59 protein-coding genes and 1 riboswitch (2 of these 60 only partly in view) are annotated in these 57,671 nt (G+C 35.9%); of the genes, 40 read left to right on the top strand and 19 right to left on the bottom strand.

The window, feature by feature from the left end:
- From H9635_RS06050 to H9635_RS06015, 8 genes are all read left to right on the top strand, one after another.
- Positions 1–572, top strand: partial view of a TlpA family protein disulfide reductase gene (locus tag H9635_RS06050; RefSeq protein ID WP_191699250.1) — the 3' portion only. The gene continues 475 nt to the left of window position 1, outside the view; the window shows 572 of its 1,047 coding nt (coding positions 476–1,047); its start codon lies off the left edge, out of view; the stop codon is at positions 570–572.
- Between the two features lie 294 nt (positions 573–866).
- Positions 867–1,505 carry a nitrous oxide reductase accessory protein NosL gene (locus H9635_RS06045; RefSeq protein ID WP_318245181.1) on the top strand — a complete coding sequence of 213 codons (639 nt, stop codon included), beginning with the start codon at positions 867–869 and terminating at the stop codon, positions 1,503–1,505.
- 69 nt (positions 1,506–1,574) lie between these two features.
- On the top strand, positions 1,575–2,849 hold the full coding sequence (locus H9635_RS06040) for a right-handed parallel beta-helix repeat-containing protein (RefSeq protein ID WP_191699248.1): 1,275 nt from the start codon (positions 1,575–1,577) through the stop codon (positions 2,847–2,849).
- The gene (locus H9635_RS06035; protein WP_191699247.1) at positions 2,846–3,307 is read left to right on the top strand and encodes a nitrous oxide reductase accessory protein NosL; all 462 of its coding nucleotides are present in this window, start codon (positions 2,846–2,848) and stop codon (positions 3,305–3,307) included. Before H9635_RS06040 ends, H9635_RS06035 begins: the two co-directional genes overlap by 4 nt.
- On the top strand, positions 3,304–4,101 hold the full coding sequence (locus H9635_RS06030) for an ABC transporter permease (RefSeq protein ID WP_191699246.1): 798 nt from the start codon (positions 3,304–3,306) through the stop codon (positions 4,099–4,101). Before H9635_RS06035 ends, H9635_RS06030 begins: the two co-directional genes overlap by 4 nt.
- A 7-nt stretch (positions 4,102–4,108) precedes the next feature.
- On the top strand, positions 4,109–4,798 hold the full coding sequence (locus H9635_RS06025; RefSeq protein ID WP_191699245.1) for an ABC transporter ATP-binding protein: 690 nt from the start codon (positions 4,109–4,111) through the stop codon (positions 4,796–4,798).
- On the top strand, positions 4,795–5,322 hold the full coding sequence (locus tag H9635_RS06020) for a TlpA family protein disulfide reductase (protein WP_191699244.1): 528 nt from the start codon (positions 4,795–4,797) through the stop codon (positions 5,320–5,322). The genes H9635_RS06025 and H9635_RS06020 overlap by 4 nt, the downstream gene beginning before the upstream one ends.
- Positions 5,323–5,929: 607 nt before the next feature.
- Positions 5,930–6,604, top strand: a complete 675-nt coding sequence (locus H9635_RS06015; protein WP_191699243.1) for a metal-dependent hydrolase — start codon at positions 5,930–5,932, stop codon at positions 6,602–6,604.
- A 59-nt stretch (positions 6,605–6,663) separates the two neighbouring features.
- Here H9635_RS06015 and H9635_RS06010 read toward each other — a convergent pair whose 3' ends face one another.
- On the bottom strand, positions 6,664–7,521 hold the full coding sequence (locus tag H9635_RS06010; RefSeq protein ID WP_191699242.1) for an XRE family transcriptional regulator: 858 nt from the start codon (positions 7,519–7,521) through the stop codon (positions 6,664–6,666).
- A 489-nt stretch (positions 7,522–8,010) separates the two neighbouring features.
- Between H9635_RS06010 and H9635_RS06005 the strand changes: the two genes are divergently transcribed.
- The 4 genes from H9635_RS06005 (at position 8,011) to H9635_RS05990 (ending at position 10,726) form a co-directional block, all read left to right on the top strand.
- The gene (locus H9635_RS06005) at positions 8,011–8,562 is read left to right on the top strand and encodes a sigma factor-like helix-turn-helix DNA-binding protein (protein ID WP_191699241.1); all 552 of its coding nucleotides are present in this window, start codon (positions 8,011–8,013) and stop codon (positions 8,560–8,562) included.
- Positions 8,555–8,722, top strand: a complete 168-nt coding sequence (locus H9635_RS06000; RefSeq protein WP_191699240.1) for a YvrJ family protein — start codon at positions 8,555–8,557, stop codon at positions 8,720–8,722. The genes H9635_RS06005 and H9635_RS06000 overlap by 8 nt, the downstream gene beginning before the upstream one ends.
- Positions 8,723–8,736: 14 nt before the next feature.
- Positions 8,737–8,922: a hypothetical protein gene (locus H9635_RS05995; RefSeq protein WP_191699239.1), complete on the top strand. Its 186-nt coding sequence runs from the start codon at positions 8,737–8,739 to the stop codon at positions 8,920–8,922.
- Between the two features lie 613 nt (positions 8,923–9,535).
- Positions 9,536–10,726, top strand: coding sequence for a hypothetical protein (locus H9635_RS05990; RefSeq protein ID WP_191699238.1), 1,191 nt, complete (start codon positions 9,536–9,538; stop codon positions 10,724–10,726).
- Positions 10,727–10,896: 170 nt separating this feature from the next.
- Here H9635_RS05990 and H9635_RS05985 read toward each other — a convergent pair whose 3' ends face one another.
- Positions 10,897–11,763, bottom strand: coding sequence for a cation diffusion facilitator family transporter (locus H9635_RS05985; protein ID WP_191699237.1), 867 nt, complete (start codon positions 11,761–11,763; stop codon positions 10,897–10,899).
- A gap of 309 nt (positions 11,764–12,072) precedes the next feature.
- Between H9635_RS05985 and H9635_RS05980 the strand changes: the two genes are divergently transcribed.
- From H9635_RS05980 to H9635_RS05965, 4 genes are all read left to right on the top strand, one after another.
- Positions 12,073–13,050, top strand: a complete 978-nt coding sequence (locus H9635_RS05980) for an NADPH:quinone reductase (RefSeq protein ID WP_191699236.1) — start codon at positions 12,073–12,075, stop codon at positions 13,048–13,050.
- A gap of 371 nt (positions 13,051–13,421) precedes the next feature.
- On the top strand, positions 13,422–15,251 hold the full coding sequence (locus tag H9635_RS05975) for a hypothetical protein (RefSeq protein ID WP_191699235.1): 1,830 nt from the start codon (positions 13,422–13,424) through the stop codon (positions 15,249–15,251).
- A 531-nt stretch (positions 15,252–15,782) separates the two neighbouring features.
- Positions 15,783–16,439: a hypothetical protein gene (locus tag H9635_RS05970; protein WP_191699234.1), complete on the top strand. Its 657-nt coding sequence runs from the start codon at positions 15,783–15,785 to the stop codon at positions 16,437–16,439.
- Positions 16,440–16,465: 26 nt separating this feature from the next.
- Positions 16,466–17,011 (top strand): hypothetical protein, encoded by a 546-nt coding sequence (locus H9635_RS05965; RefSeq protein WP_191699233.1) that lies wholly within the window; start codon positions 16,466–16,468, stop codon positions 17,009–17,011.
- A 41-nt stretch (positions 17,012–17,052) separates the two neighbouring features.
- Here the strand turns inward: H9635_RS05965 and H9635_RS05960 are convergent, their stop codons facing one another.
- The 5 genes from H9635_RS05960 to H9635_RS05940 all read right to left on the bottom strand — a co-directional run bounded on the left by H9635_RS05960 (position 17,053) and on the right by H9635_RS05940 (position 20,640).
- Complete coding sequence (locus H9635_RS05960) at positions 17,053–17,919, bottom strand: ABC transporter permease (protein WP_191699232.1); 867 nt, start codon at positions 17,917–17,919, stop codon at positions 17,053–17,055.
- Entirely contained in the window at positions 17,909–18,838 is a 930-nt protein-coding gene (locus tag H9635_RS05955; RefSeq protein WP_191699231.1) for an ABC transporter ATP-binding protein, read from the bottom strand. Before H9635_RS05955 ends, H9635_RS05960 begins: the two co-directional genes overlap by 11 nt.
- A 2-nt stretch (positions 18,839–18,840) precedes the next feature.
- Complete coding sequence (locus H9635_RS05950; RefSeq protein ID WP_191699230.1) at positions 18,841–19,251, bottom strand: DUF3021 domain-containing protein; 411 nt, start codon at positions 19,249–19,251, stop codon at positions 18,841–18,843.
- Positions 19,248–19,700 carry a LytTR family DNA-binding domain-containing protein gene (locus tag H9635_RS05945; protein WP_191699229.1) on the bottom strand — a complete coding sequence of 151 codons (453 nt, stop codon included), beginning with the start codon at positions 19,698–19,700 and terminating at the stop codon, positions 19,248–19,250. The genes H9635_RS05950 and H9635_RS05945 overlap by 4 nt, the downstream gene beginning before the upstream one ends.
- 160 nt (positions 19,701–19,860) lie before the next feature.
- Complete coding sequence (locus H9635_RS05940; RefSeq protein WP_191699228.1) at positions 19,861–20,640, bottom strand: helix-turn-helix domain-containing protein; 780 nt, start codon at positions 20,638–20,640, stop codon at positions 19,861–19,863.
- A 733-nt stretch (positions 20,641–21,373) separates the two neighbouring features.
- On the opposite strand from H9635_RS05940, the gene H9635_RS05935 reads away from it, so the two are divergent.
- Positions 21,374–22,606, top strand: a complete 1,233-nt coding sequence (locus H9635_RS05935; RefSeq protein WP_191699227.1) for a dicarboxylate/amino acid:cation symporter — start codon at positions 21,374–21,376, stop codon at positions 22,604–22,606.
- Positions 22,607–22,784: 178 nt separating this feature from the next.
- A complete protein-coding gene (locus tag H9635_RS05930; protein WP_191699226.1) occupies positions 22,785–25,010 on the top strand; it encodes an S-layer homology domain-containing protein in 2,226 nt (741 codons plus the stop codon).
- Between the two features lie 345 nt (positions 25,011–25,355).
- Here the strand turns inward: H9635_RS05930 and H9635_RS05925 are convergent, their stop codons facing one another.
- From H9635_RS05925 to H9635_RS05915, 3 genes are all read right to left on the bottom strand, one after another.
- The gene (locus H9635_RS05925; RefSeq protein ID WP_191699225.1) at positions 25,356–25,889 is read right to left on the bottom strand and encodes a hypothetical protein; all 534 of its coding nucleotides are present in this window, start codon (positions 25,887–25,889) and stop codon (positions 25,356–25,358) included.
- Positions 25,886–26,674, bottom strand: coding sequence for a hypothetical protein (locus H9635_RS05920; protein ID WP_191699224.1), 789 nt, complete (start codon positions 26,672–26,674; stop codon positions 25,886–25,888). The genes H9635_RS05925 and H9635_RS05920 overlap by 4 nt, the downstream gene beginning before the upstream one ends.
- A gap of 628 nt (positions 26,675–27,302) precedes the next feature.
- Positions 27,303–28,247, bottom strand: a complete 945-nt coding sequence (locus H9635_RS05915; protein WP_191699223.1) for a bile acid:sodium symporter family protein — start codon at positions 28,245–28,247, stop codon at positions 27,303–27,305.
- Positions 28,248–28,735: 488 nt separating this feature from the next.
- Between H9635_RS05915 and H9635_RS05910 the strand changes: the two genes are divergently transcribed.
- The 3 genes from H9635_RS05910 to H9635_RS05900 are packed head-to-tail and all read left to right on the top strand — an operon-like array spanning position 28,736 to position 31,739.
- Complete coding sequence (locus H9635_RS05910) at positions 28,736–29,986, top strand: ABC transporter substrate-binding protein (RefSeq protein WP_191699222.1); 1,251 nt, start codon at positions 28,736–28,738, stop codon at positions 29,984–29,986.
- A gap of 50 nt (positions 29,987–30,036) precedes the next feature.
- A complete protein-coding gene (locus tag H9635_RS05905; protein WP_191699221.1) occupies positions 30,037–30,918 on the top strand; it encodes a carbohydrate ABC transporter permease in 882 nt (293 codons plus the stop codon).
- 11 nt (positions 30,919–30,929) lie between these two features.
- Entirely contained in the window at positions 30,930–31,739 is an 810-nt protein-coding gene (locus H9635_RS05900) for a carbohydrate ABC transporter permease (protein ID WP_191699220.1), read from the top strand.
- 128 nt (positions 31,740–31,867) lie between these two features.
- Here the strand turns inward: H9635_RS05900 and H9635_RS05895 are convergent, their stop codons facing one another.
- Complete coding sequence (locus H9635_RS05895) at positions 31,868–32,296, bottom strand: hypothetical protein (protein ID WP_191699219.1); 429 nt, start codon at positions 32,294–32,296, stop codon at positions 31,868–31,870.
- A 401-nt stretch (positions 32,297–32,697) separates the two neighbouring features.
- Here H9635_RS05895 and H9635_RS05890 point away from each other — a divergent pair, with 401 nt between their 5' ends.
- The 3 genes from H9635_RS05890 (at position 32,698) to H9635_RS05880 (ending at position 37,028) form a co-directional block, all read left to right on the top strand.
- A complete protein-coding gene (locus H9635_RS05890; protein ID WP_191699434.1) occupies positions 32,698–33,297 on the top strand; it encodes a DedA family protein in 600 nt (199 codons plus the stop codon).
- Positions 33,298–33,678: 381 nt separating this feature from the next.
- A complete protein-coding gene (locus H9635_RS05885; RefSeq protein WP_191699218.1) occupies positions 33,679–36,162 on the top strand; it encodes a hypothetical protein in 2,484 nt (827 codons plus the stop codon).
- Positions 36,162–37,028 carry an ABC transporter ATP-binding protein gene (locus tag H9635_RS05880; protein WP_191699217.1) on the top strand — a complete coding sequence of 289 codons (867 nt, stop codon included), beginning with the start codon at positions 36,162–36,164 and terminating at the stop codon, positions 37,026–37,028. The genes H9635_RS05885 and H9635_RS05880 overlap by 1 nt, the downstream gene beginning before the upstream one ends.
- Positions 37,029–37,110: 82 nt before the next feature.
- Here H9635_RS05880 and H9635_RS05875 read toward each other — a convergent pair whose 3' ends face one another.
- Entirely contained in the window at positions 37,111–37,674 is a 564-nt protein-coding gene (locus tag H9635_RS05875) for a DUF4256 domain-containing protein (RefSeq protein ID WP_191699216.1), read from the bottom strand.
- 654 nt (positions 37,675–38,328) lie between these two features.
- On the opposite strand from H9635_RS05875, the gene H9635_RS05870 reads away from it, so the two are divergent.
- The 4 genes from H9635_RS05870 (at position 38,329) to H9635_RS05855 (ending at position 41,594) form a co-directional block, all read left to right on the top strand.
- A complete protein-coding gene (locus H9635_RS05870) occupies positions 38,329–39,369 on the top strand; it encodes a DUF1835 domain-containing protein (protein ID WP_191699215.1) in 1,041 nt (346 codons plus the stop codon).
- Positions 39,370–39,408: 39 nt separating this feature from the next.
- The gene (locus tag H9635_RS05865) at positions 39,409–39,849 is read left to right on the top strand and encodes a GNAT family N-acetyltransferase (protein WP_191699214.1); all 441 of its coding nucleotides are present in this window, start codon (positions 39,409–39,411) and stop codon (positions 39,847–39,849) included.
- A 157-nt stretch (positions 39,850–40,006) separates the two neighbouring features.
- Positions 40,007–40,765, top strand: coding sequence for an SDR family oxidoreductase (locus tag H9635_RS05860; RefSeq protein WP_191699213.1), 759 nt, complete (start codon positions 40,007–40,009; stop codon positions 40,763–40,765).
- Positions 40,766–40,943: 178 nt separating this feature from the next.
- On the top strand, positions 40,944–41,594 hold the full coding sequence (locus H9635_RS05855) for a hypothetical protein (RefSeq protein WP_191699212.1): 651 nt from the start codon (positions 40,944–40,946) through the stop codon (positions 41,592–41,594).
- A gap of 121 nt (positions 41,595–41,715) precedes the next feature.
- Here H9635_RS05855 and H9635_RS05850 read toward each other — a convergent pair whose 3' ends face one another.
- Positions 41,716–42,663 carry a hypothetical protein gene (locus H9635_RS05850; RefSeq protein ID WP_191699211.1) on the bottom strand — a complete coding sequence of 316 codons (948 nt, stop codon included), beginning with the start codon at positions 42,661–42,663 and terminating at the stop codon, positions 41,716–41,718.
- A gap of 15 nt (positions 42,664–42,678) precedes the next feature.
- Positions 42,679–43,155: an RNA polymerase sigma factor gene (locus tag H9635_RS05845; RefSeq protein ID WP_191699210.1), complete on the bottom strand. Its 477-nt coding sequence runs from the start codon at positions 43,153–43,155 to the stop codon at positions 42,679–42,681.
- 201 nt (positions 43,156–43,356) lie between these two features.
- Here H9635_RS05845 and H9635_RS05840 point away from each other — a divergent pair, with 201 nt between their 5' ends.
- The 7 genes from H9635_RS05840 (at position 43,357) to H9635_RS05810 (ending at position 48,120) form a co-directional block, all read left to right on the top strand.
- On the top strand, positions 43,357–44,112 hold the full coding sequence (locus tag H9635_RS05840) for a class I SAM-dependent methyltransferase (protein WP_191699209.1): 756 nt from the start codon (positions 43,357–43,359) through the stop codon (positions 44,110–44,112).
- Positions 44,113–44,132: 20 nt separating this feature from the next.
- Positions 44,133–44,936: a GNAT family N-acetyltransferase gene (locus tag H9635_RS05835; RefSeq protein ID WP_191699208.1), complete on the top strand. Its 804-nt coding sequence runs from the start codon at positions 44,133–44,135 to the stop codon at positions 44,934–44,936.
- Between the two features lie 14 nt (positions 44,937–44,950).
- Positions 44,951–45,358: an acyl-CoA thioesterase gene (locus tag H9635_RS05830; protein WP_191699207.1), complete on the top strand. Its 408-nt coding sequence runs from the start codon at positions 44,951–44,953 to the stop codon at positions 45,356–45,358.
- A gap of 18 nt (positions 45,359–45,376) precedes the next feature.
- Positions 45,377–45,907, top strand: a complete 531-nt coding sequence (locus H9635_RS05825; protein WP_225231137.1) for a GNAT family N-acetyltransferase — start codon at positions 45,377–45,379, stop codon at positions 45,905–45,907.
- Between the two features lie 19 nt (positions 45,908–45,926).
- Positions 45,927–46,715, top strand: coding sequence for a DUF2785 domain-containing protein (locus H9635_RS05820; RefSeq protein WP_191699206.1), 789 nt, complete (start codon positions 45,927–45,929; stop codon positions 46,713–46,715).
- 228 nt (positions 46,716–46,943) lie between these two features.
- Positions 46,944–47,603 carry a S16 family serine protease gene (locus tag H9635_RS05815; RefSeq protein WP_225231136.1) on the top strand — a complete coding sequence of 220 codons (660 nt, stop codon included), beginning with the start codon at positions 46,944–46,946 and terminating at the stop codon, positions 47,601–47,603.
- Positions 47,604–47,847: 244 nt separating this feature from the next.
- Positions 47,848–48,120: a translation initiation factor 2 gene (locus H9635_RS05810; RefSeq protein WP_191699204.1), complete on the top strand. Its 273-nt coding sequence runs from the start codon at positions 47,848–47,850 to the stop codon at positions 48,118–48,120.
- A gap of 113 nt (positions 48,121–48,233) precedes the next feature.
- On the opposite strand, the gene H9635_RS05805 is transcribed toward H9635_RS05810, so the two are convergent.
- Positions 48,234–48,746, bottom strand: a complete 513-nt coding sequence (locus tag H9635_RS05805; RefSeq protein ID WP_191699203.1) for a YusW family protein — start codon at positions 48,744–48,746, stop codon at positions 48,234–48,236.
- A gap of 114 nt (positions 48,747–48,860) precedes the next feature.
- Positions 48,861–48,983 (bottom strand): hypothetical protein, encoded by a 123-nt coding sequence (locus H9635_RS19355; protein ID WP_263616868.1) that lies wholly within the window; start codon positions 48,981–48,983, stop codon positions 48,861–48,863.
- Between the two features lie 235 nt (positions 48,984–49,218).
- Positions 49,219–49,405: riboswitch (cobalamin riboswitch) on the top strand.
- Positions 49,406–49,564: 159 nt separating this feature from the next.
- Here H9635_RS19355 and H9635_RS05800 point away from each other — a divergent pair.
- Genes H9635_RS05800 through H9635_RS05780 form a run of 5 tightly spaced genes read left to right on the top strand, consistent with a single transcriptional unit; the run spans position 49,565 to position 54,541 of the window.
- Complete coding sequence (locus H9635_RS05800) at positions 49,565–51,058, top strand: cobyric acid synthase (protein ID WP_191699202.1); 1,494 nt, start codon at positions 49,565–49,567, stop codon at positions 51,056–51,058.
- Positions 51,059–51,098: 40 nt separating this feature from the next.
- Positions 51,099–52,055: an adenosylcobinamide-phosphate synthase CbiB gene (gene cbiB / locus H9635_RS05795; RefSeq protein ID WP_191699201.1), complete on the top strand. Its 957-nt coding sequence runs from the start codon at positions 51,099–51,101 to the stop codon at positions 52,053–52,055.
- Positions 52,030–53,097, top strand: coding sequence for a pyridoxal phosphate-dependent aminotransferase (locus H9635_RS05790; RefSeq protein ID WP_191699200.1), 1,068 nt, complete (start codon positions 52,030–52,032; stop codon positions 53,095–53,097). The genes cbiB and H9635_RS05790 overlap by 26 nt, the downstream gene beginning before the upstream one ends.
- Entirely contained in the window at positions 53,081–53,617 is a 537-nt protein-coding gene (locus tag H9635_RS05785) for a histidine phosphatase family protein (protein ID WP_191699199.1), read from the top strand. Before H9635_RS05790 ends, H9635_RS05785 begins: the two co-directional genes overlap by 17 nt.
- Positions 53,618–53,659: 42 nt before the next feature.
- Positions 53,660–54,541: an NAD(P)/FAD-dependent oxidoreductase gene (locus tag H9635_RS05780; protein WP_191699198.1), complete on the top strand. Its 882-nt coding sequence runs from the start codon at positions 53,660–53,662 to the stop codon at positions 54,539–54,541.
- A 54-nt stretch (positions 54,542–54,595) separates the two neighbouring features.
- On the opposite strand, the gene nrdF is transcribed toward H9635_RS05780, so the two are convergent.
- The 3 genes in view from nrdF to nrdI are tightly spaced (at most 2 nt apart) and all read right to left on the bottom strand, a layout consistent with a single transcriptional unit that may run on beyond the window.
- Positions 54,596–55,558: a class 1b ribonucleoside-diphosphate reductase subunit beta gene (gene nrdF / locus H9635_RS05775; RefSeq protein ID WP_191699197.1), complete on the bottom strand. Its 963-nt coding sequence runs from the start codon at positions 55,556–55,558 to the stop codon at positions 54,596–54,598.
- Positions 55,546–57,639 carry a class 1b ribonucleoside-diphosphate reductase subunit alpha gene (gene nrdE, locus H9635_RS05770; protein WP_191699196.1) on the bottom strand — a complete coding sequence of 698 codons (2,094 nt, stop codon included), beginning with the start codon at positions 57,637–57,639 and terminating at the stop codon, positions 55,546–55,548. Before nrdE ends, nrdF begins: the two co-directional genes overlap by 13 nt.
- A 2-nt stretch (positions 57,640–57,641) precedes the next feature.
- Positions 57,642–57,671: the 3' portion of a class Ib ribonucleoside-diphosphate reductase assembly flavoprotein NrdI gene (gene nrdI, locus H9635_RS05765; protein ID WP_191699195.1), read on the bottom strand. Its footprint extends 333 nt past the window's final position; 30 of the gene's 363 nt are visible here — the last part of the coding sequence; its start codon lies beyond the right edge, outside the window; the stop codon is at positions 57,642–57,644.

The following is a 57,671-nucleotide window of genomic DNA, read 5'->3' as shown; positions in this document are numbered from 1 at the left end:
GCTTTATTTCTAGCTTTACGCTTTTTCATGTCGCCGTATTACTAACAGTTTATTTTAGAACGAAGCATGCTCAATATATAGCAGGTGCAGGACTTTTAAGCTTAGTTGCAATGATGCTAATGGATGTTGAAGAAAACATAACGACAACGACCCGTGCAGCGATTGATTTACCAGCTACGACAGGTGAACAATATCGCCTGTCTGACCAGGAACAATCTTTAACGGTTGTTAATTTTTTTGCAACGTGGTGCCCGCCATGTAAAGCGGAGATGCCCCATTTGCAAAGTTTTGCTGATAGCTTACCTATGGGGGTTGCTTTAATCGGTATTAATTTAACGGCACGTGACAACGGGGAAGAAGCACTTACAGATTTTATGGAAACATACAGCGTGACGTATCCAATCTTAAGGGATGAGGATGATGCAGTAGGAAAAGCTTTCCAAGTAAAATCCATTCCTACGACGGTATTGCTTAATGCACAGGGGGAAGAGCTTGAACGGATTGTAGGTCCGGTAAGTGAAGAAGGATTGCGCCAATTAATCAAAAAATATGAATCATTATTGAGTGAATAATTGATGTTTATGCTCCACCTCAATCTACCGTTTGAAAAAAATTTTCAAATGGGTATCATATAGTGTCAAAGATCTCGAGAATTAAAGGTAGATAAATATATTGATATAACAAACAAAAAATAGTCATTTAAAGCCGCGAAATTTAGCGGCTTTTATTTATGGGATTTTTTATACCTACATGGGTATTATAAAAATTTCACAATTAGCACAAAATATTGTGATTACTTTGTCAAATATAATATTCTAACCAAGTGTTATCATAGTAAGCGAAATATAAGAAATGGAGTGATGTACGTGTTTAAAAAAATATTATTGGCAGGAATAATCACAATGTTATTATCAGCTTGCAACCAAACTGAAGAGAAGAATGAGCCAACAGTTTCAAACGAAGAATCTGCACAGCAGCAGGAAGTTGAACAAATTGCCGAGAAGGATTGGACGCAGGATGCACGTTTGCAAGAGCCTACAGAAGATACAGTATGCGCCATGTGTAATATGAAAGTTTATACAAAAGATCATGAAATGGGTGTATTCTCGGCTCAGGCAATTAAAGAGGACGGGTCCATTGCATTTTATGATGATATCGGTTGTTTACTGAATGCTGAGTTTGCCAACGTAGAAGTAAATGAAAAATTTGTACGTGATTATAAAACATTAAATTGGTTTAACGTAGAGCAAGCTTATATTGTCAAAACAAAGTTAAAATCACCGATGAACTGGGGTTATATTTTCTTTAAATATGAAGATGATGCCAAAACGTATATGGATGAAAATGAAGGATCGGAATTGACATCCTATACAAAAGTACGTCAACAAGCTTTAGAACGCCGTAAAGCAAAAATGAAAGCGGGAGAAAATATTGACAAGCATGATCCTGAAGATGGTCATGTCCATCATGAAGGGGAAGAACTAAAGCACAATGATGGAGAATAATCAGCAGGTGATTCGTCTGAAAGCGACTAATCTCTGTATACACACCGTTAATAGAGGTGCATTTTGCTTATGAAAAAATTAATGAAATGGGCTGTTTTTACGCTGCTATTTACTTTCCTTCCCTACGTTTCACATAGCGTAGCAGCTGAAAGCTTACAGCAGTTAATAGACGAAACTAGTCCCAATAGTACGCTTTATTTAAAAAACAAAACGTACGAAGGGCCAGTCACCATTACAAAACCTATTACAATCATTGGCGACAAAGAAACAAAAATTATGTCCTTATCCACAGGAATTACAATAGCGGATACAAATAATATTACTCTTCAAGCAATTCAATTTGAAACGGAACAAGCACCTGTACTTGTTGAAGACAGTGAAGAGATTGAATTTAAAAATTTGAACCTTATTATTGATGAAAACGGTATGGAGTTTTATCGCGTAAAAAATGTTACTCTTTCCGACTTAAAAATAGAAGGAAGAAAAGAAGGGCATTTTTCAAAAAAGCCTAACGGGATTAGCCTATTTGAAGGGGAACAAATTACAGTAAAAAAACTTTCGGTTCAAAATGTTCAAGATGGTATGTATTTTGAGAAAACAAAAAATGTAGACGTCCAACATACGATAGTTGAAGATGGGCGGTATGGATTGCATTTCATGTATGGTACTAATATACAGCTGCAACACAATACGGTTAAGAATAATGTATCGGGCATGACGATTATGGTCGTTGAAAATGCTTATATTGCCCATAACCAAATCGAGAGACAGCTTCAATTAAACAGTAACGGCATGTATTTATATGATATTGAAGAAGCGCAAATCACGAATAATATATTTAAGGAAAATACGACTGCGACGATTTGGAATCAAGTAAAGAATACAGCATTTAGCAAGAATATGTTTCAGTCAAATGGAACGGTCATTCACAGTAGAAGGTCACCAACCGTAACAGTTACTGAAAATGAGTTTCAAGGTAATATATTAACGGCTCGGTCAGACGAAATTGGCTTTGTGTTAAATCGTAACCATTATGACGATTATAACGGCTATGATTTCAATGCTGATGGATTAGGCGATACAGACTACCATTCATTCACAAGTTTTGGACAATGGATGGTGCGTAAGCCCGTGTATCAGTATTATGTAGAATCCCCTAGTGTCACATTACTTAATAAATTGGATCAGCAACTCTCCGATACACAAAATATGGTCTTAGTTGATAAAAATCCGCTTATGACGACGGAGAAAAAAGAACAAAGCATTCAACTGAACTGGCTACATCTATTGGGAAGTACGGCAAGTTTATTCGTATTATTTAGTATTTGGAGGAAATTAAGATGAAACGGCTATTAGTTATAAGTACTATTATTGCAATGATGTTATTAGCAGGCTGTGGCAATAAAGAATACAAGCCGAAAGAAATTTCTGCAGAAACAGATGTATGTGAAATTTGTAATATGACAATTTCACATATGGATTACGCAGGTCAAATTGTGTTTAAAAATAATGATCATCTCGTTTTTGATGATTTAGGCTGTTTGATGGAATACATTATCGCTAATGGCGAGAGCGAGATTGGGGCGGCATATATTAAAGATGAATCAACAAATAAATGGATTAATGTTAAAGAGGCCGTGTACATCTACGAAGCGAACTACTGGACACCTATGAACTACGGCGTACTTGCATTTGCATCACAAGAAAGTGTGGAGGCTTATATGAATGAAAATGGACAAGGTAAACAGCTTAAATATGATGATTTAATAACTTTTGAATGGGGAATCCATACGCACGAATGATAAAGTTTATTCAACTTGAGATGAAGCAATTAATCCGTAGTAAATGGCTTCAAATCGTTACCATATTATTTGTTGTTACCTTTACATCCGTGTTAATGATTCAACAAATTGCAATGCCTGATGCAGAAGGATTTACGCGTCAATCAGCAGCAATGTTAAACGTATTATTATTTTTACTTCCGTTATTTATATTGACAATTGGTTCAATGAGTCTAGCGGCGGACCGTGAATCAGGATGGTTAAATTTACTGAAAACCTATCCGATGTCCAATGGTAAGTATATTTTTACGAAGTGGATCGGCTTATTTAATGTATTCTTATTCATTACACTATTAGCCATTACACTTTCCTATATGATGGGGAGCTTTTTTGGCGGCATTTCACTAAATGGTCCGTTCATCGTATTTATTCTTATTTTGCTGTTACTTTTCACATCACTTAGTATTTTCGTAGGTGTGATAGCAAAAAACAGGCTACACGCACTAGCACTTGCTTTAGGTGTTTGGTCAATAATTACACTGATTTTATCGTATGTGTTAATGGCGGTAGGAACCATTATTTCGGAAAATTTATTGAAAACTTTCATTTCGTTATCCATCCATATAAATCCACTTGAATGGTTGCGCTTTAGTTATTTTGTATTTACGGATCAGTCAGCTGTTTTAGGACCGGCTTTCTATGAGTTGGTGAAATTTTATGATTCAACAGTCGGACTATTTTATTACAGCTTATTTACAGCACTATGGGGAGTTAGCCCACTTTTATTAGCTACATATTTATTAAAAAGAAGGTGATAAATATATGACCGTGGAATTGTTGAACATTACGAAAACATATAAGAAAAACCGGGGCGTGCACAATATTGAGGTGACAATTGATGCTGGTGAAATTACGGCACTTGTCGGAGCAAATGGCGCAGGGAAAAGTACTATTATAAAATTGTTAACCGGGCAACTCATGCAAGATGAAGGGGAAATCATTGGTTTTTCAAAAGAGGCACTCCGATATATGCCGGATGATTTAAATTTTCCGGATACATTAACGGCTGCTGAAATATTAGCCTTATTAGCCAATTTGAAAAAAGTGCCCTCCGATAAAATCCCAAAACTTCTGGAACAGGTAGGATTAGCTGATAAAGGTCATTTACGGGTTTCGGAGTATTCCAAAGGGATGCGCCAACGTTTAAATTTAGCTCAAAGTTTAATAGGCGATGGGGATTTATATATATTAGATGAACCGACGAATGGCTTAGACCCCTTTTGGATTGCGACATTGAAAAAAATGCTTGTAGATGAAAAGGAAAAAGGGACTCATGTATTGTTTTCTACCCATTTACTTTCCTTTGCTGAAGAAATTGCGGACCAAGTGATTATGCTTCATGAAGGTGAAGTAATTGCGAAAGGGAATATTCAAACGCTTCTAACTACTTACCATTGTCAAACGTTAGAACAACTGTGGTTAACTTTAACATCTCTGGAGAATGTCCAGTGAAGAAATATATTGGACTTGTAATAATCACAATACTAATCGGAATTTTAATATGGGAAAGTAGCAGGGCAAGCAATGAAAAGATACCATCAACTATAACTACTAATGAAGAAGGTGTACGTGTTCTAAAAGCAGCTAATTTCACATTGCAAGCACTGGATGAGCAACAATACTCACTGTCGGATTCTCAAGGGAAATGGACGATTGTGAACTTTTGGGCTTCGTGGTGTGAACCTTGTAAAATGGAGGCACCTCATTTGCAACGTTTGTATGAGGAATATAATGACCAGCTTGAAATATTGGCAGTGAACATGACAACGAAAGACAGGCAGGACGATGTGCAAAAGTTTGTTAATGAGTACGGGCTGACCTTTCCGGTTTTGTTGGATGAGCAGGGAGACGTTAGTATGACGTATGGTGCCTTTACTATTCCAACTACAATTTTTATCGACGAGAAAGGCAATATTATCCATGAATTTGCTGGTCCTATGGAAGAATCATTTATAATTGACCTTTTATCATTGTGACTTTCATTTTATACGAATGAAAAAGACGCGGTGCCTTAAAGAATGGCGCTGAAAAACCTATATTTTTTATGACGTAAGGCACTTTCTATTCGGGATTTAATGGAAGGTGCCTTCTTTGCGATTAAGGTGTGGCATCTTGCATTGCGTATTGAGTAAATAGAGGAATGAATTTCCCTTATTTCGAAAATAACATAAAAAATAGTAAAAATAAGGGTATGAATTTCCGTTATTGACCTGAAAAACATGAAATTTGAGTATTTTATTTAAAATAACGGTAAAACGTTCCCTTATTTAACCTCAAAATGAGCAACATCATTTAAATAACGGTAAAATCTCCCCTTATTTCTTTACCTATTCCTCCCTTCGCTTCAGAATCACACTTCGAATATCTTACGTCTTTTTACAATTAGTAAAACTTGATTAATCAAATTAGTTTCAGTACAATGAAATCTTTGAATACATAACTAGTGATAGGGAAACCCGTGAAACCATATTCTATAGAAGGTAATTGCTTTTTTTAAGAAATGAAGATGGCAACTCAGCTACAAATTCATCGGTTAACGGAAATGCCGTTAAGTAAGAGACATCACAACAAAGAGGTGGCAACATGAAAGGTCGAACACATTTAACAATAGGGTTAGGTATTGGGGCAGTGGCGTCTGTCAGCCAAACACCTGAAATGATTCCTATCGTTTTAGCTGTATCCGCGGTGGCTTCCCTTGCTCCAGATTTAGACGGAAATAATCTGTTAAACAAGCATGTAACAAAGACGGCGAAACAAATAAAAAAGGGCGGACAATTTGTCGGTGTGGCGTTGATTGTTCTGTCATTATTCGCCTACATATTTAATATTAATTTCCTGCCTTTTTTAGAGGACGAATGGCTTACCCAACAAAATAAACTTCTGTTTTTAGGGTTGGGCGCAATTATTATTGCATTGTCCATGAGAAGCCAGGAAACGTTGAAAAATATTTTGATGAGCATTTTAGGCTTATTCCTACTGTACTATGCCATTACGGATGAGCTGTCGTGGCTCGTTATGTTTGCTCTGTACATTGGGGCAGCAGGATGGTTCCCACATAGAGGGCAAACTCATACGATTTGGGCAGTAATTTATTGGGGCTATATGTCTTATCTGTTGGAAATGAGCACGGGGGCGGAACATTTAGCGATCATTTCAACTATGGCATACCTTTCTCATATTCTAGGAGATATGATGACGATAAAAGGAGTTAAATTTCTTTCTCCCATTACAAGCAAAGTGTTTAAAATACGCATATAAATTTGAAGAAAGACTTCCAACAGTTTATTTAAGCTGTTAGAAGTCCTTTTAAAACTGCATTAAATCGAGTATTTTTTAACTTCTGCTTTTAATATAGATAGCAAATCGAACTGGTCTAAAACTTCCAACATATTCATCCCTTTATTAATCCAAAATAATCCGCATGTACCCGAATTACTTAAACAAACGCCTTTCCTTATATAACATATTGATAGGTTAATAAATTGCTTTTCTAATTTACATAATTCGATGGAGCTTTCTAATTGATTTAATGCCATATTATAATCACTATTTTTTAAATATAACAAGGACAGATTAATTAAAAAGTTAATCTTAATACGATTTATATTTTGGAAATTTTTATACTTTTCAATATGGCGGAAAGCGAATTTTTTCATTTCTTCAGCCGTTTCAACCGGAAAAATATAAAGGATAGCATTTAATAAAAAGATATCGGATAAGTATAAATTGTCCCTTCGAGATAATTCTGTCCAAATGGGCTCAGCAAGTAATTTTGCATGATGAATATCGTTCGTATTGGCTAATATTGATAGGCTTTTTATAATGATATTTATTTTATTAATCAGTTTGTCTTCAGGACATTCTTTTAAATATGAAATACAACTTTGCTGTAATTGCAATAAATCATCCGAATTATTATACGATTGATTATAAAAGTTGTTAATAATTTCATCTCTTAAAGGCATTGAATAGCCATTATTTATATATTTAAATTCGTCATAAGAAGTTTCGATACGGACCAGAAATTCACTAAGAGTAGAATGTTTAATATCTTTATTTTCCCCCAGCTCAAATTTGGAGAAATTACCTTGAGTACAGATGTTGGATGATACATATTTTTGCGAAAACCCTTTGCCGACTCTTATTTTTTTTACTGTTTCTCCATAATTATTCATAAGATCCTCCAATTTATTCTTTTACTAATATTATAAGATAAAATAGTGTAATTTATGTAAAATAAGTAAAAAAGGGGGGGGTGAGAAGATGATGGATATGATTATTATCGCTCTAGATTTATGGCTAATAGGAATTGGGGGAGGTTAATAATTTTTTAATGAAGTTACTTTAGGTGCATTAAAAGGTTGGCGCCAGTAGTATTAAAGTCTCTGAAAAATACGACTGGCGCCTATCTTGTATATCTAATACGCTCATAGAGCTACCGCTTTACATAGTCGAAGGTAAAGAATAGTAATAATATACTAATATTTATATAAAACAAATAAAAATATTAAAATATTATTATAATTAATCGTTTTTGGTTGTATTTTTCGATAGAAATTCCCCTATATATAGTAAGAAGGTAAGCAAAAGTTCTATTCGGTCTTTTTAAGTAAAAACGAACGGAAGTTCATGTTTTATGACTAAAAAGATAAGGGGTATGACGAATGAAGACTTTAAATCCTGATGTTGTGAATAGTAATGTATTTAAAAGATTTTTAGAGATAGAAGAGTATAACAAACTGTACACTGCCTATTTAGAAGATCCGAATAGTACGAATGCTGATACCTTAAATGAACATTTTAAGTATTTTGAAAAACAGATCATACGTATCGCCTATATAAAAAAAGCAGTTATATATGAGTCCAGAAAATTTGATTCAATGTTAAGAGAGCACAATAGAAAGTATGAATTAAATTTGGATGCACCAATTAATGAAAGCCTTGCAATGGTAGATACTGTTCAAGATGAAAATTCTTTTCTCCAATTTGAAAACATTTTTGAGAATGACTTAGAAAGCTTGTTGAGTGATGAATTGTTAATTACCTTATTAAAACGTTTAAATACTAAGCAAAAGCAAGTTTTGTATTACCGGTATGTAAACGAGTTAACTGAGAAAGAAATTGCGATGATTTACAACGTATCACAACAGGCTATTTCTAAGATGATTCATAGATCAATAAATATATTAAGAGAAGGGAGGGAAGAGAATGATTGAGGGGCAGCTGTTTCAAATATTGGGGAATTTCGGGTTTCCGATAACCATTGCGATTTATTTATTAATGAGATTCGAGGGCAAAATTGATTCTTTACGAAGTTCTATTGACGTATTATCAAACGACCTCACTAAAGTGAACCATGAAAGGAGTAAAAAATAGGGGGGAGGTTAACTATGGTCGAGCATCTTGATCCAAATGAAATTGTTCAATTATTAAAAAGGATTGAACCTGTCATTTCATATTCATCACGGCAAACTAGGATAGAAAATCGGGATGACCTAAAGCAGCACCTTTATGAAGTTACTATTAAGACTTTAAAAAATACGGTTTTTGTACAACCAAAAGGATTGTTTAAATGAATATAATAGTCGATGAGGCATTTTGATATCTAAGGAGTAGTTGCACCTTTGGATTATTAAAATGTCTCTTTTAATATGTTTCCAATTCAAGAAGTCCTTTGTATTTCAACGATGTAATAATGCATGATACATAATAAATAACGTCTAACACCAGATAAATCAACACTTAGGGGCATTATATAATTTTTTTAACTTTAATTCGGTAATAATAGCGGATAAAATGACTTTTTATGTTTAGACAATTTTTACTGTAACGTTATATATGTAAAATAATTTCCCCCAGAATAGTATTAAGGAAATCTCATGAAAGATCATAGAGAGACAATATGAAAGCGCAATCAATCTTTGGGAAATGGTATGAGTTGGGTTGTTTTTATTATTTCGTATATTGCAAAATCCGAGGAATTCGTAATGGTAGCCTCAATTCTTTTAACCTGAGTAAAACAGTATTGTAATATAATTTTGGTATATTCTAAACAGGCAGTAGATGGTGCTGCCAAAAAATTAGAGTAGTTATTTACTCGATTTGATCAGAGGTGAAACGATAAATACCGGAACAAATGAAAAATCCATCCTATCAGTAGAAAAAATACGAATTAGGAGCGATCAAGTAATGATTAAAAAACAAATGGACTCAAAAACAGCAAATAAAAATTTATCTAAGAAAGTAGCGCCACTAGTGATGTCAACATCATTTATAGCTGCATCATTTTTAGCGGCTGGAGCACCTATTTCTGCATCTGAGCTAGATTCAAAAGATGTAAATCCGGAAATTATTGAACACGCAAAAAATCATGGACAGAAAGTATCGGCATACGCAAAAAGCTTGCCAGGATCTCCTGAAAAAGGGGAGCTCGTTAGTCAGGTAGCTCAAACTAACGCCGAAAAAGCTAATAATGAATTAGATGATAACGATAATATAGATGAAACAAATAATGATGGTATAGACGAAGGTGCAACGGAAGTACCGGAGACACCGGTAACTGAAGACGACCAAAATGAAGATGTAGTTGTTGAACCGGAAACACCGGTATCGGAAGAAGAACCAGTTGAAGATGAAGTAGTAGAAGAACCGAAAACACCGGTATCGGAAGAAGAACCAGTTGAAGAAGATGGAGCTGAAGAGCCAGAAACACCGGTAACAGAAGAAGAACCAGTTGAAGAAGAGGTAGTTGTTGAACCGGAAACACCGGTATCGGAAGAAGAACCAGTTGAAGAAGATGGAGCTGAAGAGCCAGAAACACCGGTAACAGAAGAAGATGACTTTATTAATTGGTTAGATGAATCTTATCAATTTATCGATAATAGTTATCAAAGCTTAATTAGCTACTACCAAATTCATATTGAGCAATATTTAAGTGACTTAGAATCTGATCAAACAAACGAAGAAACTGAAAATGTTCCAGTAGTTGAAGATGTAACTGATGATTCTGCAGATGCTGATGAAACAGATACAACAGATACAACAGATACAACAGATACAACTTTAGAGGAAGATGCATCTCAAGATGATGCTGTTGATAATACAGAACTACCAGCTGAGACTGATGAAAACCTGGAAACTCCGGCTGTTGTAGAAGATGAAGAACAACCTTCTACTGTAGAATCTCCAGAGCAAGAAACTGAAGAAGTGGAGAATATCGTATCTGAACCAGTAGAAGAAACGGTACCAACTGAAACGGAAGCAATTAGTGTAGATACAGACCAAAAGCAAGCTGAGAAAATCGCATTAAAAGACAAAGTGATTGGCTACTATCAAAACTTAGTAACATCATTCTCTAACTTTTTAAACTTCCTAAAATAAGAGTAATATACACTTAAAAAGTAGCACAGACCAACAAAATGGTTTGTGCTACTTTTATTTTATTGGTTCTGTTAAAGGTTGATGTTAAAAAATGTTAATTAGAGAGGGCTTCGAATTTTACGGTCAGATTGAATAAAATAAATTTTGTTCGCAAATTAGGGAGTTTTCCATTACTTTACAATTTGAATTGTCATATGATGCATGTTAAATTCATCATGAAGTAATGTTTGAATTTTACGCAATACGACCTGTTCATCTACATCTTGTCCAACGCTTACATGACATGTTAATGATGGGAAATCAGATGTAATAGACCAAATATGAAGATCCGTTACCTTTATTACTTCTTTTACAGATAAGATTTTTTCTTCAATTATTTCTGTATTTAAATGATTTGGAGCACCTTCCATCAAAATATGAAAAGAGTCGCGCGTTACGCGATATCCACTAAAAATAATTAAAACAGCCACAATGATACTAGCAATTGGATCGGCTATATTCCATTGGAAAAATAAAATAAGTAATGCAGCTGTAATAGCACCAATAGAGCCAAGAATATCACCAATAACATGTAAAAATGCACTCTTTACATTTAAATTGTCATTATCACCACGATTTAAAATAAATGCTGCCACAATATTTACTACTAGACCGAGAACAGCTACTAGTAGCATGCCTGTACTCGCAACATTTGGAGGTGCTGAAAAACGTTTTACAGCTTCATAAAAAATATAGACAGAAATTCCAATTAACGTTAATCCATTTATAAACGCTGCAAATATTTCAAAGCGTCGGTATCCAAATGTTTTTTGCCCTGATACAGCACGTTGACCAACAATAAGTGCTACATAGCTAAGCCCTAAAGCCGCAGAATCACTCAGCATATGCCCTGCATCTGATAAAAGTGCAAGGCTATTTGTCATAAACCCGCCAATAACTTCTACAATCATAAATGATGTAATGAGTAAAAACGTCCACATGATTACTTTACGATTGTTATTTTCGCCTTGTTGCCCATGATTATTATAATGCTCCATAATTTGAATACCCCCTTCCTCATTCAATTATGTCCATTTTAATCATTTATAAATCCTTTATTTCAGGCGCTGTGCATATCATTGATTAGTATACAAGTGTAAAAGCTAAGCTTCATTGACAATGTTTTAGAATAAGTCTATACAAATACCGGTGTTCTCTATCTTGCATAAAATCGTGTATACTCCTTCTTGTTATAAATCCATATTTCTCTTACTAAACAACTGAGCAATATTTTTAAATGGCAATCGCTATACAAAAAGTAAAATTTCTAATATTCTTAAAATACTATATATTTCGAGGTGAGGTTATTGAAAGCGATACGAATCAATCAATTTGGTACATCAGAAAACTTATTGGTAGAGCAAACCGAAATACAGGGACCAGCTGAAAATGAAGTACTTATAAACCTTTATGCAGCTGGAGTCAATCCAAGTGATGTCTATACATCAACAGGTACATATGCGATAAAACCTCAATTACCATATACACCAGGGTTAGATGGTGCAGGTATTGTGGAAGAGGTTGGGAAGCAAGTAACAAATGTAAAAGTGGGAGATCGAGTATTTATTGCAAGTTTACCAAATGGCCAAGCGACTGGAACGATTGCTGAAAAAATTGTTTGTGAAAGCCGCTTCGTTCATCCAATACCAGCACATATTTCATTTGAAGAAGGCGCGGCGCTAGGTATTCCAGCTTTAACAGCATATCGGGCAGTAGTAGGAAGAGCAAATGTTCAGGCAGGGCAAACTGTGTTCATTCACGGGGCAAGTGGTGCAGTTGGTTTACAGGCTGTTCAAATTGCTAAAGCATTAGGAGCAAAAGTAATTGGAACAGCAAGTCGGGAATCCGGAAAACAGCTTGTAAAAGAGGCAGGAGCAGATATTGTTCTTGATCATATTACGGAGCAAACGATTGATACCGTATTAGAGCAAACAGATGGAAAAGGACCAAATGTGATTATTGAATTTTTGGCAAATGAGAATTTACAAACAGATTTGCAAATGATTGCAAAGCATGGTGTCATCGTTATTGTAGGAAACCGTGGGGAAATTAATATTAATCCCCGTCTTATGATGCAAAAAGAGTGTGATGTGCGAGGCATGGTATTATTTAATGTTACGGCCGAAGAACATCAGCAGCTTATTCAAGAAGTAGCAAAATTGCTTGAAAAACAGCAACTTAAACCAGTAGTCGGTTATAGCTATCCTTTAGAAGAGGCGAGCGTTGCATTTGATGCAGTTATTAATGGTGAGCATAACGGAAAAGTCGTTGTACGAACACAATAGTGAAATTTTGGACTAGTAAATATGCTAGTCCTTTTTATATGGCTCATCACGATAACATGGGGTTGCTTTTCTAATGAAATTCCATTTTATTGCCGTTTGCGAGGTCCACCAATCCCAAAATTTTGCCTTCGTTATAAAGTGAAGTAAAAAACATCCAATAAAGCCGCTTGCGCTATCGCGAGGCGGCATTTTGTCATCCCCAACTTATGATGATGAATATTTTTTATATTTAAATTTGGGAAAAATGACATTAAAGTGAAGAAATTCGAATACTTTTGCTATTATTTTGTCTGTTTAGTGCTATTTACTAAAAAAAATAGAAAAAATTGTTATGATATACGGGTAATATATAAGAAATTAGGAGCGTAACAATGGGATTTAAAGAAGAGTTTAAGCGAGAAATGCGCAATATACAAAATGATGTAGCAAAAGAGGTTGAAAAATATTGGGTCCTCGATTTTGAGGGACATAAAATAGAGATTATTAATGAGATGCTGGAGGAAGTATTAAAGGTTGATGGTGAAATTATTGCCCAAAACGTTCGGAAATCCATCTGGTCACATATTTTGCCGTTTTCAACATTGAAAGGGACGTTTCATTCTAGTAGTGGGAAGAAACATAAAGTATTTGTCAAAATAGGCGGATTTGTAAAACTGAACGTAACGGTCAAAGTAGACGGAAAAGAGCTTTTACATGATGCGATGAAACTACAATTTTTACCCTGGTCCAATAAGGAATTTATCGTGCCATATATTGAACAGCAATTTCATGCAAACCAAAAATTAATAACAAAAGATTTACCGGATGATGCGTTTTTATATGATGAATTTCATCCAAAACATGCACCTGGATTTGCAGATCAGCTTCATACAGAAGAAGTAACGCCATTTTATACTAAAAAGCTGATCAAACTGTTTTTAGAACAGATAAACAATCCAACTGATGAAACTCGGAAAGCTACTTACGAAAAAATAAAAGATGAAAAAGTAATTAGTTATTATTATGAGTTTTTAGAACAGTTTTCTGGAATCGAAAAAGAGGAAAGTCGGGTAAAGGAAGAAGCAATTTGGTTACTTGAGCACGCTGCACATCGAGAAGTGGTGAAATTTGCGCTTGTTATTTTAGGGACAGGAAATTGTGAAGAACTGAAAGAGCGCCTTAAAATAATCGCACTTCACGAAGAATTTACAGGGGTAGCTCTTTTCGCCTTAACAAACGGAACGACAAGCAGCAATGAGGCGGTTTGGTATATTGCAAAAAATGTAACAGGATGGGGTAAGTTAGAGGCGTTGAACTTTTTAGATGCAACTAATGAGGACATCCGTCAGTGGATACTGCTTGAAGGATTAAAGGATACAGTTCCAGGCAATGCGTCTGCTTTAATATGTGCAAATAAAGGAAAGCTTGATATAGAATTGCATGAGTCTGCCATTTCTGAAAAAGTATTTCAAGGTGCCGGTACCATTATTTTAGCATTGCTATATGAAGGTTCTTATCAAACAATGGATGATTATGAATATGCAGGTCAAGTGCTGATGCGCTACACATATCATGCAAAAACACATTGCCGCACACTTAAGCAGTTTTATATACTAACGCAAATTCATGAATATTTACAATATGATGAAGAAACATGGGATGATCGTTTCTCAACAAACTGGAAGCCCCATGAAAAACGAGCAGTAGAAGAAAATATAGAGGATATAGCAAAAAATCCGGAGTATTTGCAACAGGCAATTGATACATTAAATCATGGGGTAGAAGATGAGGATTATGCAATCGCAACAGCACAATACTATCACGCTGATATTACTAATATAATGTTCGAGAAAATAAAGGCTAACCCGGAAAACTATAAGTATTACATGGCATTATTCACTGCTGAAAATGAACAAATTATCGAACAGCTTATTAAATTTACAGATTCATTTGGGGATTTCAATGACCTAACAGAGAATCAAAAAATGGTCGTATTAGTCCTGTTGGAGGAATTGGATCAGTATGACGGAGCTGGTTTAAAATTTTTAATTAAAACTTTAAAAACGGCTGACTACCACCTGCAATATATTGCGATGCAAACATTATGTAGATATAATAAATCTTCTTGGCAAGGTACGGAGATTGAACAGCTTGCTTTGCGTTATGCAAAAGAAGCGAAAGATAAAGATGTTAAAGAAATTGCTAAGCAGCTGCTGGCATAAGCCTAGAAAGTCGAAGCCTAGATATCGGGTTTCGGCTTTTTATACTACCACCTGGGCTAAAATAAGAGGAGAAATTCCGCTTATTCTCCAAAATTACACAGTATGAGGTCGTTTTTTCGAACTTAAGGGGAAAATCTCCCCTTATTTCCTCATGAAACTAGCATGCTCATGCAAATAACGGTAAATGCTCCGCTTATTTAATTACCTCTTACAAGGAAGAAGCTGATTTGATTTTTTTCTGATGCATGATTCCATACACAATATTAAAGAATAATGCGAAATTTATTGGATTAAGTATGATAAAATATATATTTACTTCCAAATAGGTTAGTAAATAGCTCCAAAGTATTAAAGCTATACAATATAAAAAAATCATCGGTTTGCTAAAAAATTTGTCTTCAGTCATAATAACATCTCCTGAAATCTTGGTGGAAATTAATTTCCCAAAAAAATTAGTATATGGTAATACTATCATAGAGCTTTGATGATTTAACAGATTTCTTTTCGAATATGAGCACAAGGAGGGAAAGTATGATTAAAAATAAATTAGCAATTGCTATTTCCTTCATTCTTTTAGTGATTTGTATGTCTATTTATTTTCCGTTTCCAAATAACGAAATGATAAAAGCCCGGTCAACATTTATGACGTTTCCTATACGAAATGAAGAAGGCTATGTATTTCTTGGCATTTTCACTTCAGTGTTATTCATTATTTCGCTTGTTTTATTGCAAATTGGATTGAAAAAGTATCATTTTAGAACATTGGTATTGGTAATATTGGCTTTTGCCTTACTACCATGGGCACTTATTACAATTTTCCAAGAAACATTTGCAGAAGGTATTTATGCGATCAAGTATGATGGTAACGGCAATTGCAATTTTGATTATATGAGTGAGGACTTATTAAATGGGGAATGTAGTCTTGTACTACATAATCGGAGTAATGAAACGGTATCTTTTCAACTGGAGTTTATAGATTCACATTTCTATGACGAGGACGGAATTAGAATGCAGTCTCTGATGAATGTTGCCGGACCATTTCATGTGACAATCGAAGCAAACAGAAAAGAGTCGATTCAATTCAATGAATTATTGGATGTGACAGGTATTCCTAAGCATATTGATGGTGGAAGTTCGTCTAATATCCATATAAAACTTACAGAAGGGCAGCGTTCAAGAAATCTATAAATACTACTATAGGGGTGTTGCTACAGATGAAAAGATTATTACTAGTAATATTATTATGTCTACCACTAGTAGGATGTTCGGATGAAGCTGAACCAGGTGAAGACATCCTATCGAGTGCCGCTGAGTTTAATCTTCAACAAGCATTTGATCTGAAAGAAGAACATAGTGTCACAATGTTTGTAGAAGTTTATGAAAACGGTCAATTTATGGATGACAGAGATATTTATTTTGGCAACAACTTCGAAGGGAACGGCAAAGTTCAGTTGTCTATGTTTAGAGCAGATAATTCAGCGGAGTTGTTTTTAGTAGGAGCAATTCAAGATAAGAATCATGCCGTATCTAAAAAAATGTTCGTGGAAACGTCTGAATGGGGCGTAATTTTTAAAGCGGCAGAAAATGATGTGATAACAAAAAAAGGGCAATACCGAATTGGCATGTATGGTTCATTGTCTGAAGAAGATTCAACAACCTACACAGAGCCTTTAAATTTATCTGTTGAAGAGAAAAAAGAGTTCATCGAAGCATACGAACGTTATCCGGTTGTTAATGTTGTAGTGGTTGAAGTAAATTAAAAAAAGAGTATTGCGGAGAAGGGTGCAACACTCTTTTTTTGCTATTTATACTTCCTTCTAAACAATAAAGTGGACAAAGTACCAAGCACAATAATCGTAGTAAGTACAAATAGTAAACTCGTCATACTTGAAAGAATGGAGCCGTTTATTTCATACATGACACCATAATCAACTTTGTACGTTCTAGCATAAACGTCATTTCCGGCAAATACTTTTTCAACGGATTGTGCAGTAAATACATCGCGTAGTAATACAGTTATATGGCTTACCGGGAAGAAGTGGATGACAGATTGAACAGCGCTCGGTAATACTGCCATCGGAACGTAGATACCGCATAGAAACCCTAATACTGTCCCACTAATTGTGCTCACTGTAGAAAATGCCGTTTCCGTATTAATAAATAACACGATAAATAAATTGATCATACTACTCATGACCACCGCTAAAATTAAAATACCGATTGCTTTTAACATTGCGATGGGAGAAAGCCATTCACCGCCAATGGAAACGATGAAAATTTCACAGCAAATAAATCCGATAAAAGTCATGGAAAACCCAATAATAAAAGAACTGATTACATAGCTTAACTGTATTTTATATCGCGAAGCAGCAGTTACTAAAAAATCTGCTGTCGTTTTTGATTCTAAATCTTTTATATAAATCCCAAATACCCCGAGAGTTGCCGACATGGCGATTATTGATAAAAGTCCAGCGACCATCCATTCACTGACTAGTACTTCAATTTCAGGTGTGACAGCAACATATTCCGCGATGGAGTTAACCTGAAGATTCTGCAAAAAAATAGCGTAAAGACCAATTAAAATAAGGACTGAAAGCAAAGAGAAGAAAACGAGCAATTTATTTCTGAGGAATACTTTGTTATTTCGGCTGACTAAACTAAGTAGCATTTATGTCACCTGCTTCCTCATTAATCTGAATAAATACTTGATCAATCGAGCCTTTAATCACCTCAAATGATGCAAGGGAAGGTTGAATCCGTTCGATAATCGGAATCGCATGTAAAGTAGATGGGATATTCACTTTATAAACATCACCGAATTGCACCATTTCACAGCCAATTTGTTCGGAAATATGTTCAATATCTATTTCTTTTTTAAAGGAAAGCACCAGCTGATCAGATGCAAAGCGTTCTTTTAATTCATTAGGTGTGCCTTGAGCGATAATTTCTCCCTTTTTAATGACAACTATTTGATCCGCATTTGTTGCTTCCTCCATGTAATGGGTTGTTAAAAATATCGTCATACCAATCTCTTTCCTTAGTCGTTCAACCGTTTCCCATACGAATTTTCGAGTGTGAGGGTCGAGCCCAGTAGTCGGTTCGTCTAGAAATAAAATCGAAGGCTTATGGATTATTGCGCGGGCAATATCGGCTCGTCTACGCTGGCCACCAGACAATTGGCTATATTTTTTATTCTCTATTTCACCAAGCTTTAAATATTGCCAAACGAAACGATAATTTTCTATTAACTGTGCTTTCGTTAATTGATAAAAGCGACCACGATGGATAATATTTTCCTTCACAGTCAGTTCTTTATCAAGCAGGCTTTGCTGAAAAACAATCCCAATTGATTGCCTGATCCGATCATTATCCTTCATCGTTCCAAGTCGGTACCCATTAATCGTTACATCCCCGCTTGTTTTTTCAAGTAATGTACATAATATTTCAATCGTCGTCGATTTACCGGCTCCGTTACTACCTAAAAATGCGAATAAAGAGCCTTTTTTTACTTGGAAATCAATCCCTTTTACCGCTTCGATCGAACCAAAATGCTTTTTTAATTTCGAGACTTCAATGGCATAAGTCAATGTTATTCACCTCGATTTTGTTTTAAAACATCATTCATTCGTTTAATATCGCGTTTAATCGAAAGGAAAATAAAGCACCAAACGATAATATAAATGGATGTTGACTGAATAAATAAAAGGAAGAAGGTAGACGGTTCATCAAAAGAAAACCATTTCCCAAAAAGCCCGACTATAAATACGGAGCAAAGGACAATTACGTAATGAAGTGCTAAAACCGCTACATAAGGCCAATGTTTAATTAAAAATAAATTGTTTGCACAACCAATGATGACACCTAATGAAAGGGCGAATAAAAATTGGTGTAACAACTCTGCACCAGACCAGGTTATAGACGTGTCATTGTACGTAATGAGTGCGATGATAAAATAAGACATAAAAACACTGACAAAGCAGCTAATTAAAAAGTTTTTCATTTGCTCACACCTCCTAATCCAAGTGCTTCCTTTAGCAGTTTGAAATAATTTCGGCTGACAGGGACAACTGTTTCATTTGCTAAAATGACTTGTGGGTTGCCAAGCACTTTTGATTGGATGGAAACAATTTTATCGATGTTTACGAGCATGGATTTATTGACTCGTATAAAGCTAGAGTGAAAACGTTCTTCTAATTCATAAAGTTTATTCTTTGCTTCAAATTCTTCTTCATCTGTTTGTAAAAATACTTTTCCATTTTCGGTAAAAATCGAATAAATTTCACGAGATTTTAGTAAATGAATGTCTCCATTGGAATAGCCGGCAATACTTTCAGGTGTTGAGTTATTAATTTTTTTCATCAATTGTTCGACTGTTTCATCAAATTTTGGTGCATGGATATGAACTTCGATTTCTGTGCGGTCGTTTTCTATATGTAAGTGGACTTTCATACACTGCTCCTTTCATGATTTCATTGTAGCATTCGAATTTTTATATACTTGATTTTGCCAGTAACAGGCAGAAAAAACGCGTTGACAGGTAATTTTAGCGTATGAAGAAGGACTCTTAACTTATTGTACTTCGAAAATGGATAGTTGAAGAGGTTTTCTTTCAACGCTCTGTCAGCCAGTCATAAAAAGGGACAGGTCTTGTATTTGGATGCAGTTGCTGCTCTTTTTCCGGCAAAACAGGGCGTGCTACTGCCTTGTCATACGCCCCTTTATATATTGCACGTAAAGTTGTTCGAATCGTTAATTTACCATCATGAATATCTTGAATAATGCGCCACATTGCATCTTTAGCTATCGTAAACTCTCGCATATTTTGAATCGGTGTAGCTAAAATAGCGGACCGTAACCCGTCCTTTAAATCATCGTTTAACGGTAAACTCATTAAAAACTCATACAATGTTTTTTGCCACTCATTCATCTGTGTGAGCGTATTATTATATATTTCTTTTAAAGAGCTTGTTTTAAAAAGATTAAAAGAAATAGTTTCGTTACTCGAAATATCTTCACTAACCTCGATTTCATGCACTTCTTCAGATGAGACCCGATCGGACATTTCCGATGGGACATGTAAAATTTGATAAATGTTCGCACCTTTTATTCCATTTAGTTTCGTGCTCGCTACGACACATAAAATCCCGAGATCTGCTGCTTTTTTAACAGCGCGATAAACCGTTTTCATGCTAATCCCGATACTATCGGCAATTGTCTTTGCCTTTAAATGCGCTGCGCCAGGATACGCAAGTGCAGATTGTGCGATACGTAAAATTACATTGCGCTCGCTTTCTGTTAATTCATGTTCAGCTAGGTGAGCCGCTACTGCCTCGTCCATTTCTTTAATTGAGTTAAATGTTTGATATGTTTTTAAATATTCGAATACCATTATTTGCATCTCCCTTCATCATACATATGTCAAAAATGAAAGAAGAAAGGGACATCTTTTTTGATTATTTTTGAATTTAGGACTTTTCATTTTAAAATAAGGGGAGATTTTACCGTTAATTGAATGATGTAGCTCATTTTTAGGATAAATAAGGGAACGTTTTACCGCTATTTTAGTTAAAAATCTGAAATTTCATGTTTTATAGATCAATAACGGAAATCCCTTCTCTTATTTTTACCATTTCTCATTTTATTTTCGAAATAAGAGAAATTCGTTCCTCTATTTATCCCATAACGCAATTCAATCTCCCTCCACCATTAATAACTAATTTCGGGGCCCGTCCAACTTCGAGTGGGAAAAATCCCAAATCCTTATTGTAAGACCCAAATTTATTAAAATTTGTCATCTCCAAACTCATGTTGATGAACCCCGATAAAAAGTTTTTTTCATAGTAGTTTTATTTTTATGAATAATTTGGGTAAAGAGATAGAAAGTTGAGTTCGGCAAACCAAAAATAGCATAAGAGATTTATACTAAAATGTTGGCTTCCTATTACTCAAGTGAAATTTTATTTTTAATAAAAATTGTAGGTCATGCTTTATTTCTTTTAGAATAATGTCAAAAATCAAACAGAAAAAGCTAGTTTTGTGGTTCGAATTTCAATTCTGTTCTACAATAAGTATCTATTATTCTAAAATACGTAAAAATTATCTAAGTAAGAGGAAGTGAGTTTATGAAACTAGCAACGAAAATTTTATGGGCGTTAGGGTTAGGGGCAATTGTAGGTATAGGATTAAACCTTGCTGCGCCCTCATTCTTTACTGAAGCAGACCGATTTTTCTTCACACCATTAGGGACGATCTTTTTAAATTTAATTAAAATGCTTATCGTACCGTTAGTGTTTTTCTCCATTGTAGTAGGGGTTGCAAATATTGGTGACCCGAAAGCATTAGGTCGAATGGGAAGTAAAGCGATGCTGTTCTTCTTAACAACGACAGCTATTGCTATTACAATTGGTATTACTTTAGCAGTAATTTTCCAGCCAGGTAATAAGGGAGAATTTGATGTACAGGAAGTAAGCTATGAGGCTGCTGAAGCACCACCTGTATCCGAAACACTACTTGGTATTATCCCGGCGAACCCTATTAATGCACTTGCAAGTGGTGACATGTTGCAAATTATATTCTTTGCGATCTTTGTTGGTTTAGGTATAAGTTATTTAGGTACAAAATTAGATTTAGTGAAACGTTTTATGGAACAGGGGAACGAATTAATGATGTTCCTTGTTACTTTAGTGATGAAATTTGCTCCGTACGGAACGTTTGCATTAATTGCTTCAGCAGTTGGTAAACAAGGGTTTGATGCATTACAGGCAATGTTCTGGTATATGATGGTAGTATTATTGGCATTGTTAGTGCATTTCTTATTTGTGTATGGAAGTGCGTTAAAGATTTTAGCAAAACGCAATCCAGTCGATATTATTAAAGCTTATCTTCCTGCAATGACAGTTGCCTTTAGTACATCTAGCAGTAGTGCCACATTACCTGTTTCTATGGAAATTGCACAAAATAAATTAAAAGTACCAAAAGGGATCAGTAGTTTTGTACAACCACTTGGTGCCACAATTAATATGGACGGTACAGCCATCATGCAGGGTGTTGCTACAATTTTCATTGCTCAAGTGTATGGTATCGACTTATCATTGTCTCAAATGATAATTGTTGTAATGACGGCTGTATTAGCATCTATCGGTACAGCAGCAGTTCCAGGTGCAGGTATGATTATGCTTGCAATGGTATTGGAATCAGTAGGTTTACCGGTAGAAGGTATTGCACTAATTATTGGTATTGACCGTTTACTGGATATGACTCGTACTATGATCAATTGTTTCGGTGATTTGACATGTACGTTATTTGTAGCAGAAAGTGAAAAGGGTAAAAAAAAGACAGTAGTAGCTGAACAATAGTATAAATAATAATTTAAGGCATCGAGTTTAATATTACTCGGTGTCTTTTAATTTGTCTTCACCTCTAAAATAGAAACTTTTGGTGGTAAATAATTGAATATTTGAAACTTTATGGTCTTTTGTAAAGTATAATGTTAGTGTAAACAAATGTTTACTCAAAGAGATAGGAGGATGAAGAATGGTAACTTTTAAAAAGGCAGGAGCAATGTTATCTGCAACAGCGCTATCTGTAGGTTTATTAGCACCAATGGCAAGTGCTTCAATGTTAGGAAATGAGCGTATGGACACATTGCCAATTCAAGTCGCACAAATGAATACAACGGTAACAAAAGAGGATTTAATGAAGCGTGTTCGAGAGTTATTTCCAAATGAGTTTCCGAATGTAACCGAAAAAGATTTTCGTATGGGGTCGGGTTTCTCACATCCTAAAGATTCCACGTTGCGTTATGAACTTCGCTTTATGAAGCAAATTGATAATCAACATGTGAGTGGATACTTTACTTTTGTAGGAGAAGCGTTAGAGTTAGAACAATTTTATTATCAACCAGTAAACTCTAAGGATGTATTATTCCCGGCAAAGTATTCTAAAGAGGAAGCGCAAAAAGTAGCGAATAAGTTTCTTGAAAAGTTCAATGAAGGTGAAGGGTATGAACTAGTACCAAATGAATATGATTATTATTCATCCTCTATTTTGACGGAACCCGTTCAATACTCATTTATGTATGCAAAGAAAAAATCAGGTATACCGATTTTAGATCAATCGATCAATATTAGGGTGTTAGGAGATGGCACAGTATCCTCATTTTATAGAACAACAAGTGAAAAAAATAATTTTACGTTTGATGATCCTGCTAAAAAACAAAGTGAATCTGTCATTGCCAACCGTTTACAGGATGCATTAAAGGCGCAATTGTCATACAAAATTGTAACAGATTATTCTACAGGTGATTACAAAGTAAAGCTTGTTTATCAACCGAATAGCCAGGTTGTTTCAGGTGTACATGCTCAAAGCGGAGAATGGCTTACATCAGATGGGTTGTCTTCAACGTTATCAGCTCAAGCGATTAAACCGATTGTGACAGCACCATTAGCAGCAAAACAGGCGAACTTAACAGCAGAAAAGGCGCAGGCGATGGCACAAAAGTTGCTTGCAACAGATCAAAAAGGTGTTAAATTAACGGTTGAGTCCATTGAAGAAACAACAGAGGCTGGTAAGGCAGTATATAGCATTCATTATATGTATCACTATAGAAACAGTGGGACAGGCACTACAATTACAATTGATAAAGCTACAGGAGAGGTAATTAATTATAGTGATATCAAAAATAGCCTTGAATTAGAAGATGAAGATAATGATACGGAAGTAAAATTCACGAAGCAACAGACATTAGATAAGGCGATTGCATATGTGAAAGAATGGGTACCATCTTATGCTCACCAGTATGCATTACCAGTAGATGAGGGACAGCACGAAAGTTATAATGATAGTTATTATTTTACGTTCCCACGTATTGTAAATGGGTTAATGGTTGTAGGTGATAATATCTCAGTTAATGTCGATGCCAAAACAGGCGCTTTAGTAAGCTTGCGTGTAAACGGATTTGATGATGTAGAGTGGCCTGCCGCAACAGAAGTTTTAACAGAGCAGGAAGCAACAAAGCTGTTGAAAAATGAGTTGAAACTGAAGCTGCAATATGTAAATCATTCAAATGTGGAAAATGATCAGCATTATAGCTTAGCATATCAACCGGTCTTCAAAGAAGGTTCGTCTGCTACCATTGATGCAAAAACAGGGGAATGGTTAGATGTTTATGGTATGGCTAGTTCAAACAAGCCGAAAATCAAGCATCCAACAGCTGCAGAGGAATTAAATTATTTAATTCATGCAGGGATTTTAGAGGTAGATGGAACATTTAATCCAGATGCATCCGTTACTAAAGAGGAAGCGTTAAAAGTATTACTGAAATCTGTAACCTATATGTATTACAGCTCTAAATATAATGAATATGAAACGTCAAATCAATCGTTTAACGATATAACGTCTGATCATCCATTATATTCATTTGTAACACATGCCTTAAGTATGGGGATGTTGGATACATCCTTTAAAACGTTTAATCCGACTGGAACTCTTTCAAATCAGGAACTGGCGAAATGGGTAATCGGTATGTTGAAGCTTGATAAACCAGCGCAGCTTAGCGATATATATGAACTAAAATACAGTGATGCAGCGCAAGTTAGCCAGGAACTACGTGGCCATGTAGCATTAGCTTATGGATTAGGGCTACTTGAGGCGGAAAATAATCAGCTGAAGCCAAATAGTGAAGTAACGTATGCGCAATTAGCACAAGCAACTATTCGTTTAGCGCATAAAATGAACGAATATGAGATTAGAAACTATTAATGAGTGACTATTCAAATCAAAAATAAATTAAAAAAAGACAAGTGCAGTATAATAGCATTTGTCTTTTTTTAGATACAGTTGGTCGCTATTTTCAGTGCCCTCACAAAATAAAGGTAAATTTTACCGTTATTTGAATGGTGGAGCCCATTTTTGGGATAAATAAGGGAACGTTTTACCGTTATTTTAAATAAAACCGTAGAATTTCATCTTTTTTAGGTCAATAAAGGAAATTTCTTCCTTTATTTTTATTGTTTTTTAAGTTTTTTTAAAAATAACGGAAATTCATTCCTCTATTTAATTCATTACGCAATTCAATTTACAAAACCGTTCCTAAAAAGCCTGTTATCAATAGTCCATTACCTCATCAAAAAGTGCACTTTCCTTATTTTTACGCTTCCATAAAAATACAATGAAATAAATATAGAAGAAAAATAACAATACAGTACTTGAAAGGCCAAGGATCTCGTAAACTTCCAATGGAAAGTGCATGCCGACAGAACTAAACAGCAGAAAGATTAATTGTAAGCTAATATAAAGCGTCGGGAACATACTCTCTTCACCACGTAAAATTTCCTTTGATACAGAAAAAATACAGGCAAGATAGAGAATTGTAAGAAGTCCATTTAATATAGCAACGATTTGAAGCGCTAAATTTGCAGATGGCACGACCATCTCAGGCAAGACTATTCCCATTATTGACATTACGGCAAGTATCGTAGCGCAGAACATACCTAGGTTGGTATACTGGGCATTTACTTTCGATAATGCATAAACAATAATAATGAAGCCGATAAAATCCGGAAAAATATCAAAGTTGCCAAAATTGATGTCAAAAAACTGAAACAAAACCCCGATTATAATAAGTTTGTGAAAGTTCATAGCTCGCCACGCTCCTTCACTAAACTGTTTACCCAGTCCTCACTTGGTCTCGTATTTAAAAATTGGGTTAATGTCAAAATCTTATCTTTTTCTACATTATCCACAATATGCAGTTCCAGTTTAAACAGTTCCATTTCATATTGTGCCTCGCCGTCTGTTGTTTCTAAATATAGTTTATCTTCGTTGTTTAATTGAAGTGGGGCAGTTAGTGGAAGCTGTACAACCTTCCCATTTATTTTGAAATTTAGCAGGTTAACCCGATTATCTACGACATTTATTTGTTTTAACGTAAAAGGTTCTAATACTTTATAAAAACCGGATGTGCCATCTGTCCCGACAGAACTAGATAAGAACTCTAGCTGCGGGATCTCCTCATACTCATAAGTTGTAAGTGAGATCGGTGTTGTCATCCTATCCTTAAAATGAATTGTCCCTTTTGTAACGCCATCTAAAGGAGTTAAATCTTCATTTTCATATAGCCATATAACCGGTGAAATCATACTGTAATACGTATATTTAACATATGTTTCAAGCGTAGTCTGTGGCTGCGCGTTAAACATCGAAAATGGCTGTTCAGGGTAATAATGGTGCCCGTTAAATTCTATCGATTGAAATTCATGCGGATCTATTGAATTCGTTATATATGAAAATTTAATCGTTTTGTTTGCAAAATCAATCGTACCGGCCACAGGAATCGGCTCATCCAGCATCTTTGCATCATAGTAAAGCGTACTCGTTATTTGTATAACACCAACTATGACAAGTATCAGTAATAATTTTTTCATTTAATTCTCCTAACTAGACCCTCTAAGATAGTAAATCTAATAAAATTCCTCTTGATTGGTGGGCTACGGCAAGACAGCGCTAAAGCCACGTGATACGTGTCTTTATCACTGTCTTTATTGCCGTTTGTGAGGCCCACCAATCCGAAAATTTTGCCCTCGTTATAAAGTGAATTAAAAAACACCCAATCAAGCCGCTTGCGCTATCGCAAGGCGGCAGAGAGCGGAAATGCTATGTTTTATAATCTTTATTTTTGCAGAAATTCACTTTATGCCAAAGCAGAGTGACGTGGAGCGAAGGGTGAGCCGTCCAAAAACTTACTTCAACGCGTTTTCCCCGTAGCGCAGCAGAACGCAATTCATTAGAAAATCTTATTTTTTAATTTTGTCATCCCCAACTTATGGTGATGAATGTAATTATTACAGAAACAGTATACCCTATGCTATTCTAAAATGAATGAGCTTTTGTAAGTGTTTTCCATGGACACATACGATTCGTTAATTTCGGAAGTGTATGATTGTATGCGGATAAGGCTTTGTAGTATTCATGAGACTCTCCCGAAATTACCGAAATAAAAAAGTGGTACGAGTATAAATTCGTACCACTTTTTACGTTGTTTAGCTTGAGTATCTATCTGTTTTTAGCTATTTTATCCGCTTTCGAACCCCAATACGTCGCAAGAATTGGTCCGGAAATATTGTGCCAGAAACTGAAGATGGCACTCGGAACGGCTGATACTGGATCGAAGTGGGCCATTGCTAATTGTGCGCCTAAGCCTGAATTTTGCATACCGACTTCAATTGAGACAGCTTTTTGATCATCGTACTGAAGTTTAAATAGTTTTGCTAATAAGAAACCAAACAAGTATCCTAACCCATTATGTAAAATGACAATTGCAAAAATAATTAACCCAGTTTCCAAAATCTTATCACGGCTTCCACTTACTACAGCTGCAACAATCATAACAATCGCAACAACAGATACGGTAGGAAGAATATCAATACTTTTCTCGACGATTGGCTTAAATAAGAACTGAGCAAGAATTCCTAAAATAATCGGAATTAATACTACTTTGATCACTGACATAAACATCGCCATAAAAGAAACTGGTAACCATTCACTTGCTAATAAGTATATAAGAGCCGGCGTCGCAAACGGAGCCATTAATGTCGTAAATGATGTAATCGTAACGGATAAAGCTGTATTTCCTTTTGCCAAAAATGTCATAACGTTTGATGAAGTGCCCCCTGGACAACAACCTACTAAAATAACACCAACCGCAATTTCCGGTGGTAAGTTAAAAATCTTGGCTAACGCAAATGCTAGCAACGGCATAATAACAAATTGAGAAACAACCCCAATAATAACACCTTTCGGGTACTGTAAAATTAATTTAAAATCATCTAATTTCAATGTCATTCCCATACCGAACATGACAATCCCTAATAAAATAGTAATGTAACTGCCAATCCACGTGAAATATTCAGGCATCCAAATTGCTAATCCAGCCGCAACGAGAACCCAAATCGCAAATGTATTCCCCGCAAACTTACCTATTTTCTGTAAAACTCCCATAATGATGTGACCTCAGCTTTCTATTGAATTCTAGTTATTGTAATATATTAAATTTTTAATTGCAATAAAATTCAGAAAATTTAGTTTATCAATATTGAAAATTATGATTAAAAATTAATACATGCTCCAAAACATATCAATATCGTAATTTTTAATTAATCAAAAAATATTACAAAAATAGGTTTACTTAACTTTTTATAGTGGTATATAAAATTATTGGTTTTGTCTCAGCCAGTAAATTTCCCCATGTGTAACATCTCCAATTTTAAGTGCAATCCTGTTACAACCACCATTAGTAAGCTAAAAAATAATAAATAAAGAGTAGGAGTGAGAGCTAAATAAATAATATTCTTTTTATTATGCAGTCATTTAATAAGTTCTTAAACGGACATTAAAAAGATAGCTATAACTGCATGTTACATAGTGAACCGATTTTGTTGTCATGTAAATTTTAATTGAATAATGGAAGAAGAAGGGGGACTTCAAGTATGAAAAGGATGTTTTTAATTAGTATTTTAATATTGTCAGTTGTTTTATCTGGTTGTGTAGGAAGTACAAGTAGTAATTCTGATAGTGGAACAGGCGATGGTAAAACGAAAATTAGCTTCATTCATTGGCGAGGCGAAGATAAAGCGGCTTTTGATAGTCTAATAGCTGATTTCGAAGAACAAAATCAAGACATTGAAGTCGACATGACAATTTATCCATCAGAACAATATCAATCTACAGCGCAAACGTTATTACGTGACGGCTCAACTGGGGATGTCTTTACAAGCTACCCGGGTTCTCATTTTGAGATCATTAAACAGGCAGGTTTGTTCGAGGATTTATCCAATGAAGATTTTCTTGAAAACTATAATGAACGATTAATTTTGGCTGGTCAGGCAGATGACAAGCAATATGCAGTACCATTGCAACTTGTATTTAATCAGCCTGTATACAACGCTACATTATTTGAAGAATTAGGATTAGATCCAAACCCTAAAAGCTGGGAAGAATTTTTAGCCCTTTGCCAAGCGATAGCCGATGCAGGACATACTCCGATTGCCTTCCCAGGTGCAGATATTGGTCCGGGACAGTTCATGAATTCTATGATGATGAACAATGCTCCTGAAGAAGATATTTTTGACAAGCTAATAGCTGGGGAAGCTAAGCTTACAGATGAATGGTGGGTAAAAACACTTACACAATTTAAAGAGTTAAACGACAAAGGCTATTTAGGAAATGGTGCTCTAGGAACAAATCATCCAGGTGCTATTGCCATGATTGCAAACGGTGATGCAGCTATGCTTGCAACTGGTTCATTTGCAGTAGCCGGCATTAAAGAGATTAATCCAGATATTGAATTAGGTTTACTTGCACCAATTACAGTTTCAGAAAGTGAAGCTGTGTGGGAAGGGATTCATACAACTACATTCATGCTTGCAGTAAATGCGAAATCGAGTAAAAAAGAAGCAGCTAAAAAGTTTGTATCTTTCTTATCTGAAAAAGAAAACGCCGAGGAATACGCAAACAAAACAAGTCAGCACGTAACAGTTAACGATGTTGAGTATACATCTGAAGAATTAAAATCAGCAGAAGAATGGTTTGAAAAAAATACCCGCTTCCAACCACGTTATTTAATTCCGAATGCTGATGTAGAAAAAGCTGTTATTGCTTCAATACAAGCTGTATTAAATGGAACGGATCCGGTAAAAGCAGCTGAAGACTCTCAAAAGATTGTAGATCAAAATATTTGATAGAAGGGGGATTTTTTCCCCCACTCTATTTAATGTAAAGGGATGATTGGATGAACTTAAAAAGGAATAAGGCCTTACTATTATTTTTAATTCCAGGTTTAATTTTATATTCTACTTTCTTTATCATTCCTACTATTAATGCTGTAATATACTCTTTTACAGATTGGGACGGACTTTCGCCAGACTTTAACATAGTTGGATTTGATAACTACATAAATATACTTACAAATGATTCTATATTCTTGAAGGCTATGGGCAATAACTTGAAATTTATGCTATTTGTCTTGATTTTCCAAACGGGATTTTCATTGCTGTTTGCACTGTTTTTAATTAAAAATACAAAAACAAATGTATTTTTACGTGCATTATATTTTTTCCCGACAATTTTAAGTTCAGTTTCTGTAGCGTTTATTTGGTCATTTGTTTATGACCCAAATATCGGCATATTAAACACGATTCTAGGTTATTTAAATCTTGAGTTTTTACAGCAAAGTTGGTTAGGTAATCAAAATATAGCTATTTATTCAGTTGCTGTAACACAAGTTTGGTTCCATACAGGTCAAATGTTAGTCATTTTTGTAGCAGGATTACAAGCGATTCCTGAAGATTTATATGAGGTGGCTAATATAGAAGGCGCAAGTCGTTGGCAGCGTTTTAGGTATGTTACTTGGCCGATGATTGCACCATCAGCGACTATTGTTATGGCATATACGACCATTCAGTCCTTTAAAGCTTTCGACTTGATTTTCGCAATGACGCGTGGTGGCCCTAATTATTCAACGGAAATTTTGGCAACGCTCATTTATACGACTGCATTTAGAAGCTTTGAGTTCGGATATGCTTCAGCTGAATCAGTCTTATTCATGATTATTATTGCTATTATCACAGTACTGCAATTTAGAATGTTGAGAGCTAGTAAGGTACAGGAATAGGGGGAAGTGACATGCGTTTTATAAGGTTCATACTTTTAACATTATTTGCTTTAGTCGTCATTATACCTATGATGATTGTCGTTCTTACAACATTTAAATCTACATCAGAGGTATTTTCAAATATATTAGGATTACCGAGCAGCCTTAGTTTTAAAAACTACGTATCCATTTTTACGGAACAACCAATGTCCCGTTATTTCATGAACAGTGTAATTGTTACGTTTTTTTCTGTAACGCTTACTCTATTGTTTGCAACTTTGATTGCATATAGTGTAACGAGAATGTTTGGATGGATTGGGGTCATTATCTTTTCGTTATTTACGCTGGGAATGATGGTGCCTGCTCAAGTAAATATGATACCGCTTTATCAGCTAGTATATAACTTAGGCTTAACAAATAGTTTGCTAGGTTTAATTTTAGTAAATATTGCTGTCACAATGCCCGTTGCTATATTTATAATAACTGGATTTATGAAATCTATCCCTAAATCATTATTTGAAGCAGCTACAATTGACGGAGCCAGTGAATTTAAAATGTATTATAAGATTGCCTTGCCTTTATCATTGCCTTCAATTGCAGCGACAGCCATTTTCTTATGCGTAATGCACTGGAACGATTTATTGTATCCATTATTATTTATTACGAATAATGATTATAAAACGCTTCCTCTTGCATTGCTGGAATTCCAAGGAGAATATGCGACGAACTATCCACTATTATTTACTGGAGTCTTAATAGCATCAGCTCCTATGATTCTTGCATATTTATTCCTGCAACGCTACTTCATTGCAGGGATTACAGCGGGTTCTGTTAAAGGATAATTAATTGTATTATAGCCGAATATATAAGCGGATTTGGAAAATTAATCGTTTTCCAGATCCGTTTTAATTTTATAGGAGAGTAAATTTTGTATGGATTTATATGTAGAATAGTTATAATTTCTATGATACTAATTTTTAGAAATAAATATTTTTGTTATTATAGCACTTAATAAAGTAATTATTAGCAGTAGTATTCCATCAGAATGAAAGAAATTGAAACCATAAATAAGGATCCCACAAAGTACACAACTAATTGTGTTCAATCCAAAAAGAATACCCCATATAGTCTTTTTAAATTTTTGATACGCTTTACTTCCCATTAAAAACTTATTGTAAAAAAAGCAAATGATTGCTAGTCCTATTACAAATGACAAAGAAAAAATAAATGATGATGTAAAAATAAGTGGTTCTTCCCAAGGCATGTCGACAGTAATAATATTCACTAAATTAATCATATTTAAAGTAGCAATGCAAAGAGCAACAAATAAGAAAAGAAACCATTCAGCTAAATAAATAATAGGCACAAAAAATTTTCTTAACGTAGGTTGATTATTCATTTGAAACCTCCAATATATGTAAGACTAATAATATATACGTTAAAAGGATAACTAAAGTTTCCTGAATTTTACTGTTTTCTCTCTAATACTCTAGCCTGTTAAGAAAAGGAAAATGTCAAAGTGGTTGTGACATATCGCTTTTTGCATATACATACACTACTCTAATAGGGCAATATCATGAATAAGGCAACATTATTGGCGGGACGGCGTTCTATTATAAAGGAGAACATACATAAAAGTGGTAGGTTTTCGGAATTTCTATTGTGAAACGTTCCAAGTTTTTGTATGCTATATGAATGTAGAAGTGGACTAAAGGGGTAAAATCGGTTTCTGTCGATTTTGACTTTGGAGATTGCAAATGATTGGAGTTGTTTTTGTTGTTAGATACAATCATTTTACCAATGATTGAGTTTTTTAAAGGGTTAGGCTATTTGGGTGTATTATTAGCACTCTGCTTTGAATTTATTCCGGCAGAAGTCATCTTACCGATGGCCGGGTTTTGGATATCTCAGGGAGAATATAAATATTGGCTAATGGTGCTTGCAGGTACTGTAGGTGGAACAATTGGGCCATTGACATTATACGCGGTAGGTCGCTATGGTGGTCGTCCGATTGTACTGAAGTATGGGAAGTTCTTCTTGATTAATGAAAAGCAAGTAAATGCAGCGGACAAGTTTTTCGCAAAATATGGTGCTGGTGTCGCCTTTTTCGGACGCTTTATGCCAATCGTCCGTACAGCGATTTCCGTTCCGTGCGGGATGACAAAAATGAATGTATGGAAGTTTTCAATTTACACGTTTTTAGCAATGTTTCCAATTACCGCGCTTTATGTGTATTTAGGTATTAAGCTAGGTGAAAATTGGGAACAGGCAGGAGAGCTGTTTAAGCAATACCTACAACCATTTGTTATTCTCATTATAATTTTAGCAGTAATTTATGCGATTTATAAATACCGCATCAAGTTATTGGAGCGTAAAATGAATTTACCAAATAAGAAATAGTTTGAAAAGGTAGCCTAGGTTAATAGGCTACCTTTTTTATTACCCATTACTAAATGTTTTTACCCCTCTTTCGCCCACCAATCCAAAATTTTGCCCTTGTTATTGAGTGGAGTAAATAACCCCAGTCAAGCCACGCTATCGCGAGGCGGCGGGGAAATACTCTATTATATCTCTTCATTTTTGCAGAAATTCATTTTATGTCTAATCAGGACAGGCTTCAATAGAAAATTTTATTATTTCAATTTTGTCACCCCCAACTTACGGAAGGGTATTTAACCACTTTATACATATTTTGGATTTTAAATGTTAAAATGAAAAAAGAACAATAGCTTAATAAGATTTAAATTTAGTAGTTGCAAAATTATGAGTGGAGGGGGATATATGAAAGAAATAATCCATTTTCTTATGAAGGGATGGCTAAAAAGTAAGTATATTTTCCTGTTTCCGATTGCAATGGGGCTTCTTGTTTGTATACTGCTGGGCATTAATAGTACGCAGTCGGGTGCAACGAAGAACGAGTTGCAGGAAACATTCGACAATCGTGAAGAAACTGTTCGTCTTTTAATTTCCAGTATGCTAACGAAAGACCGCGTTATTGGTCTAACACCTGATGAACGGGAATCGTTGGACATTCTTTTGGTGAAAGAAGAGCATATAAAAGAGATATTGGCAAAGATTAATGAAGGGGATCTCCAGATTGCACAACAACAGCTTGCCTATATAAATGAGTACGAAACATATACCGCCACAACCAAATTTATACCTTACCTAAATCAAGATACATTAAAGTTTGAGCGACTTATGGCCGAACATTTACTTGAATATGATCTCCCATATACAGAGCAGATCACTCCCTATAAAACGGCCCTCTTTACAAAGCAGTTATTCCAGATTTTTTTTAGCCCAATTACTATATTTATGCTCCTGCTTGTATTTTGTTTTAAATATATGGCTGACAAAGAAAAATGGCTATTTGATTTCTTTAAAATAAACTCATTATCCAATACATCCATTTATTACGGATACTTAGTTCCATTACTAAGTATCGTATTTATGTATATTTTAATAGCAAGTATTCTATCATTTTTACCTCCCTTATTAACTGGGAATGTCAATACAATCTTTTACCCGCTGGAAGTAGCCGTCGGTTCAGAAATGATTTTGGTACCTGTATGGAAGTGGCTAGTTTTTATTCCGATTGGCTGGGGGATTTTCGTTTCATTTCTATTGCTTATAACAATTTGCCTGTTCAAGCAGCAAGCCAATTTAGGCGTCCTGTTCTTTGTCATTAGTATGCTGGTTTTCATCAGCTACATGATTTCATTAAAGACTGGATTCCAAATAGGCAACCCGATTCACTTGATTGCTTCATATGAACCGCACTTGTTGACTTCAAATCGTTTTGTTCTGTATTTACTTGGCATGCTATTGCTGCTCATTATTAGTAGTATCATTGCGTATGTTATTATTCGAACAAAAAATATCAAGTTTACAGTACCTCAACTTAATACAACAAAAAAGCAGTATCGATCAACACAGAAGTTTAAGCTTCTGCAATTCGAGCATTTAAAAAAGAATCGCAAAGGACATATTCTTTTTACTATCATTTTATTATTCGGAATGATTGGCGGCGTCGTTATTGCAGTGAATGAGCAGTATCAAACATTCCCTGACAAAGCATTAAAAGCGATTGAAAGTTATCAAAATCAAATTATTCAAGATCAGGCACATTGGAAAATGGTCGCGGAAGAATTTGAACTCGAACAGGCATTACAACAGCAAATGGCGGAGCAAGCCGGAGAAGAAATGGAAATACTGGATCAAAACCCGTTCCAATTGATGATAAAACAATTGGAAAATCGGTATGATGCAGTGGAAAGTTTAAAAGGCGAGATTAATTCCCCTGACTTTTCCGAAACTTTTCGTAAAGTTATGAAGTCGCTGGAGCCAGGTTCATATAAAGACAGTGAAAGCACAAGCACTTTGACAGATATGGCATCTGAAGAGCAGCAAATGATTCTGGAAGACAAGGGGATTACCCCATGGCCACTTGGACATAAATGGGTTTCTAATTTTCATGATCCGAGTCGTGCTGTTGATAATGACCATTTTAAAAGGTTAAAGCTTTTCCAGGAACAAAATACTAAATATGACAACAGCAGTTTGTTCACTGTCTACAAATTTATGGATTGGAATATGATGCTGTTTGTATTGCTTCTATTTGTATTACTGTTATGGACAACGATAGCTGAGGAGCGCAGTCCTAATCCAACGATTAACTTTTTAGCAACGAAGCCGATTCGACTTACATCCGTTTATATAACGAAATGGCTCTATAATTTCGTGATTGCCGGTAGTTTACTCCTTATTAGCAGTGCTATCGTTTTCCTCGTTGCCATACTTATTGGGGGCTTTGGGGAAGCGAATTATCCGATTTTGATTTATGCGAGGGAAAGGATAGAGGAACATTTTTTCCTTTCAACAGCCGATAATGCGTATTTTTACTTTGAAAGCTTGGCTGCACTTCTTGTGAAAAGCGGAATTCTTATCATCGCTCAAATTTACTTTTTGAATAGCCTGTTCAGTTTCATAGGAAAAGTGATGAAAAACCATTACGCAGCTATTATTGTGACGTTCTTGATTGTCATTACAGGCTATATGGTCGGAAACTATTATATTGAATTAGCGAGCAGTTTTTATAATCCATTTGTCTACTTTGATACTTGGAATGTGATAGATGGTTGGAAATCCATTGAAGCAAATAATGGACGAGTGAACTTTATAAGTGGCACAGTCATTTTATTCATTAGCGGAAGCTTCTTGTTCGTAATCGGTCTTTTATTTAGAAGGAGGATGGCATCTTAATGGTATTGCACGTACATCAGCTCGAAAAAAAGTATAAAAATAAATCGGTTCTCGAAAATATTAATTTTTCGATTGGAGGCGGGGAAATTATCGGCCTTGTAGGACCAAATGGGGCAGGGAAATCAACGTTAATGCGCTCAGTATTAGGGCTGGAAGAAATAAATGGCGGCTCAGTTCAAATAAATAACATTTCTCATAATAGCCCTGAATTTTTTAAATATATCTCTTTTTTACCGAGTGATAATTACTTGTATATGCAGCTAACAGGTTATGATCATCTGTCGTTTATTGCCAATGTCTATAAAATTCCCCCTAATGATATCGAGGATATTATAGATCTAGTCGGAATTCGCTCCTATGTGAATCAGCCTGTGAAATCCTATTCTTACGGGATGCGCCAACATTTGTTTATTGCGGTAAGTATTCTAACAAAGCCGCTCATTATTTTAATGGATGAACCGTTTAACGGATTGGACCCAACAAGCACTATAGAATTAAAGCAATTGATCCGCACACTTCATGGACAGGGGATCAGCATCGTCATCTCCACACATAACCTCGATATACTGGAGGATTTGACTGATACAATCTGGTTTATTAAAGAGGGAAAGCTTCATACAAATCAGCTCGAGTCAAAGGTCGATGTACCTTATGAGATTAAGTGTGATCCTAATCATGACCTTGCTCAAATAATGCAAGGTAGTGAACTTCCATTTCAGGTAAATGAAAATCGACTGATTACAGATGCGGTATACTCGATTGAAATCTATCTGCAATGGTTACTTAAGCAGAATATACAAATTCAGTCGGTAAATCCGTTAAAACGTAATTTGGAAGAGTTGTATCGGGAGTTTTATGATGTGTAGGTTGTAGTAGAATTTCAAATAAGCCGATGTCGCTTTGTGTGTGACATCGGCTTTCTTAATGGTTGTAGCTGCTAAATGTAAATTAAACAGAAAGAGACCCTCTGAATCCTCGCGCGCTATAATAAGAGTCTGCACCATTATGATACATGAAAACTGTATCATAGCGACGATCGCAGAAAATCGCTCCTCCAAGTTTACGTATTTCCGGTGGTGTCAAAACCCAGCTGGAAGTTTTCAAATCAAAGTTTCCAAGCAGTTGTAATGACCGATATTCGACTTCTGATAAAATTTCAATGCCCATCGATGCCGCCATATTCATTGCACTATCTTCCGGTTTGTTTTTCTTTCTCGCATCCAATGCCTCCTGGTCATAACAAATACTTCTACGACCTTTAGGGCTTTCAGGTGAGCAGTCCATAAAAGTATACGTGTCCGTTTCATAATGATAGGCAACGATATCAGGCTCACCTTCTGTCCGTTCCATTTCATGAAGAGACCAAAGCTTTTCAGGATTTGCCTCCAGTTTTGCCTGCACATTTTCCCAGTCAATATTCGGATGCCGCTCCATATGCTGTTCGAATCGGGCTTTTAAAGTTGATAGTAATTGTTCACTCTGTGTTGTTGTTAAATTTTTTCGTATTGCCATTGGTAGATACACCTCTTAATAGTTAATTTAACCATAATATAGGGAAGATTTTCTAATAAAATTATACTTGATTGATTGGTGGTGAGTAACGGCAAGACACCCGCTAAAACCCCGTGACTTTATTGCCGTTAGCGAGGCCACCAATCCTAAAGTTTTGCCCTCTTTATAAAGGAACAAAAGCAATAAAGCCAATAAAGCACTGATCCAACTTAGTGTAGCACATCCAAAACCCCTTTTTAGATAGAAAGTACTTCATTAAGTTTTTCAGTCCCGGCCAAATAAGGGAAGATTATACCGTTATTTGAATGAGGTAGCTCATTTTTAGGTTAAATAAGGGAACGTTTTACCGTTATTTTCAATAAAATCATGAATTTTTATGTTTTTTAGGTCAATAACGGAAATCCCTTCCCTTATTTTTACTATTTTTTATGTTATTTTAAAAATAACGGAAATTCATTCCTCTATTTATCTCATTACTTCATCATCCACTCCTTTTAGGAACAAAAGCGCTTAAGTAAACGCTCGACCACTTTTGTGCTAGGGCATTGAAAAACGAGCGATTCTCAAAAAAACATTGTAAATAGCTTTAAGTATTAATGTTTACCGCTAGTGGAACTGAAATAATGGTAAAATTTAATGAAAAGGGGTATTTAATTGTTTCATGAAATAAAAGAGATGCTAAATCACTTGGAGGATGAAGAACTGAGATCTTTATTAGCTCAATTCTTTTTACGTATGCAATTAGTTGAAGAAAGAAAGGGGTATTCAGAACAGCAATTCTTTTTAGATATTAAAAAAACATACAACGAACTATTAGCTTACAAAAAAGAACAAGCAAATAACGAACTGCACACACAATTTCATACTACTCATATTGTATTTGGCGATTCACCAACTGGAAGCTTAAAAATTGCTTTAAAAAAATTAGGACTAGATCAGCAGGAAAGGATTATTACCTTTTCCGATTTGTTTTCAATAGGGCCTATCTGGCATTTACATAACGCACAAGGAATAACTAATCGATTTGAATGGTTAAGAACAAATATAAACATAGATGATGACGTGCTATTCGATTATGAAGATTACTTTGAACGGACTTCATTAAACATTGAACAAACACCAAGTCAACATCAGATTATTATTTGGGTCGGAGAAAATGCACATGAACAAACTGGTTTAAGATATGTTCTCTATTTATTAAAAGAGAAAACAAACAATATCTATATCATGCATACAAATGAGGCATATAAAATTCATGTTGATAGACCTGAAATCGATTTTACACCACGAAATATGGGAGAACTTTCGTCTGAACAATTAAAGCAAATTTATGAAAACGAAAATCTGGGTCATGCATTAACGCAAACGGAACGTAAAGCATTTGAACAGCAATGGGAGAAACTTTGTGAGGGGAAAGAAGTGTTACGCATTTGGGAAAGTCATCAAATAATGAGTGTCTCCGAAACTTTTTACGATGAGTACATCATCCAGACAGTGAAGAAGCTCCATCAGGAGAAAAAGAACAATGACTTTATAAAATCAGCTAGAATCATCGGCGAAGTAATTGGTCATTTAGATCAATCTGTGGGCGATCAATTTATAGAATATCGTGTCAGACGTTTAATCGTCGATGGTATATTTGATATGGAAGGGGTCCCAAAGGCTATGCGCTACTATAGCGTTAAAATTCGATAATGCTTCAACTTCTAAATATCATAAAAAGGGGTACTTACTTTGGAATATAAACTTTTTCAAGAAACCGATTTAGTTAAATGTACTGAAACTTTTATTAAAGTGTTTAATGCTCAGCCGTGGAATGATGAATGGACATTTCCGAAAGCTCATAATTATTTAGTAGATTTTTATCAAACACCTGGATTTTTAGGGGTCATCGTAATAGAAAATGAAGAAGTGATTGGCTTTATAATGGGCGTACAAAGAAAATGGTGGAGCGGGGATGAATTTTATATCCATGAAATGTGCGTTGACACGGAGCGTCAAAATAGGGGAATTGGTAAATCGTTGTTGGACTATTTAATTAAATCGCTAGGAAATAATATAAGCAACATCACACTTTTAACTGATAGAGGTATTCCAGCTGAAGCATTTTATAAGAAAAACGGATTTGAAGAAATTGAACGGCTTGTTTTCTTAAGCAAGGAACTTAAATCTTAGTGAATAACTAAGTTTTAATTTTCAACCAGCGTTTCCTTCATTAGTTTAATGATTGCTCCTGTGACTAGTGCAAAATTTTCAGTAATGACTGTATACATTTAATCTGGAACGTAATACTAAAAAGGTTAATTAAAAGGCTTTTTTAGGAGGAATTATCATGAAATTAGCAGGGAAAACAGCTGTCATTACTGGTGCTGCATCAGGTATGGGGAAAGCAATCGCTCAACTATACGCAAAAGAAGGGGCAAACGTAGTTGTAGCGGATATTAATAATGAAGCAATCGATGGTGTAGTAAACGAAATTACTTCAAATGGTGGTAAAGCAGTCGGCGTTTTAGCAAACGTAGTAAAGCAAGAAGATGTTGATAACATGATTAACACAGCAATTACGTCATTTGGTTCGTTAGATATTTTAGTGAACAATGCAGGAATCATGGATAATTTCGTACCAGTTGGCGATGTTTCAGATGAATTATGGGATAGACTTATGGCTGTTAACTTAACGGGCCCATTTAAAGCTGCTCGATCGGCAATCAATATAATGGAAAAGCAAGAAACAGGTGGCGTTATTATTAATAATGCATCGGTTGGTGGTTTATTTGGTACTCGTGGTGGTGCGGCTTACGTTGCTTCTAAACATGGTTTAATTGGCTTAACTAAAAATATTGCAGCAACTTACGGTACATTTGGGAAAGTTCGTGCAAATGCGATTGCACCAGGTGGCGTAAAGACAAATATTGGAGCAACAATTACTGCACCAAGTGAATTAGGATTTAAGGCACTTGAAGCAGCAGGTTTTAGCCCAATGGCTGAAGCATCACAGATTGCGCAAGTAGCATTATTCTTAGCTTCTGAAGATTCGAGTTTTGTAAACGGCGATGTAATAAAAGCAGACGGCGGTTGGACTGCTCGCTAATAGTAGTGCTATATAACTTCATTAACTTAACTGCAATCTAATGGCTAGAGATGTATCTTGCTATTAGATATGCAGTTTTTTTATTCAATTCAAATAGGTAATTATGTTGAATAATTGAAGGTGTATTTAGCAATTAATGGTATTATATGTGAGTAATCATATCGAAGGGGGAGTGTAATTGAAAAGAATCCTAGTATGTTTAAGTGTTATGTTTATTCTCGTTGCGTGCTCAAATAAGAATGAAGAAAACTCTCCAAATAGTGACACAGTAGAAGAAGTAAATGCTTCAACTCAGCTTTTGGAAGATAACACCGCCCAAATCGACAAATTAGAAAAACAGAACGAAGAATTGCAGGCTACTTTGGATAATCTTCAAACGGATTTTAACTACAAAGAAGAGGAAGCTGCGCATTATAAACAAGTGATTGACGACCTTATTAAAGATTATAGTGATGCCGAATTAAAGGATTTAGCAATAGATTTATGGGATTATAAATTGGAAGTTAACGGGTTACCAGTTCCGACAAATGGTTTAGTTGACATACAAGATCAGACGATTGAAATTTCTTTGATGGAAAAGCAGTCGGATTATCTTATTTTACCGTCTGAAGTTTTTATGCAAGGGCAAATAAGTGGAGATTATATAGACCATTTAAAAGTGAACGCAAATCCCTCTGAAACCTACGTCACTGATGGTACGGTTGTGACCGCTGTACATCATAAATATGAAAATGTAGAAAATGGTACAACAATGTCATTTTCAATAACGGAAGAATTAAGAAAACGATTAGGACTTGAAACTACCGAAATTACGATTAATAAAAAATAATATTACATTTCCTAACATTGATTTGGAGAAAAGCTGTTTGAAGCCCAATGACTATGGAATCGAGAAAAACACCCTTGTCCTTTAATTAAAACAGGGGTGTTAATTTACAATAAGCCAGAAATTATAGATCGTAAAAAACTTTTGCGACTTCAATAAAAGTTTGTACACTCACATTTTCTACAGGTACAACAGGAGTCCAAGGATCCCAAACTGATATTAAATAATTTTCCTCCGCAGTTTCTTTAACAAATAATAACTTTTTTTGCTCTTCACTATAATAAGCATCCGTTTCCAGCACATTATTCAGTTTGATAAAACTAGCCAGGTCTTCGTTTGTTTTTATTCCCTTATTGATAACTTGAATATCTATATTAAATAACTTAATAATTGGAAATTCATTATATTCATATTCTAATGATATCGAGTGAACCGAAGATAATAACTCTCCTTCTAATACCGCATAATGTTGATTTTGTTCATGCGCTTGCTGTTTTAACTGCTCTACAATTTCCATCATTTCCTCGTATGATGTTTTAGGGCTATCATATGTTAATCTTCCTTCTTTAAATTCGTATTGTTCTAATAAAGTTTTTGGGAATTTCCATCTAGCTGCTAAGTCAATAGGTAAATAATCGAATGAGCGAAACGTATCAAAATTATACAGATGGAACAAATTGGGCTCACCGTATTGCTCATAAGCTTCTACATCTAAAAAGTATAAAAATGTCCCTGGCTCAATTGTTTTCCTTAATTGATCCATTAGCTTTCTATTTTTCATGGAAATGTCATCCGCTCGATCATGGGGAATCATTTCTTCATCTGTCATTGTTTCTATCTCAATAACAGAAGATGCATCCTTGTTAAAAAATGTCAACCCATTGAAATTCATTGCCCCAACTGTTGCGACGGAAAGAAATAAACCGAAACAAATCATAGCAAATGTCGGAAATCGTCTCATCTTTTTATCTTTATGAGATGAGATTTTTTGAAGAATTTGCTGTTTGTTTGGACTTTCAATTTGCTCGTATTGTTCCTTGAATTTTTTCTCAAACTTATCAAAATCTTTCATATACCCAACCCCGTTCTATAATAGATTTTTCACTTTTACTTTTAAACGTTCATAGCGTTTTCGTATTGTTGCTGGTGGTTTTTCAAAAATTTGACCAATTTCCTCAAAACTATAATTTTCAATAACACGTAATAGCAGGAGCGACCGTTCTTCAGGCTTTAAATGTCCTAGGATCGATTGGAGCTGCTCATCATCATCATGATCGAAGGTTGTTGGCGTTGCTTCCTGTTCACTAAAGGGAATGAAAGACTTTAATTTTTTCCGTTTTATTTTATTGAGACAATGAAAATACGAAATTTTATAAAGCCAGGCATTCGGATTTTCAATCGAGGCTAATTTACCGTGTTTCATCGCTTTTATAAAAACTTCCTGTACGGCATCTTCAGCGTCATATGTATTTCGTAAGAGGCTGAAACAATATTTATAAATTTTGTCATAGTACGCTTCAATGAGTTCATCCATCTCACGTATTAAAAATTTTTCATTAGTCATGATCATAGTTTTTGGCTGCAATTCAACCACTCCTTTCATAAACATAAGACAATTTAGCAATTACGAATGTGACATGATTTGGAAAATATGTATATAGAAAAAATAATGATTCAGTGATAAAATCAAAATCACTATTAAATTAGAAAATTATGTTAATAAAGAATAATTGAAATTCTCTTAAAAATAAAGGGGGGAAATCGCTTGAACAATATCATTGAAAACAACAAAAAAAGCTGGGATATCGTAGCGAAGCATTTTGCAGGGGGAGACGCGTTGCCGAGCTATGGGCCTTTAGCTCAAACAGAGGAAGAGCTGCATTTAATCGGGTCTGTTGCAGAGAAGAAGGTGCTGGAAATCGGATTTGGCAGTGGCCACTCTCTTTTATATATGAATCACAATGGAGCTAAGGAGCTTTGGGGTGTTGATTTCTCGAGTGCACAAAAAGAACTGGCGCAAACGACGTTAAATGGCATTGAGGCAACATTACATACAGCGCCAATGGAACAGGAAATTGGCTTGCCGAAAAACTATTTTGATCTCGTGTATTCGATTTATGCAATTGGCTGGTCAAGTGATTTGTCCGCAACGTTTAAACTCATACATAGCTACTTAAAAGAGGGTGGCGAGTTTGTTTTCAGTTGGGAGCACCCTTTTTATAGTCAAATAAAATGTCGGGATCATCAGTTTTTATTAACCGATTCTTATCAGCGTGAAGGATATATTGAAACGACGACATTTAAAGGGGAAGATGCGCCAATGAAAATACCTAAATATAAAATGGCGACCTTTATTAATGCATTGTTACGGGCGAACTTTGAAATTGTAGAGATTGTTGAAAGTGATATACCTGAACACGCAAAAAATGAAGAAGTAACGTATTCCGAGAGATATTATTCACTGCATAAAGCCAGTCACTTTCCTACAACGTTTATCGTAAAGGCTAGAAAACGCAGTTAATAAAATAGGGGGTAAGTATGATGATAAGAAAATTAACAAATAATGACCGCAAACTAACAATGGCACTAGTAGAAAAAAAGCCGGCAGAAAACTTATTTATTATTGGTGATATAGAGGCTTATGGAATGGAATCGGATATTCAGGAGTTGTGGGGACAATTTGAAGATGATCAGCTGATTGCGGTTTTACTGCGCTACGATCAAAACTATATTCCCTATAGCGAAGGGGACTATGATGCAGCAGGGTTCGCAGAAATTATTAATAAAAACAAAGGTCCTATTGAAATTTCGGGGTTGCAACATTTAGTCGCATCATTACGTAAATGGGTTAATCGCGGTATTCGTCGCGATAGTGAAACGTATTATGCAAAATGTACAAAATTGACGGTTCCGATTGCAGATTTGGACTTTTCAAATGTGACGTATTTACAGCCGCATGAATATGAAGAAAATATTGAAATGCTCAAGTCTATTCCTGAGTTTTCAACAGGGACATTTAGTATTGAAGGAAGAGAACGCGCGGAAAAGTTTAAAACAGGACGTACATATATTATCCACGATGAACTGGGGGTAATGGTGTCCTCTGCATCGACAACTGCTGAAAATTCTCAATCCGCCATGATCGTAGGGGTTGGAACAAGACCGGGTTACGCGAAAAAAGGGTATGCGACACACTGTATGTTAAAGCTTTGTCGAGACTTGCTTGCTGAAGGAAAATCGATTTGTTTGTTTTATGATAATCCGGCTGCAGGGCGCATTTATAAGCGAATTGGATTTGAGGATATCGGTTTTTGGTCAATGATTCGTTTTGAAGAGGAAAAATAAGGGGGACAAATATTGTGAGAACTTTATTAGCAGAACAACCAATTCAAATCAATGCCTATGATATTGATGCAATGGGCATTGTCAGTAATATTGTGTACGTGCGGTGGTTCGAGGATCTACGGATGGCTTTTTTAAATGAGCATTATCCACTAGCAGAAATGATGGCAGGGCAAATTTCACCAATTCTAATGAAAACAGAAATAGAATACAAAGCCCCTTTAACGATTTTTGATAAACCGGTCGGACGGTGCTGGATGGTGAAAATCGGGCAATCCAGTTGGGAGATGGAACTGGATATTACTACAGAAAAACATATCCATTGTACCGGCAAACAATCCGGCTGCTTCTATCATTTAGAAAAGAAAAAGGTTGCGAAAATACCGGAGCCGTTGAAAAAGCTTTTTGAAACAAGCAGTAAATAGTTTAGGAGATTGTAATAGATGACTATAAAAATTCAGCGATTTAATTCAGAAATTCAGGAGTTAACGGATTTTCTTACTAACAACGAATGGCAGTTTTTCGCGAATCCTATAGTGAATCCTACTGAAATAAAAGAAAAAGTAGCGAATGGTTATTATGAAGATGGTCGCGAAACATTTTGGATTCTAGTCGATCATGAAAAGTTTGGGCTTGTAATCATTCATGATATCAATGATTCGATTCCATTATTCGATATCCGGTTAACACCTCAAGCAAGAGGAAAGGGAGCTGGTACGCAAACTTTACGCTGGCTGCAAAACTATTTATTTGGAGAAAAAGGGAAAATTCGTATTGAAGCGTATACGAGAGCGGATAATTTACCAATGCGAAAATGCTTTTCAAAGTCGGGGTTTGTTAAAGAGGGCTATTTACGAAAAGCCTGGGAAAATGAAGATGGCACGGTTGTAGATAGCCTGTTGTATGCAGCTATTTATGACGACTGGAAAACTTGCAAAATAACACTAGTTCAACTTGATGAGGTACCTTATTGAAAGGAGAAATAATCAAGGTATGAAAGAGACACTGGAATCTATTGTAAAAAAAGAAGAAATAAATTTAGACCTAATTAATATAGACGAACTGCTCCATTTCATGATGCAAAATATCGGGAATCCGGATGCTTATTTGCGTGATGACCTAATTTATAGGGGGTCTGGCGAATTAATTCTGAATGAAAAACTAACGGTGGAACAATTAATTGTACTATTAAATACATGCATGGATGACAAGTATCTTTACTTAAATATTACGCACAACTGTCCTTCAGATGATGTATTTACACGATCTTTTTCAGCCCTTGTTATTGCGCTTATTTTAGGTAAAGATCGTGAAAACAGAAAATTGCCTGAAGCACTTATTCTAGAGACGATTCAACGGAGTGTCGATTATTTAATGCTTGAGAAGGATTACCGGGGGTTCGTCCATGAAAAAGGCTGGGCACATACGGTTGCACATGGGAGTGACTTATTAGCTGAAGCCATTGCACATCCGCTTATGAAAGATTTACATTTGTGTCATAAAGCATTGCAAAGTTTAAAAAGCTGCTTGCACACGGACTATGCTTTTATAGACGATGAGGAAGAACGCATGCTACCGGTAATTGACGCTTTACTAGACAAAGGATTGACAGACGAACAGTTGTTAGCGTGGGTAAAGGATTTAAATGAAATTGAAATAGAGGATTGGCATACGAAATACCGGTACGAATGGAATGTGAAGAAGTTTGAGGCCACATTTTTACGGCATTTATTAAAAACAAATAAATGTGTACTTACAACCAATTGGATTATTGAGGCTTAGCAGAAGGGAGATGAAAGGTTGAAACGAACTACACTAATAGTTTTGCCGTTCATTTTATACATATTGGGGTTACTGCTTTATTATTTCAACAAGATTAATATTTATCTGTTTTTTATTTTGATAATAATAGGCTTAGGAATGGCACTTTTAGGATTTTATCTTTACCGGCACAATAATAGGCAGAGGCAGATTTTTGCTGGGAGTTTTTTTGTAATATGTCTAATATGTATGTTTGAATCTCGTTTGATTAATTATGAAATCTATACTTATTTCGTAACGTCATATAATGAACCTTTTGAAATTGTTGAAGATTCAGGTATACATATACTGTCAGTGGATATCTTCGAAGCGGCCTATATTGATGATTTGGATTACTTAATAAAGACGCTAGAATTATCAAATGATAAAGAAGTATTGGAAGCGGAAATGGTAACAAATAAAATTCGTTATACTTCGAAAAATGATGAGTTATTAAGTTATATACGACCCGCGGAGAAGCATTTTGAAACGATGAAGGAAAATGTAATGGCTTATCTGCCGGGAACCTCTTCTGCTATTGAAGATTTTTTAAATAGAGAAGATTTTGAAGGTGACAGTGCAGGACTAGCCACTGTATTAAGCGGACTCGCAGAAAAAGGCAGCTTCAATAATAACGTACCGATTGCCGTAACGGGTGCGATTGACGAAGAAGGAAATGTGAAGGAAATTGGCTCGATGAAAGCTAAAATTCTGATTGCCGAAAAAAGCGGCTTTTCGCATATTTTTTTACCTGTAGAAAATGCAAAAGAGGCGAGAGAAGTAAAGGACATACACCAACTTAACATCGGAATTATTGAAGTGGCAACGGTTGATCGTGCTGTAATAGAAATAGAGAAGCTAAATACGTAAGTCTTTAGAGCGCTATGGTGTTTTTCCATAGCGTTCTTATATTTTAAATAAATGGATAAATTTAAAGCCAAAGTGCATGTACAATCGTTATATAGTCAAGTGAGGTGAAGATATGGATTTTGAACGACTTGTTCATACAGATCGAACGGCAAATTGAATAAGAATCTTTTATTTAGTGAATTTCGTTTATCCTATGCATATATTGTAATTAAAGTGACTTTACAACCGTTAATATAGGGAGGATATGCCGATTAATAATCATGGAAATAAATCCAACCAACCCTCTGATTCAACAGATATTCAGATTGCTAGACTTGCATTTATTGCAGCAACCATTACTACGCTAGGAGATGGTTTAGCAGCATTGGCTGCAGGTCTTGCTCTACAAGAATTGGAAAAATCGAACAATCAAAGTACACAACCTCAATATGATCAATCAAAACAGATGGATTCTACACAAAAGCAAATTGATTATTTAATAAAGGAACTAAAACAAATTAAAAAGATGTTAAGTTAAGAAGAAGAAAATAGTTTTAGTTCACAAAAAAAATCGAAAAGCATCATGCTAATCGATTTTTTGTGCATTATGGTAGAAGTTTTAGAGAAGATTTAACCTCTCTTTACCCACTATTATTTATTATGATGATAATGTTTTATTTCCCCGTTTTTGAATTTTACTTCAAGCTCAAAGGACTTATAGTTTTCATCGAGAGCAAATGCTTTTAGTACTTCTTTACGAACATCGTCATCACTTGTAGTTTCGTCAAATGTTAACTGTTTTAACGCATCGACAAAATTTTCGTACGCTTGATCACCTTTATACTCGATACCTTTAATTTCATCATCTAGTTCTGCATAAATATTGTTTCCATCGTTCTCATATTCAACATCATATGAATTGCGATTCGCATATTCTACGTCTAAATCAAATTCAGTAAAAGCATAATTTACATCTGCGACCTTAATTCCAGTACGTTCATTTTCATTTTCAGAGTTATTAGTGGTATTTTTGTTATTCGCTGTTTCATCAACAGTACTATTGTTACCTGTAACATCCTTATTTGTCTTTGTATCATCGTTGTTACATGCGTACAATAACCCCAACAATAAGGGCATTGTAAGTAATAATTTAAATAATTTCATTTTATTCTCTCCTTTAAAAGTGGCTTGATAACTTAATTTAAGCCTCTAATTTTTAATAAAAGTATTCCCAAATTAAAATAAGCTATCCATTTCTACTGAAATTAAAAATTTCCCTTATTGAAGGTACAGTGCAGGACTTGCCGCTGTATTAATTAGTCTTAGCGAAAACGGCAGCTTTAATAATAACGTACCGATTGACGTAACAGGTGCGATTGACGGTGAAGGAAATTGGCTCAATGAAAGCTAAAATTCTCATTGCTGAAAAAAGCTGTTTTTCACATATTTTCTTACCTGTGGAAAATGAAAAAGAGGAGAAGGAAGTAAAAAAGATGAGCAGCTTAATATAAACATTATTACGGTGGCTTCTATAGAAAATGCTGTAAAGGAAATAATTAGGCTCAATAACGACTAACCGGTATCGGGAATAGTCCTATCATTTTTTAACAGACTGTGTTATTTTTATAATAATTTAATAATTTGCAATTGATTAAGTGCTTACAGATTTTTGTAAGGTAAAAGGGAAATTAGTGAAAGACTAATGCAGCCCCCGCTACTGTAATAGCTGATGAACTCACAACAAATCACTGTCGGAATGATGGGAAGATGTGAAAGTAAAAGGAAGCTTAAGCCAGGAAACCTGCTTATTCAAACGATACTTACTTTTCGGAGGGAAAAGTATAGGCGAAACTAGTCATTGTTTTTGTGTATTTAAACACTATCCTATAATTAATTTCACATGCCTGTACCTCTTTTTCGATGAGAGGTACAGGCATTTTTAACTTTTATTTGGAGATATTTACAGTAAGGAGGAAATTTAAGTGCAGGCAATTATGATTCAAGGTACAGCATCCGATGTGGGGAAAAGTGTACTATGTACAGCACTTTGCCGCATTTTTGCAAATGACGGTTATCGTGTGGCTCCATTTAAATCACAAAATATGGCACTTAATTCGTATATTACAAAAGACGGTGGAGAAATCGGGCGTGCACAGGGGGTTCAGGCAGAAGCCGCAAAAATTGACGCAACAACGGATATGAACCCGATTTTACTTAAGCCTAAAGGGGAAATGGTATCGGAAGTGATTCTCCACGGTAAACATTATGCCAATATAGATGCGCTTAGTTATCGTGAAAATATTGTTGAAGCAGTGATGCCTGAAGTTCGTTCATCACTTGCCCGTTTGTCGGAGAGCTATGATGTTCTTGTTTTGGAAGGTGCGGGAAGTCCGGCGGAAATTAACTTAAAAAATCGGGATATTGCCAATATGCGGATGGCCCATGAAACTGATGCTGCTGTAATTTTAGTTGCCGATATTGACCGGGGTGGTGTATTTGCTTCAATTGTCGGGACGTTAATGCTATTAGATGATACGGAAAGGTCCCGTGTCAAAGGAATTGTTATTAATAAGTTTCGAGGTATGAAAGAATTGCTTAATGATGGGATCGATTGGCTGGAGGATTATACAGGTATACCTGTGCTTGGCGTAATTCCATACTTTGATGTTCAAATTGAAGCAGAAGATTCGGTCGCTTTATCCAGCCTGCGTTTTAAAAAACCGCAGCACCATGAATTTGCGATTGACGTCGCAGTTATCCGGTTTCCGCATATTTCGAATTTTACCGACATAGATCCGCTTATTGAAGAGCCGGATGTAGGTGTGCGCTTTGTTACGGCACTTAATGATTTGAAAAATCCGGATGTCGTGATTTTACCGGGGACGAAAAATACGGTGGAAGATTTTTTATGGCTTCAGCAAACCGGGTTAATGCAAGGGGTTTTACAGTTAGCGCATCAAAATGTCCGCATTATCGGTATTTGTGGAGGTTACCAGATGCTAGGTGAAATTATCCGTGATGAGCAGGCGGTTGAAAGCACGGGAGGCACATATTTAACTTTAGGTTTGCTGCCGATTGAAACAACATTTATTAATAGTAAGCAAACAGTGCAAGTTTCCGGAAGGAGCTGTACAGGTCATGAAATTGAAGGGTATGAAATTCATTTAGGGCGCAGTGTAGTAACAAAACCGTTGAAGCCTTTCATTCAATTTTATGACGGCCGGACAGATGGTGTCTTTACGGAGCAAGTATTTGGTACATATGTTCATGGGATTTTCCAAAACCGTCCGTTCACTCGCGATTATTTTAATACAATCCGTAGGCAAAAAGGGATGGAGCCTATTTTAAGTGATGTTTTATCCGATTTTGAACGCCGCGAACAAGCGTATGAAATGCTGGATCACCATGTTCGTTCTCACTTAAATATGGAGAGGATTTATTCGTTTATTTCGGAAAGGAAGATTGAAACGAAGTGAATGGATAGATAGATATTTATAAAAAAGGGGCATGGACACGATGTATTTTATTATTTGTGTAATCGCAGTGCTCATCGATTGCATTGTAGGGGATCCAAAAAAATGGACGCATCCTGTCATTTATATTGGCAACGTGATTTCGTTTTTTGAGAGGAAATGGAATAGCGGGAGTGACAATAGAAGACGGATCAATGGCTATCTAACAGTTTTTCTCACGGTAAGTATTACAACGGGCTCTGTTTTTTTTATTGTCATTCTTGCACTGAAAGTACATCTTCTTATTTGGCTAGTAGTCGAAATCTTTTTGATTAGTTTAGCACTAGCCCAGAAATCATTAAAAGAAGCGGCGATGCTCGTTTACGATTCTTTGGAAGCGAATGATTTATCCGAAGCAAGGAAATATTTAAGCTGGATTGTGGGCCGTGAGACGAATCAATTGGATGAACCTGAAATTGTAAGAGGTGTCATTGAAACCGTCTCGGAAAATACGAGTGACGGCGTGATGGCTCCGCTTATGTATGCGCTATGTTTCGGGGCAACCGGTGCATGGTGCTATAAAGCTATTAATACGTTGGACTCGATGATCGGCTATAAAAATGAACGGTATGCAGATTTCGGATTTGCTGCAGCTAAATTGGATGATGTTGCGAACTATCTGCCCAGCAGAATTTCCGGGTGGTTCCTTATTATATTTACAAAATGTGAGACGGCAAAACCTTTCAAACACCGCTATAAAAACTGGCTAAAGGATGCTAAAAAACATCCAAGCCCGAATAGTGGATATTTGGAGGCAGCTACTGCTGTTCAGTTAGGAATTCGTTTAGGCGGGTTTAATCGCTATGGCGGGGTGGAATCCTTCCGTGCTTATATGGGTGAACCGTACGAAACGATGCAAAGAATACATATTAAAAAAGCGATCCGGCACATGTATGTTTGTACTTGGTGTGTTGTGATAACAGGGGGAATATTGTATGCAATTGCCTGCACATGGGGCTAATGCGGCAGTATTATATAAAGCGATGAATTTAAAAATGCCGGATCAAGTCATCGATGTGAGCGAAAATGTCAATCATCTGGGGGTACCGAAGCTAGTAGAGCAACAGTGGCCAAACCTGTTAGAAAAAATTACTGGCTACCCGGATGAACAAGCAGAACCATTTCGATCGCAAGCAGCCGATGTACACGAAGTGGCGGCACAACACGTTGTCGTTACGAACGGTGCAGCAGAAGGGTTAATGGCTTTGGCGCAGCTTTTTAAAGGATATGAAGTAGCTCTGTTACAGCCTTCGTTTTCGGAATATGCGAGAACACTAAAACAGCAGAATTGTGTTATTCATTCTATTTTAGCTGACGATATTGAAACATATCGATTTAATGAGGAAATATTGGAGAAACAGCTGAAAGATGTCCATGCCTGCTATATTTGCAATCCGAATAATCCTACAGGCGTATTATTGAAAAAACATTGGATTGAACAGTTGATTAAAGAGTATCCCCACTGCAATTTTGTAGTCGATGAAGCGTTTATGGACTGGACCGATGAATCGGAGAGCATTGTTTCATTGGTAAACAGCTATTCCAATTTATTTGTCGTACGATCCATGACAAAAATGTATGCACTGGCAGGGGTTCGTCTCGGTTATGTCATCGGGCAACAGGCAGAAGAAATCCGTCATTATTTGCCGCATTGGAATGTGAGCGCGATTGCAAATGAAATCGGCTGTCTCTGTTTACAGGACAAGGATTTTGTGAAGGGATCTCGTGAAAAGAGCAGCAGATTACGGAGTCAGATGGTGGTGGACTTAAAATTAATTAGTTGTAAAGTGTCAAACAGTGCAGCGAATTTCTTATTGTTCCAATTACCAAAACAATATAATCCGGATGATTTTTTTACATATTTATTAGAACGGGGTATCGTATTACGCCATACAAAAAACTATGTCGGCCTGGACGGCGCATGGTTTCGAATCGCTGTCAAAAGTGAAGAAATCTGGACTAAATGCAAGGATGAAATAATGGATTATGTCAAAAATTATTAACTACTACCGTCATGGAGAAACTGTATGGAATAAAGAAGGGCGTCTGCAAGGGTGGCTTGACTCGGAATTAACGACAAAAGGAATCGATCAGGCAACGTCCGTTAACTGGAATCCGGAGATCGTATTCTCCAGTGACCTGAAGCGTGCAGTGCAAACAGCCCGTCTCATGTTTCCGGACCACACCATTCATAAAAACGAAAGTTTGCGTGAAATTAACTTGGGGCATTGGCAAGGCAGCTACATTAAGGACCTTCAACAGGATGAACAGTATTATTGCTATTTGAATACACCGCATTTATTTATGAATAAGACACAGGAATCTTTTGGTGACGTAACGAACCGAATGCTCGCATTTCACGAGTATTTGGTACAGTTACCGTATGAGCGAATTGCAGTCGTTTCTCACGGTGTTGCCATTGCCTGTTTGATTACCGCGTTTCATAAACAGCCATACAACCAGCTATGGGGTTATTTGTTGGATGGTGCTGCTTGTTTTTCAATAGAAGGGAATAGTGAATAAATACATAAAGATATTCTTGTACAGTAATAATGGGGGAGAGCAATGATTTACGATGTTTGTGTAATCGGTGGTGGTCCTGCCGGGATGTTCAGTGCATTCTATAGTGCATCTAGAAGGATGAACACAGTATTAATTGAAGGCAATCATGAACTAGGTGGTCGACTTAATTTATTTTTAGACTATGAAATTTATGATATTCCTGGTCAGTTTGGCGTTTTAGCGCGTGATTATAAACGAGCGCTGATTGAACAGTTAAAAGTAAGTAGGTCTAATTTGTTACTTGGAGAAATCGTTGAGAAAATTGAAAATAGTGACGAGTTGTTTTATGTAACGACAACACAGCAAACCATACTAGCTAAAACTATCATAGCTGCAACCGGCAATGGATTTAGTGAAGCAAAAAGAATCGAACATGCGCAAATTTCTAAAAAAATACAGTATGATCAGCCAGCTTTTAAACAATATGAGGGACCAATTGCAGTAATCGGACATACACCGATGGCAGCAGATTGGGCAATTCAGTTAATGGGTTATGGAAATGAAGTTACATTATATACCCAACAAGAGCTGAAAATACAGCCTATTTTAATGGATGGGCTTGCCAACAATAACATTCTAATTTATAAATTCTCGGAGTTTAATGACCAGGCATATGAGGCTGTCTTTTGCCATATTGGTTCAAAAAAATATACCATTGATTTCAAAGGATGCATTGCGCAAAGAGATAATGGCTTAACAAATTGTCGCGGATATTTTGTAGCAGGTGAGGCCCGCTATGAGCAAGGTAAACTGAAGCTTATACACGGCGCAACACATGATGCAATGCAAGCAGTTAATGCAGCCTTTCAATATATACATGAAGGCGCGACTTACCAACCGATAGTTTCAACACATGACCCGATTTTTAAAGAATGGCTAAAATGAACTTATTAAATAGGAAGAAACGCTATACCGGAATTTTGGTATAGCGTTTCTTTTTTAGAACTTAAACGTGTCATCGGTAATTGGGGCGACTTTAGCAACGGCATAAGTAGATCCTTTTTGACTGAAGAAATCATACGTGGATCCTGTATTAGAAATCCCGTTCATGACAATCGGGTTTACTTCCTCGTCAGGGAACATCGTATCGAGCCCCAAGTTCATGAGTGCTTTATTCGCATTGTAGCGTACGTATTTTTTCACTTCCGGAGAAAGTCCTGTTTCTGCGTATAAATCATCGGTATACTTCATTTCATTTTGATATAAATCGAGTAAATATTCATAGCCCCACAAAGTAAGTTCCTGCTGTTTTTCCGCTGTAAACGTTTTGAAAATATTCTGTGCGAAAAAGCCGACCGCTACTCCGTGGATTGATTCGTCGCGCAAGATTAAACTAATCACTTCCGCACTATTTCTTAAAACACCTTGTCCTCCTAAATAAAGAGGGTAGAAGAAGCCGGAATAGAATAGGAAGCTTTCCAACATAACCGAAGCGAACATTGCTTTCCATAAGCTTTCCGGGTCATCTTCTTTTATAGCGGTGTATACTTCGCCAATGCGATTTGCTTTATATTGAAGAAACTCATTTTTTTGCACCCATTCGAACACTTCTTCAATTTCCGTATTTGTGCACAGTGTTGTGAAAATATACGAATAAGACTTCGCATGAATCGCTTCAAACGATCCGAAAACTGTTAATACCGCTTTTTCCTGAAAATCAGGTGTATACTTAGCGATTTCATTCATCCCGATGTTCGTTTGTACCGTATCAAGCAATGTCAGTCCGCCGAACACTTTTTTGTACGTATCCTGGTGTTCGAATTCCTTCCATTGTTTTATGTCTTTACTGACCGCAATTTCTTCTGGAAACCAGATTTGCTTCCATTGCTGATCCCAAAAAATGCGTGCGAGCTCACTTGTTGGGGTATTCCAGTTGACCGCTTTATACGTTAAATTTGACATGCGACACACTCCTCAATTGTAAGTAAACGTTGGCGTACGTAATAAACGGTTTTAATTCCACGCGTCCACGCATAAATGTAGGCTTTTGCTAATTGTTCTGTGTTCCACTGGTCCGTTACGTAAAGCGTCATGGAAATGCCTTGGTCAACATGCTTTTGCGCGGCTGCGTAAAGGTCGATCAGTTCATACGGATTTACATCATAGGCTTCGGTATAAAGTTCCTCATTGTCATTTGTTAAAAATGGCATCGGATAAATTGTACGGCTGTCCGCATAGTCACGTACTTCCACACGTTCCGTAACAGGGGAGATAGAAGCCGTACAGCTGCGAATGTAGGAGATACTGCCTGTTGGAGCGATTGCCAGTCGATAAGAATGGAATAATCCATGCTCCAATACGTCAGACTTCAACTGCCGCCACATATTTTGAGTAATAATCGGTGTAGCCCCAAGTGCTTTAATCACTTCTGGTGCAAGTTCTTTTTCTTCTTTGTTTAGATAGCTTTCAAAATAAACACCGCTCGCATAATCACTTTCCTCAAATCGATAAAACGTTTCGTTCTTTTGCTTCGCAATTTCCATTGAAGCTTTTAATGAATAATAGTTCAATGCTTCCATAAATGCATCGATAAATTCGATGGACTCTTTTGAACCATAACGGATTCCACTTTGTACGAGGTGTCCATGCAAGTTCATAACACCTAATCCAACAGAGTGCATTACTTTGTTCGCTTTAGATACAGAAGGAACGTTGACGATATCTGTCATAGTTGAAACATTCGTCAAAAGACGCATCGCTGTATCGACAAGCTGACCGAAATCTTGAACTTTCGTTGCTTCATGAATGTCGATTGAACCTAGGTTACAAGAAACATCGAGGCCATATTCATTCGGCTCATTTTGATCGGTAACAACACTTGTTTGCTGGTACTGAAGTATTTCGGTACAGAGATTGGACATCTTCACACGACCGATTTCCTTTAACGGATGAGCGTTATTAACATTATCATCAAATATCTCGAACGGATAACCCGATTCAAATTGTGCTTTTTTGATTTCCGTATATAATTTCCGTGCATTTAATCGTTTCAGTTTACGGATGTTCGGATTATCCAATAGCTCGTAGTACATTTCCGTAATCGAAATTTCCGACATGCGTTTTCCGTATTCTTTATAAATGTCATAAGAACTGAATAAGACGATATCTTTATCGCGGCGCATCAGTTCAAAGAAAATATCCGGAAGAATAATCCCTGTTGAGAGTGTGGAAAGACGGATTTTGTCGTCGGCATTTGGTTTTTTGGAAGAGATGAACGCCTCAATATCTCCGTGGAAAACATTTAAGTAGACGACTCCTGAACCATTTCGTTGACCAAGCTGATTCGAATAAGAGAACGAGTTTTCCAGCAGTTTCGCAACTGGCATAACTCCACTCGCACGGTTTAATATCCCTTTAATTGGATCACCTAATGGACGCAGATCGGTTAAGTTTACTCCGACACCGCCTCCTAATCGGGAAAGCTCTAGGCAATAGCCGATGTTTTCAGCGATTGAGTTCATCGTATCGTCCATCGTCAGCTTAAAGCATGATACTAGTTCGCCACGCGCTTTTTTCCCGCTGTTAAGAGCAGTTGGTGTTGCCGGCTGATAGGCAGTCATGACCGCTTCAATGGCCTTTTCCGCCAATGCTTCATCACCTTGTGCTAAATAAAGGGCAATAATAACTATTCGGTCTTCATATTTTTCAAGAATTTCTTTCCCGTCTCTGCTTTTCATCGCATAGCTATCGTAAAATTTCGAAGCACTCATAAACGAGGGGAAACGGAATTTGTACGAATATGCTTTTTTGTACATCCGTTTAATAAAGTCCATAGAGTACATTTCAAGAAATTCCTTTTCATAATAGCCTTCATCAACTAAATAGCGTACTTTTTCCTCAATATCGATAAAGTAGCGCAAACGGACATTGACGTCTTCCAGGAAATAGCGGCGTGTTGCTTCTTTGTCTTTTGCTAGGTCTAGTTCACCGGTAGCACGGTAACGATTTAATATGTCATTGTTTAATTTTAAATATTGTTTCATCATTAAACCTCTTTCCAAATGGAATAATAGTA

Source organism: Solibacillus faecavium (assembly GCF_014836905.1).
GTDB lineage: Bacteria > Bacillota > Bacilli > Bacillales_A > Planococcaceae > Solibacillus > Solibacillus faecavium.
Note: the sequence above shows the minus strand (reverse complement) of the source record. Positions and strands in the feature narration are given on the sequence as shown.

What these genes read in the sequence shown, in the direction of transcription:
- H9635_RS06040 (WP_191699248.1), top strand. Translation starts at nt 1,575, where the DNA reads ATGAAAAAATTAATGAAATGGGCTGTTTTTACGCTGCTATTTACTTTC.
- H9635_RS06035 (WP_191699247.1), top strand. Translation starts at nt 2,846, where the DNA reads ATGAAACGGCTATTAGTTATAAGTACTATTATTGCAATGATGTTATTA.
- H9635_RS06030 (WP_191699246.1), top strand. Translation starts at nt 3,304, where the DNA reads ATGATAAAGTTTATTCAACTTGAGATGAAGCAATTAATCCGTAGTAAA.
- H9635_RS06025 (WP_191699245.1), top strand. Translation starts at nt 4,109, where the DNA reads ATGACCGTGGAATTGTTGAACATTACGAAAACATATAAGAAAAACCGG.
- H9635_RS06015 (WP_191699243.1), top strand. Translation starts at nt 5,930, where the DNA reads ATGAAAGGTCGAACACATTTAACAATAGGGTTAGGTATTGGGGCAGTG.
- H9635_RS06010 (WP_191699242.1), bottom strand. Translation starts at nt 7,521, where the DNA reads ATGAATAATTATGGAGAAACAGTAAAAAAAATAAGAGTCGGCAAAGGG.
- H9635_RS06005 (WP_191699241.1), top strand. Translation starts at nt 8,011, where the DNA reads ATGAAGACTTTAAATCCTGATGTTGTGAATAGTAATGTATTTAAAAGA.
- H9635_RS06000 (WP_191699240.1), top strand. Translation starts at nt 8,555, where the DNA reads ATGATTGAGGGGCAGCTGTTTCAAATATTGGGGAATTTCGGGTTTCCG.
- H9635_RS05995 (WP_191699239.1), top strand. Translation starts at nt 8,737, where the DNA reads ATGGTCGAGCATCTTGATCCAAATGAAATTGTTCAATTATTAAAAAGG.
- H9635_RS05990 (WP_191699238.1), top strand. Translation starts at nt 9,536, where the DNA reads ATGATTAAAAAACAAATGGACTCAAAAACAGCAAATAAAAATTTATCT.
- H9635_RS05985 (WP_191699237.1), bottom strand. Translation starts at nt 11,763, where the DNA reads ATGGAGCATTATAATAATCATGGGCAACAAGGCGAAAATAACAATCGT.
- H9635_RS05975 (WP_191699235.1), top strand. Translation starts at nt 13,422, where the DNA reads ATGGGATTTAAAGAAGAGTTTAAGCGAGAAATGCGCAATATACAAAAT.
- H9635_RS05970 (WP_191699234.1), top strand. Translation starts at nt 15,783, where the DNA reads ATGATTAAAAATAAATTAGCAATTGCTATTTCCTTCATTCTTTTAGTG.
- H9635_RS05965 (WP_191699233.1), top strand. Translation starts at nt 16,466, where the DNA reads ATGAAAAGATTATTACTAGTAATATTATTATGTCTACCACTAGTAGGA.
- H9635_RS05960 (WP_191699232.1), bottom strand. Translation starts at nt 17,919, where the DNA reads ATGCTACTTAGTTTAGTCAGCCGAAATAACAAAGTATTCCTCAGAAAT.
- H9635_RS05950 (WP_191699230.1), bottom strand. Translation starts at nt 19,251, where the DNA reads ATGAAAAACTTTTTAATTAGCTGCTTTGTCAGTGTTTTTATGTCTTAT.
- H9635_RS05945 (WP_191699229.1), bottom strand. Translation starts at nt 19,700, where the DNA reads ATGAAAGTCCACTTACATATAGAAAACGACCGCACAGAAATCGAAGTT.
- H9635_RS05940 (WP_191699228.1), bottom strand. Translation starts at nt 20,640, where the DNA reads ATGGTATTCGAATATTTAAAAACATATCAAACATTTAACTCAATTAAA.
- H9635_RS05935 (WP_191699227.1), top strand. Translation starts at nt 21,374, where the DNA reads ATGAAACTAGCAACGAAAATTTTATGGGCGTTAGGGTTAGGGGCAATT.
- H9635_RS05930 (WP_191699226.1), top strand. Translation starts at nt 22,785, where the DNA reads ATGGTAACTTTTAAAAAGGCAGGAGCAATGTTATCTGCAACAGCGCTA.
- H9635_RS05925 (WP_191699225.1), bottom strand. Translation starts at nt 25,889, where the DNA reads ATGAACTTTCACAAACTTATTATAATCGGGGTTTTGTTTCAGTTTTTT.
- H9635_RS05920 (WP_191699224.1), bottom strand. Translation starts at nt 26,674, where the DNA reads ATGAAAAAATTATTACTGATACTTGTCATAGTTGGTGTTATACAAATA.
- H9635_RS05915 (WP_191699223.1), bottom strand. Translation starts at nt 28,247, where the DNA reads ATGGGAGTTTTACAGAAAATAGGTAAGTTTGCGGGGAATACATTTGCG.
- H9635_RS05910 (WP_191699222.1), top strand. Translation starts at nt 28,736, where the DNA reads ATGAAAAGGATGTTTTTAATTAGTATTTTAATATTGTCAGTTGTTTTA.
- H9635_RS05905 (WP_191699221.1), top strand. Translation starts at nt 30,037, where the DNA reads ATGAACTTAAAAAGGAATAAGGCCTTACTATTATTTTTAATTCCAGGT.
- H9635_RS05900 (WP_191699220.1), top strand. Translation starts at nt 30,930, where the DNA reads ATGCGTTTTATAAGGTTCATACTTTTAACATTATTTGCTTTAGTCGTC.
- H9635_RS05895 (WP_191699219.1), bottom strand. Translation starts at nt 32,296, where the DNA reads ATGAATAATCAACCTACGTTAAGAAAATTTTTTGTGCCTATTATTTAT.
- H9635_RS05890 (WP_191699434.1), top strand. Translation starts at nt 32,698, where the DNA reads ATGATTGAGTTTTTTAAAGGGTTAGGCTATTTGGGTGTATTATTAGCA.
- H9635_RS05885 (WP_191699218.1), top strand. Translation starts at nt 33,679, where the DNA reads ATGAAAGAAATAATCCATTTTCTTATGAAGGGATGGCTAAAAAGTAAG.
- H9635_RS05880 (WP_191699217.1), top strand. Translation starts at nt 36,162, where the DNA reads ATGGTATTGCACGTACATCAGCTCGAAAAAAAGTATAAAAATAAATCG.
- H9635_RS05875 (WP_191699216.1), bottom strand. Translation starts at nt 37,674, where the DNA reads ATGGCAATACGAAAAAATTTAACAACAACACAGAGTGAACAATTACTA.
- H9635_RS05860 (WP_191699213.1), top strand. Translation starts at nt 40,007, where the DNA reads ATGAAATTAGCAGGGAAAACAGCTGTCATTACTGGTGCTGCATCAGGT.
- H9635_RS05850 (WP_191699211.1), bottom strand. Translation starts at nt 42,663, where the DNA reads ATGAAAGATTTTGATAAGTTTGAGAAAAAATTCAAGGAACAATACGAG.
- H9635_RS05845 (WP_191699210.1), bottom strand. Translation starts at nt 43,155, where the DNA reads ATGACTAATGAAAAATTTTTAATACGTGAGATGGATGAACTCATTGAA.
- H9635_RS05835 (WP_191699208.1), top strand. Translation starts at nt 44,133, where the DNA reads ATGATAAGAAAATTAACAAATAATGACCGCAAACTAACAATGGCACTA.
- H9635_RS05825 (WP_225231137.1), top strand. Translation starts at nt 45,377, where the DNA reads ATGACTATAAAAATTCAGCGATTTAATTCAGAAATTCAGGAGTTAACG.
- H9635_RS05820 (WP_191699206.1), top strand. Translation starts at nt 45,927, where the DNA reads ATGAAAGAGACACTGGAATCTATTGTAAAAAAAGAAGAAATAAATTTA.
- H9635_RS05815 (WP_225231136.1), top strand. Translation starts at nt 46,944, where the DNA reads ATGTTTGAATCTCGTTTGATTAATTATGAAATCTATACTTATTTCGTA.
- H9635_RS05810 (WP_191699204.1), top strand. Translation starts at nt 47,848, where the DNA reads ATGCCGATTAATAATCATGGAAATAAATCCAACCAACCCTCTGATTCA.
- H9635_RS05805 (WP_191699203.1), bottom strand. Translation starts at nt 48,746, where the DNA reads ATGAAATTATTTAAATTATTACTTACAATGCCCTTATTGTTGGGGTTA.
- cbiB (WP_191699201.1), top strand. Translation starts at nt 51,099, where the DNA reads ATGTATTTTATTATTTGTGTAATCGCAGTGCTCATCGATTGCATTGTA.
- H9635_RS05790 (WP_191699200.1), top strand. Translation starts at nt 52,030, where the DNA reads ATGCAATTGCCTGCACATGGGGCTAATGCGGCAGTATTATATAAAGCG.
- H9635_RS05785 (WP_191699199.1), top strand. Translation starts at nt 53,081, where the DNA reads ATGTCAAAAATTATTAACTACTACCGTCATGGAGAAACTGTATGGAAT.
- H9635_RS05780 (WP_191699198.1), top strand. Translation starts at nt 53,660, where the DNA reads ATGATTTACGATGTTTGTGTAATCGGTGGTGGTCCTGCCGGGATGTTC.
- nrdF (WP_191699197.1), bottom strand. Translation starts at nt 55,558, where the DNA reads ATGTCAAATTTAACGTATAAAGCGGTCAACTGGAATACCCCAACAAGT.
- nrdE (WP_191699196.1), bottom strand. Translation starts at nt 57,639, where the DNA reads ATGAAACAATATTTAAAATTAAACAATGACATATTAAATCGTTACCGT.